Source organism: Enterococcus sp. AZ141, from assembly GCF_051714385.1.
Lineage (GTDB): Bacteria > Bacillota > Bacilli > Lactobacillales > Enterococcaceae > Enterococcus_D > Enterococcus_D entomosocium.
In genome coordinates, this window is record NZ_JBIORT010000001.1 from 1615687 (window position 1) to 1673068 (window position 57382).

58 protein-coding genes and 1 other annotated feature (2 of these 59 running past the window's edge) are annotated in these 57382 nt (G+C 42.9%); of the genes, 46 read left to right on the forward strand and 12 right to left on the reverse strand.

Features of this window, described 5'->3' with window-relative positions:
* Positions 1-275 carry the 5' portion of a PTS glucitol/sorbitol transporter subunit IIC gene (srlA, locus tag IGI89_RS07580; RefSeq protein ID WP_438735498.1) on the reverse strand. It extends 247 nt beyond the left edge of the window, so 275 of the gene's 522 nt are visible here — the first part of the coding sequence; the start codon lies at positions 273-275; its stop codon lies beyond the left edge, outside the window.
* On the reverse strand, positions 276-668 hold the full coding sequence (locus IGI89_RS07585) for a transcriptional regulator GutM (RefSeq protein WP_194188211.1): 393 nt from the start codon (positions 666-668) through the stop codon (positions 276-278).
* Positions 669-931: 263 nt separating this feature from the next.
* Here IGI89_RS07585 and IGI89_RS07590 point away from each other — a divergent pair, with 263 nt between their 5' ends.
* The 13 genes from IGI89_RS07590 to IGI89_RS07650 all read left to right on the forward strand — a co-directional run bounded on the left by IGI89_RS07590 (position 932) and on the right by IGI89_RS07650 (position 14171).
* A complete protein-coding gene (locus IGI89_RS07590; RefSeq protein WP_074536802.1) occupies positions 932-2176 on the forward strand; it encodes an NAD(P)H-dependent oxidoreductase in 1245 nt (414 codons plus the stop codon).
* A gap of 79 nt (positions 2177-2255) precedes the next feature.
* Entirely contained in the window at positions 2256-3203 is a 948-nt protein-coding gene (locus IGI89_RS07595; protein WP_074536801.1) for a sugar-binding transcriptional regulator, read from the forward strand.
* A 56-nt stretch (positions 3204-3259) separates the two neighbouring features.
* The gene (locus IGI89_RS07600) at positions 3260-4261 is read left to right on the forward strand and encodes a thiamine pyrophosphate-dependent dehydrogenase E1 component subunit alpha (protein ID WP_438735499.1); all 1002 of its coding nucleotides are present in this window, start codon (positions 3260-3262) and stop codon (positions 4259-4261) included.
* Between the two features lie 9 nt (positions 4262-4270).
* The gene (locus IGI89_RS07605; protein ID WP_015510372.1) at positions 4271-5254 is read left to right on the forward strand and encodes an alpha-ketoacid dehydrogenase subunit beta; all 984 of its coding nucleotides are present in this window, start codon (positions 4271-4273) and stop codon (positions 5252-5254) included.
* Between the two features lie 10 nt (positions 5255-5264).
* Entirely contained in the window at positions 5265-6482 is a 1218-nt protein-coding gene (locus IGI89_RS07610; RefSeq protein ID WP_438735500.1) for a dihydrolipoamide acetyltransferase family protein, read from the forward strand.
* Between the two features lie 15 nt (positions 6483-6497).
* Positions 6498-7886 (forward strand): dihydrolipoyl dehydrogenase, encoded by a 1389-nt coding sequence (gene lpdA, locus IGI89_RS07615; RefSeq protein WP_194188207.1) that lies wholly within the window; start codon positions 6498-6500, stop codon positions 7884-7886.
* Positions 7887-7922: 36 nt separating this feature from the next.
* Entirely contained in the window at positions 7923-8279 is a 357-nt protein-coding gene (locus IGI89_RS07620) for a PTS glucitol/sorbitol transporter subunit IIA (protein ID WP_005228129.1), read from the forward strand.
* A 218-nt stretch (positions 8280-8497) separates the two neighbouring features.
* Positions 8498-9097, forward strand: a complete 600-nt coding sequence (locus tag IGI89_RS07625; protein ID WP_081119308.1) for an MptD family putative ECF transporter S component — start codon at positions 8498-8500, stop codon at positions 9095-9097.
* Positions 9094-9795, forward strand: coding sequence for a CbiQ family ECF transporter T component (locus IGI89_RS07630; protein WP_167827402.1), 702 nt, complete (start codon positions 9094-9096; stop codon positions 9793-9795). The genes IGI89_RS07625 and IGI89_RS07630 overlap by 4 nt, the downstream gene beginning before the upstream one ends.
* On the forward strand, positions 9792-11228 hold the full coding sequence (locus IGI89_RS07635) for an ABC transporter ATP-binding protein (RefSeq protein ID WP_438735501.1): 1437 nt from the start codon (positions 9792-9794) through the stop codon (positions 11226-11228). The genes IGI89_RS07630 and IGI89_RS07635 overlap by 4 nt, the downstream gene beginning before the upstream one ends.
* 141 nt (positions 11229-11369) lie before the next feature.
* Positions 11370-12077, forward strand: coding sequence for a response regulator transcription factor (locus tag IGI89_RS07640; protein WP_034878320.1), 708 nt, complete (start codon positions 11370-11372; stop codon positions 12075-12077).
* A complete protein-coding gene (locus IGI89_RS07645) occupies positions 12067-13425 on the forward strand; it encodes a sensor histidine kinase (protein ID WP_438735502.1) in 1359 nt (452 codons plus the stop codon). The genes IGI89_RS07640 and IGI89_RS07645 overlap by 11 nt, the downstream gene beginning before the upstream one ends.
* A gap of 107 nt (positions 13426-13532) precedes the next feature.
* A complete protein-coding gene (locus IGI89_RS07650) occupies positions 13533-14171 on the forward strand; it encodes a PepSY domain-containing protein (protein ID WP_438735503.1) in 639 nt (212 codons plus the stop codon).
* A gap of 68 nt (positions 14172-14239) precedes the next feature.
* Here the strand turns inward: IGI89_RS07650 and IGI89_RS07655 are convergent, their stop codons facing one another.
* The gene (locus IGI89_RS07655; RefSeq protein WP_008379536.1) at positions 14240-14410 is read right to left on the reverse strand and encodes a hypothetical protein; all 171 of its coding nucleotides are present in this window, start codon (positions 14408-14410) and stop codon (positions 14240-14242) included.
* Between the two features lie 90 nt (positions 14411-14500).
* A complete protein-coding gene (locus tag IGI89_RS07660) occupies positions 14501-14935 on the reverse strand; it encodes an acyl-CoA thioesterase (RefSeq protein WP_008379539.1) in 435 nt (144 codons plus the stop codon).
* A gap of 189 nt (positions 14936-15124) precedes the next feature.
* Positions 15125-15329: a binding site (T-box leader), on the forward strand.
* A 574-nt stretch (positions 15330-15903) separates the two neighbouring features.
* Between IGI89_RS07660 and hisS the strand changes: the two genes are divergently transcribed.
* The 4 genes from hisS (at position 15904) to IGI89_RS07680 (ending at position 22088) form a co-directional block, all read left to right on the forward strand.
* Positions 15904-17202 (forward strand): histidine--tRNA ligase, encoded by a 1299-nt coding sequence (gene hisS / locus IGI89_RS07665; RefSeq protein ID WP_034872142.1) that lies wholly within the window; start codon positions 15904-15906, stop codon positions 17200-17202.
* 11 nt (positions 17203-17213) lie between these two features.
* Positions 17214-18989 (forward strand): aspartate--tRNA ligase, encoded by a 1776-nt coding sequence (gene aspS / locus IGI89_RS07670; protein ID WP_074536792.1) that lies wholly within the window; start codon positions 17214-17216, stop codon positions 18987-18989.
* Between the two features lie 156 nt (positions 18990-19145).
* Positions 19146-20021 (forward strand): YitT family protein, encoded by an 876-nt coding sequence (locus IGI89_RS07675; protein WP_005233887.1) that lies wholly within the window; start codon positions 19146-19148, stop codon positions 20019-20021.
* Positions 20022-20219: 198 nt separating this feature from the next.
* Positions 20220-22088: an acyltransferase family protein gene (locus tag IGI89_RS07680; RefSeq protein WP_005233891.1), complete on the forward strand. Its 1869-nt coding sequence runs from the start codon at positions 20220-20222 to the stop codon at positions 22086-22088.
* Positions 22089-22166: 78 nt separating this feature from the next.
* Here the strand turns inward: IGI89_RS07680 and dhaL are convergent, their stop codons facing one another.
* From dhaL to IGI89_RS07700, 4 genes are all read right to left on the reverse strand, one after another.
* Positions 22167-22772 (reverse strand): dihydroxyacetone kinase subunit DhaL, encoded by a 606-nt coding sequence (dhaL, locus tag IGI89_RS07685; RefSeq protein ID WP_005233893.1) that lies wholly within the window; start codon positions 22770-22772, stop codon positions 22167-22169.
* 14 nt (positions 22773-22786) lie between these two features.
* Positions 22787-23770, reverse strand: coding sequence for a dihydroxyacetone kinase subunit DhaK (gene dhaK / locus IGI89_RS07690; protein WP_087664599.1), 984 nt, complete (start codon positions 23768-23770; stop codon positions 22787-22789).
* Positions 23767-24171, reverse strand: a complete 405-nt coding sequence (dhaM, locus tag IGI89_RS07695) for a dihydroxyacetone kinase phosphoryl donor subunit DhaM (protein ID WP_005228160.1) — start codon at positions 24169-24171, stop codon at positions 23767-23769. The genes dhaK and dhaM overlap by 4 nt, the downstream gene beginning before the upstream one ends.
* Positions 24172-24375: 204 nt before the next feature.
* On the reverse strand, positions 24376-26700 hold the full coding sequence (locus IGI89_RS07700) for an HAD-IC family P-type ATPase (protein ID WP_042890651.1): 2325 nt from the start codon (positions 26698-26700) through the stop codon (positions 24376-24378).
* Positions 26701-26959: 259 nt separating this feature from the next.
* Here IGI89_RS07700 and queG point away from each other — a divergent pair, with 259 nt between their 5' ends.
* Positions 26960-28135, forward strand: a complete 1176-nt coding sequence (gene queG, locus IGI89_RS07705; protein ID WP_034872140.1) for a tRNA epoxyqueuosine(34) reductase QueG — start codon at positions 26960-26962, stop codon at positions 28133-28135.
* Positions 28136-28173: 38 nt separating this feature from the next.
* On the opposite strand, the gene IGI89_RS07710 is transcribed toward queG, so the two are convergent.
* Positions 28174-28530 (reverse strand): hypothetical protein, encoded by a 357-nt coding sequence (locus IGI89_RS07710; RefSeq protein WP_008379558.1) that lies wholly within the window; start codon positions 28528-28530, stop codon positions 28174-28176.
* 164 nt (positions 28531-28694) lie between these two features.
* Between IGI89_RS07710 and IGI89_RS07715 the strand changes: the two genes are divergently transcribed.
* The 6 genes from IGI89_RS07715 to IGI89_RS07740 all read left to right on the forward strand — a co-directional run bounded on the left by IGI89_RS07715 (position 28695) and on the right by IGI89_RS07740 (position 34088).
* Positions 28695-29570, forward strand: a complete 876-nt coding sequence (locus tag IGI89_RS07715; RefSeq protein ID WP_008379560.1) for an SPFH domain-containing protein — start codon at positions 28695-28697, stop codon at positions 29568-29570.
* A gap of 3 nt (positions 29571-29573) precedes the next feature.
* Positions 29574-30071 (forward strand): LURP-one-related/scramblase family protein, encoded by a 498-nt coding sequence (locus tag IGI89_RS07720; protein ID WP_005233908.1) that lies wholly within the window; start codon positions 29574-29576, stop codon positions 30069-30071.
* A gap of 19 nt (positions 30072-30090) precedes the next feature.
* Positions 30091-30963, forward strand: coding sequence for a fructokinase ScrK (gene scrK / locus IGI89_RS07725; RefSeq protein ID WP_438735504.1), 873 nt, complete (start codon positions 30091-30093; stop codon positions 30961-30963).
* Positions 30964-31063: 100 nt separating this feature from the next.
* Entirely contained in the window at positions 31064-31813 is a 750-nt protein-coding gene (locus tag IGI89_RS07730) for an alpha/beta fold hydrolase (protein WP_008379569.1), read from the forward strand.
* 107 nt (positions 31814-31920) lie between these two features.
* Positions 31921-32883 (forward strand): oxygen-dependent tRNA uridine(34) hydroxylase TrhO, encoded by a 963-nt coding sequence (gene trhO / locus IGI89_RS07735; RefSeq protein WP_438735505.1) that lies wholly within the window; start codon positions 31921-31923, stop codon positions 32881-32883.
* Between the two features lie 266 nt (positions 32884-33149).
* A complete protein-coding gene (locus IGI89_RS07740; RefSeq protein ID WP_086316570.1) occupies positions 33150-34088 on the forward strand; it encodes a 2-dehydropantoate 2-reductase in 939 nt (312 codons plus the stop codon).
* A gap of 160 nt (positions 34089-34248) precedes the next feature.
* On the opposite strand, the gene IGI89_RS07745 is transcribed toward IGI89_RS07740, so the two are convergent.
* Positions 34249-34998: a MurR/RpiR family transcriptional regulator gene (locus IGI89_RS07745; protein ID WP_008380325.1), complete on the reverse strand. Its 750-nt coding sequence runs from the start codon at positions 34996-34998 to the stop codon at positions 34249-34251.
* Between the two features lie 154 nt (positions 34999-35152).
* Here IGI89_RS07745 and pfkB point away from each other — a divergent pair, with 154 nt between their 5' ends.
* From pfkB to IGI89_RS07805, 12 genes are all read left to right on the forward strand, one after another.
* On the forward strand, positions 35153-36091 hold the full coding sequence (pfkB, locus tag IGI89_RS07750; protein WP_008380326.1) for a 1-phosphofructokinase: 939 nt from the start codon (positions 35153-35155) through the stop codon (positions 36089-36091).
* Positions 36088-37494, forward strand: a complete 1407-nt coding sequence (locus IGI89_RS07755; protein WP_016621854.1) for a PTS fructose transporter subunit IIC — start codon at positions 36088-36090, stop codon at positions 37492-37494. Before pfkB ends, IGI89_RS07755 begins: the two co-directional genes overlap by 4 nt.
* Positions 37491-37940, forward strand: a complete 450-nt coding sequence (locus tag IGI89_RS07760; RefSeq protein ID WP_061053293.1) for a PTS sugar transporter subunit IIA — start codon at positions 37491-37493, stop codon at positions 37938-37940. Before IGI89_RS07755 ends, IGI89_RS07760 begins: the two co-directional genes overlap by 4 nt.
* Before the next feature lie 4 nt (positions 37941-37944).
* A complete protein-coding gene (gene lacD, locus IGI89_RS07765; RefSeq protein WP_008380331.1) occupies positions 37945-38922 on the forward strand; it encodes a tagatose-bisphosphate aldolase in 978 nt (325 codons plus the stop codon).
* 558 nt (positions 38923-39480) lie between these two features.
* Positions 39481-40281, forward strand: a complete 801-nt coding sequence (locus IGI89_RS07770) for an SDR family oxidoreductase (RefSeq protein WP_008380333.1) — start codon at positions 39481-39483, stop codon at positions 40279-40281.
* A gap of 15 nt (positions 40282-40296) precedes the next feature.
* Positions 40297-42159, forward strand: a complete 1863-nt coding sequence (locus IGI89_RS07775) for a BglG family transcription antiterminator (RefSeq protein ID WP_008380335.1) — start codon at positions 40297-40299, stop codon at positions 42157-42159.
* Positions 42156-42641, forward strand: coding sequence for a transcriptional regulator GutM (locus tag IGI89_RS07780; RefSeq protein WP_008380338.1), 486 nt, complete (start codon positions 42156-42158; stop codon positions 42639-42641). Before IGI89_RS07775 ends, IGI89_RS07780 begins: the two co-directional genes overlap by 4 nt.
* Positions 42641-43195 carry a PTS glucitol/sorbitol transporter subunit IIC gene (srlA, locus tag IGI89_RS07785; protein WP_008380340.1) on the forward strand — a complete coding sequence of 185 codons (555 nt, stop codon included), beginning with the start codon at positions 42641-42643 and terminating at the stop codon, positions 43193-43195. The genes IGI89_RS07780 and srlA (IGI89_RS07785) overlap by 1 nt, the downstream gene beginning before the upstream one ends.
* Before the next feature lie 12 nt (positions 43196-43207).
* Positions 43208-44206, forward strand: a complete 999-nt coding sequence (srlE, locus tag IGI89_RS07790; protein WP_061053290.1) for a PTS glucitol/sorbitol transporter subunit IIB — start codon at positions 43208-43210, stop codon at positions 44204-44206.
* 22 nt (positions 44207-44228) lie between these two features.
* Complete coding sequence (locus tag IGI89_RS07795; RefSeq protein WP_016621850.1) at positions 44229-44585, forward strand: PTS glucitol/sorbitol transporter subunit IIA; 357 nt, start codon at positions 44229-44231, stop codon at positions 44583-44585.
* 42 nt (positions 44586-44627) lie between these two features.
* Positions 44628-45308, forward strand: a complete 681-nt coding sequence (locus IGI89_RS07800) for a fructose-6-phosphate aldolase (protein ID WP_061053289.1) — start codon at positions 44628-44630, stop codon at positions 45306-45308.
* Positions 45305-45955: an HAD family hydrolase gene (locus IGI89_RS07805; protein ID WP_438735506.1), complete on the forward strand. Its 651-nt coding sequence runs from the start codon at positions 45305-45307 to the stop codon at positions 45953-45955. Before IGI89_RS07800 ends, IGI89_RS07805 begins: the two co-directional genes overlap by 4 nt.
* Before the next feature lie 113 nt (positions 45956-46068).
* Here the strand turns inward: IGI89_RS07805 and IGI89_RS07810 are convergent, their stop codons facing one another.
* Positions 46069-46857 (reverse strand): PHP domain-containing protein, encoded by a 789-nt coding sequence (locus IGI89_RS07810; protein WP_438735507.1) that lies wholly within the window; start codon positions 46855-46857, stop codon positions 46069-46071.
* Positions 46858-46989: 132 nt separating this feature from the next.
* Between IGI89_RS07810 and IGI89_RS07815 the strand changes: the two genes are divergently transcribed.
* The 6 genes from IGI89_RS07815 to IGI89_RS07840 all read left to right on the forward strand — a co-directional run bounded on the left by IGI89_RS07815 (position 46990) and on the right by IGI89_RS07840 (position 52681).
* Positions 46990-47856: an AraC family transcriptional regulator gene (locus IGI89_RS07815; RefSeq protein ID WP_216682445.1), complete on the forward strand. Its 867-nt coding sequence runs from the start codon at positions 46990-46992 to the stop codon at positions 47854-47856.
* A gap of 234 nt (positions 47857-48090) precedes the next feature.
* Positions 48091-49164 carry a Gfo/Idh/MocA family protein gene (locus IGI89_RS07820; protein ID WP_005228203.1) on the forward strand — a complete coding sequence of 358 codons (1074 nt, stop codon included), beginning with the start codon at positions 48091-48093 and terminating at the stop codon, positions 49162-49164.
* A gap of 30 nt (positions 49165-49194) precedes the next feature.
* Positions 49195-49947 carry a sugar phosphate isomerase/epimerase family protein gene (locus tag IGI89_RS07825; RefSeq protein ID WP_438735508.1) on the forward strand — a complete coding sequence of 251 codons (753 nt, stop codon included), beginning with the start codon at positions 49195-49197 and terminating at the stop codon, positions 49945-49947.
* Positions 49944-50663 (forward strand): ThuA domain-containing protein, encoded by a 720-nt coding sequence (locus tag IGI89_RS07830; RefSeq protein ID WP_313151056.1) that lies wholly within the window; start codon positions 49944-49946, stop codon positions 50661-50663. Before IGI89_RS07825 ends, IGI89_RS07830 begins: the two co-directional genes overlap by 4 nt.
* Positions 50660-51628, forward strand: coding sequence for a sugar phosphate isomerase/epimerase family protein (locus tag IGI89_RS07835; protein WP_005228209.1), 969 nt, complete (start codon positions 50660-50662; stop codon positions 51626-51628). The genes IGI89_RS07830 and IGI89_RS07835 overlap by 4 nt, the downstream gene beginning before the upstream one ends.
* Positions 51629-51652: 24 nt before the next feature.
* Complete coding sequence (locus IGI89_RS07840; protein ID WP_060791480.1) at positions 51653-52681, forward strand: Gfo/Idh/MocA family protein; 1029 nt, start codon at positions 51653-51655, stop codon at positions 52679-52681.
* Positions 52682-52759: 78 nt separating this feature from the next.
* Here IGI89_RS07840 and IGI89_RS07845 read toward each other — a convergent pair whose 3' ends face one another.
* Positions 52760-53668, reverse strand: a complete 909-nt coding sequence (locus IGI89_RS07845) for an ArsR/SmtB family transcription factor (protein ID WP_008380365.1) — start codon at positions 53666-53668, stop codon at positions 52760-52762.
* A gap of 246 nt (positions 53669-53914) precedes the next feature.
* On the opposite strand from IGI89_RS07845, the gene IGI89_RS07850 reads away from it, so the two are divergent.
* The 4 genes from IGI89_RS07850 to IGI89_RS07865 form a co-directional block, all read left to right on the forward strand.
* Positions 53915-55156: an extracellular solute-binding protein gene (locus IGI89_RS07850; RefSeq protein WP_422705550.1), complete on the forward strand. Its 1242-nt coding sequence runs from the start codon at positions 53915-53917 to the stop codon at positions 55154-55156.
* Positions 55157-55311: 155 nt separating this feature from the next.
* Complete coding sequence (locus tag IGI89_RS07855) at positions 55312-56187, forward strand: carbohydrate ABC transporter permease (RefSeq protein WP_016612866.1); 876 nt, start codon at positions 55312-55314, stop codon at positions 56185-56187.
* Between the two features lie 11 nt (positions 56188-56198).
* Positions 56199-57032: a carbohydrate ABC transporter permease gene (locus IGI89_RS07860; protein WP_061053283.1), complete on the forward strand. Its 834-nt coding sequence runs from the start codon at positions 56199-56201 to the stop codon at positions 57030-57032.
* Between the two features lie 18 nt (positions 57033-57050).
* Positions 57051-57382: the 5' portion of a glycoside hydrolase family 2 protein gene (locus IGI89_RS07865; protein ID WP_438735509.1), read on the forward strand. 1462 nt of this gene lie beyond the right edge of the window; 332 of the gene's 1794 nt are visible here — the first part of the coding sequence; it begins with the start codon at positions 57051-57053; its stop codon lies off the right edge, out of view.

Sequence of the window (57382 nt, forward strand, 5' to 3'; positions counted from 1 at the left end):
TCTTTCAAAAAACGCCCAAAGGAGTAACACATTGGGTTCGTAAGGAAAAAAACAGCGAGAAGCGGAAAAATACTATAGCGTAAAATGATATTTCGGGTACAGATTTGAGCGAACTTGGAAACGCGTTCCTCCCCAATCAATGCAATCAGTGCATTGACGAATGTGAGTAAAACAATCAAAGTTGGTAAGATACCAGTGATCAAACCCACTAAGTTTTCCCCACCAGCATCAAAAATACCAATAAAATTTTCAGCAATCATTACTAGGAAATCCATTTACACTACCTCCAGTCGATTTTTTTCAGATTGAATCAATTGAATTGCTTGTTCAAAAGCAGCTTTCCTTCTTTTATTAGCAAGTAATGGCATTGTTTCCGTTGTTTTCTTTCCGATAAATTCTTGATGTTCTTTAAACCGGGCAAAGATCGTGATGCCAGCCATTTCTTTATAAGTCACGATACAATCCTGTTCATCTGTAACGACTAGCAGGACGATGCCGCGACCTAGGTTAAATTTTGCCTTTGAGATTCCTACACCCAAAAAACCAGTATTTCGTTTTTTTAATTCGTTTATTTCCTTCCCATAGTTTTTGTGCTGCAAGTAGGACAAGAAAATCTGAATGAACCAACAACCGGCTAACAATAAAACAAGTTCCTTGTATTCCTCCATCAAGTAATCCCTCATTTCTCAATTTGTTTGGAAGCGCTTTATAAGAAAAGCTTAAATTGTGAATTTGTGAAAGTCAATATGAAATTCACATATTCTTCATGTTGGAACATATGTTAAGTTTGTGAAGAAAAGGGAACGTTAGGTAAAGATGCATCGTTCGCAGCTGAATTTTATTGGAAGCGTTGACAAGGGAATCTTGGCCTACTAGTATAAGGGTGTATCATATGTTACGTGAAATATATTTTGTTAAAGGAGAGCTGAGAATGACTATTTATCAACAATTATTGGAGAGAGAAGATCACGGAATGCCAATCAAAATTGGCGTAATCGGTGCAGGTCAAATGGGCTTTGGAATGATTGCACAGATCGCGACGATCCCGGGAATGGCTGTAACAGGGATCAGTGATATTCGGTTAAATTTTGCACAAAGTGCGGCGGAAGCTTACCGTGCTTCCTCCACAAGCCAACATGAAATTCTAACAGTTACTGATTTCAAAGAGGTGATCTACTCAGAAGACGTTGAAGTGATCGTCGATGCGACTGGGGTACCTGAAGTAGGTGCAAAAATTGCGATGGAGACGCTTTTAGCTAAAAAACACCTTGTTCTACTAAATGTTGAAATTGATATTACGATCGGTCCTTTGATGCATCGGCTTTATCGGACTGCCGGTTTAGTGTATACCGGATCAGATGGAGACGAGCCGGCAGCGACAACCGAACTTTTTGAATTTGCCAAGTCTATGGGGATGGAAGTTTTAGTAGCAGGGAAAGGGAAAAATAACAAACTTAACATTGCCGCTAATCCAGATACTTGCCAGGAAGAAGCAAAGACGAAAAAAATGGCTTCTCATATGCTTGCTGCTTTTAAAGACGGTACGAAGACGATGGCTGAAATGAATTTACTGTCAAATGCGATTGGCTTTGTCCCGGATAAAGTAGGGATGCACGGCGTTGCTGGTGATCAAGAGTCCGTTTTGAAGGATTTGAACCTGCAAGAAAAGGGTGGCATACTGAATAAATTTGGGGTTGTAGAATATGTCGATGGCTTGGCTCCAGGTGTTTTTGTAATCGTCAAAGGTCAAAATGAAGGAGTCAAACATGAACTGAATTATTTGATGCAAAAAGAAGGAGATCATCATCTCTTGTATAGACCCTTCCACTTAGCAAGCTTAGAAACACCAATCACCATTGCAAAAGCTGTCTTGCAAAAAGATCATGCGATCGTTCCATTAGGGGCACCAATTTCTGAAACAGTAGCTGTTGCGAAAAAGACAATTAAACCAGGAGAGCGTTTAGATGGGATCGGCGGATATTGTGTGCGTGGAGTTTTAGAAACCCATGCCGACATGACAACAGAAGGACATATCCCGATTGGTTTGATTTCAGGAGAAGTAGTAGCAAAACGCACCATCGAAGCAGGCACATTTTTGACAGAAGACGATGTGGAGTTAGACCAATCAACAACCGTCTGGAAGCTTAGAAAATTACAAGATAGCACATTTGCGTAATTCTTTTTTGAAAATCGCCGTTTTAAAACGTGTTAAAATCAATAGTAATAAAGTATTTATACTATTGGAGGAAAAATAAATGGGCTACTCGGATGATAAACGATTACTTGTAGAATTGGCATCAATGTATTACAACGAAGGAGCAAAACAAGAAGAAATCGCCAAAAAGTTTAGTATCAGCCGCTCACTGGTCTCTAAGTATTTAGCGAAAGCACGTAGTTTAGGATTAGTAGAAATCATCATCCATGATGAATTGCTGCACCCATTTCAACAACTTGAACAAAACATTCAGCGACAATATGGACTAAAAGAGGTCATTTGTGTTCCATCAACCGGAGAAGAATCTTTAAACAAACGATTAGGCATTGCGGCAGCAAAATACCTGACGCGCATCACTAAAGCAGATGCGACGATTGCGATTTCTGCTGGAACTACGATCCATGAAGCAGCCGTCAATTTTTCTGCAAAAAACCATTTACCAAATGTGCGCTTTATCCCCTTAGTAGGTGGACTAGGCAGAGAACACGCAACTTTACAAGCCAATGTTCTTTGTGAACTTTTCGCAAGTAAGTGTGGTGCAGTTGCAGTGGAATTACATGCGCCAATCACGGTGGATTCAGCAGAGGCTCGAGAGGTCTTCTTGAATCAATCCTTTATAAAAAATGTGTTTAAAAAAGCAAGAAATGCTGATATTTCTTTGGTGGGAATCGGTGGGACGCCCGTCTATTCGACCATGACAAAAGCTTATCTTGCGAAAGAAGAGGGCATGAAGCTTGAGTTTACCAATGGGACGATCGTCGGCGATATTTGTTATAACTTTATCGACGAAGTGGGCGCATTAGTGGATTGTGAATGGAACAAACGAGTATTGTCGCTGGAGGTGTCGGATCTAAAAAGGATTCCTTTAAAGATTGCTGCAGCGGGTGGAAAGGATAAAGTGAAGGGCATTAAAGCAGCCTTAACTGGTGACTGGGTTGATGTGCTGATTACGGATGAAGACACCGCAAAGGCTCTGTTGAATGGATAGAGTGAATCCTCGTGCTGCTTAGATGAACTTTTAGGCAAAACAAAAGGAGAAAACAAATGGAAAAAACGAAGTATTTTTCGATTGAGAATAGTGCAAATCTCTCAAATGAAACGTTTAAAGAGATTTTTTACAAAATGTGGGAAATTCGCTTTTTTGATGAAAAAGTAGATGAACTGTTTGCTCGAGGCTTGATCCATGGAACGACCCATTTGGCTGTAGGGCAAGAAGCGACTGCTGCAGGAAGCAGTGCCGTCTTAAAAAAGACCGATTGGATCACCTCGACCCATCGTGGGCACGGGCATACACTTGCCAAAGGAACCAATGTCAATGAAATGATGGCGGAATTGTTTGGGAGAACCACAGGGACGAATAAAGGCAAAGGCGGCTCAATGCATATCGCTGATTTGGATACTGGAAATTTGGGCGCAAACGGTATTGTTGGCGGTGGGTTTCCGATTGCTGTCGGCGCAGCTCTGACCTCGAAAATGAAAAAGACGAAACAAGTCGCTTTGTCATACGGGGGCGATGGGTCTACCAACGAAGGAAGTTTTCACGAAGCAGTCAATTTGGCTTCGATCTGGGATCTACCGGTAGTCTTTTTTATTGAAAATAATAAATATGGTATGAGCGGTTCCGTTGAAAAAATGACGAACATCCAACAGTTATCAGAGCGAGCAAAGGCCTACGGAATTGAAGGGATCACAATTGATGGAAACAATCTGATAGAAGTGATAGAGTCCACCTATCAAGCAGTTGAAAAAGCTCGGCGCGGCGAAGGACCGACATTGATCGAAGCTATGACCTATCGTTGGAAGGGACATTCGAAATCAGACGCGAAAAAATACCGGACGAAGCAAGAAGAAGAGCAGTGGCGCAAAGAAAAAGATCCCATCCAACAAGCCAAAACAACCTTGATCGCAGCGGGGATTTTTACTGAAGAAGAGGCAGAGGAAATTCGAAAAAAAGCCAAGCAAGCCATCAATGATGCAGTGACATTTGGTGAAAACAGTCCCGTCGTTGCCGTGGAAACGATGTTTGAAGATGTATATGCAGAGTAGGAGGACATCATGAGAGAAATTACTTATGCGGAAGCCGTGAGAGAAGCTCTTTCGGAAGCAATGCGAGAAGACGAAGCTGTGTTCATGTTAGGGGAAGATATCGGTGTTTATGGAGGCGCTTTCGGCGTTAGCCGAGGGATGGTGGAAGAATTTGGTGAGGAGCGGATTCGATCCACCCCAATTTCTGAATCAGCAATTGCAGGTGCGGCAGTTGGCTCAGCTATGACGGGCATGAGACCGATTTTTGAAATTCAATTTTCTGATTTCATTACGATCGCCCTCGATCAAATTGTAAACCAAGCAGCAAAAATTCGTTATATGTATGGTGGAAAAGCACGAATTCCTCTTGTAATGAGAACCCCCGGTGGTTCAGGAACTGGGGCAGCAGCGCAGCATTCCCAAAGTTTAGAAAACTGGACGGCTCATATCCCTGGCTTAAAGGTGATCCAGCCAGCAACAGCTTATGACGCAAAAGGCTTACTGCATGCGGCGATTGAGGATGATAATCCAGTAATGTTCTATGAACACAAACTATGTTATCGCACCTCGTCGGATGTGCCGCAGGAAAAATATACGATCCCTATTGGGGTTGCGGATATTAAAAAAGTAGGAACAGATATTACCGTCGTTGCTACAGGAATTATGGTGCATAAAGCATTAGCTGCAGCAGATATTTTACACGAGAAAAATATCAGTATTGAAATTGTCGACCCTCGAACATTGGTGCCTTTAGATAAACAAACCATCATCGATTCAGTGATGAAGACTGGGCGTGCGGTGGTCGTGACCGAAGCAGTAAAACGCAGTGGTTTCAGTGCTGAATTAGCAAGTGTGATCTCAGAAAGCGAATCTTTTGACTTTTTAGATGCGCCAATCGTTCGCTTAGCAGGTGCAGAGATTCCGATGCCGTATCATCCTGACTTAGAGAAAAAAGCAGTACCACAAGTTGAGGATATTGTTGAAGCATGTTGCAAACTGATGGCGGATAAATAGGAGGGAAAGTATGGCACATGAGGTTTTGATGCCTAAATTAAGCTCAACGATGACTGAGGGAACCATTACGACTTGGCTAAAAAATGAAGGCGACACCATTGCGATCGGTGATCCAATCTTTGAAGTAATGACAGATAAAATCGCCATTGAAGTAGAAGCCTATGAAGAGGGGATTCTCTTAAAGAAATACTTAGCTGATGGGGAGAGTGCGCCCGTTAATTCAATTATTGCTTATATAGGAGCAGCAAATGAAACGGTCCCACCTCAGATGCCTTCAAGTGAAGCAACGCAACCAGACCAAGCTAAGCAGAACCAAACAAATACAGAAACTGAAAAGACAGCACCTCGTACCAATGATCAAATGATGCGTACCATACGGGCAACTCCTTCGGCTAGACGTTTGGCAAGAGAGCGTGGGATCGATTTGACTACGGTTCAAGGAAGTGGACCGAAAGGCAGGATCCAAGCTTTGGATATTAAGGCCATCAATAAACAACCAACTGTCGAACCACAGGTTGAGGAAGTGGTATCTGAGAGTGCGCTCATTCCATGGAGTCCGTTACGAAAAGCAATTGCAGAAAAAATGGTAGCGAGCAAAACGACCATCCCCCATGTTACCATGACAGCGGAAGTCAACTTGACGAAAGTTATTGACCTACGAAATCAGCTGTTACCGATGATCGAACAAAGAACAGGTGAACGTCTTTCTTATCTGGAAATTTTTGCCAAAGCAACCATGATTGCCTTGAAGGATTTTCCGCTATTCAACGCCCACGCCACGGATGAGGGGATCAAACGATTTTCAGCGATTCATCTTGGAGTTGCCGTTGCTCTTTCAGAGGGATTAGTCGTTCCGGTCATTTCGACAGCTGATCAGCTCGGTCTAGCTGATTTGACCACGGCAATCAAAGAGAAAACGAGAAAAGCTCGTGAAGGAACATTGACGAATCCCGAAATGTCTGGTGGTACGTTTACGATCAGCTCATTAGGAAAAACAAAGGTCAAGCAGTTTACGCCGATTATCAACAAACCAGAAGTAGCGATCTTGGGCATTGGTGGGATTTATGAAAAAGCTATCTTCAATCAGACTGCTGTCGAAGTGAAAAATCAATCCTTTGTTGAACTGAATCTTTCATTTGATCATCGTGTCGTAGATGGGGCACCAGCAGCGGCATTTTTAACAAAAATCGTGACATTACTAGAAGATCCACTAGGCTTCTTATTGTAGAAAGTGGGGGAATTTATGGAATATAACACAGATACCTTGGTCATCGGATCAGGTCCTGGCGGGTATGTGGCAGCGATTCGGGCGGCGCAATTAGGTCAACAAGTCACGATCGTAGAAAGCAATGCTATCGGTGGGGTCTGTTTAAATGTGGGATGCATTCCTTCTAAGGCGCTGATCCATGCCGGACACGTCTATCAAGAATCAAAACATAGCCATTATCTTGGAATAACCAATCAGCAGACAACGTTAGATTTTCAGACACTCCAGAAATGGAAGGAAGAAACCGTTGTCCAAAAGCTCACTTCGGGCATTCGTGGACTGCTACTCAAAAATAAAGTTCAAATCGTTAAAGGTTATGCCCGGTTTCTTTCACCAAATCAAATAGAAATCAAAGGTAAGGGAGAAAAAAACATTCAGTTCAAGCAGGCGATCATCGCCACAGGAAGTCGTCCAATCGAGATTCCCGGCTTTGCATTCGGCGGCAGAATTTTGGACTCTACCGGGGCATTGTCTTTAAAAGAAGTGCCCAAAAAGTTGGTGATTATTGGTGGCGGTGTGATTGGCACTGAACTTGGAAGTGCCTATGCAGATTTAGGCGCAGATGTCACGATACTGGAAGGATCGGAGCAACTGCTTCCTTCTTACGAAAAAGACTTAGTGGCGGTGGTCGAAGCGTCCTTTGCTAAAAAAGGGATCAAAATAGTAACAGGTGTAATGGCAAAATCAGTAAAAAGCCATGATACAGGTGTGGAAGTAACGGTTCGTGCCGATCAAAATGAAACAATACTAACAGCTGATTACGTACTGGTCACAGTGGGACGCAAACCAAATACAGAAGATCTTGGTTTAGCTCAGGCGAAGATCGAGACAGGAACGAACGGATGGATACGTGTCAATCAAAAATACCAAACGTCACAAGCCCACATTTATGCCATCGGTGATGTTATTGAAGGACCAGCACTTGCTCATAAAGCGAGTTATGATGCGAAGATAGCTGCAGAAGTCATCAGCGGGAAAAACGTAGCAAAAGATTACCGAGCCATTCCTGCAATTTGTTTTACAGATCCAGAAATCGCTACTGTAGGCAAAACTTTAGCAGAAGCGAAGACTCAAGGACTGGCAGCTGATACTGCGAGCTTTCCATTTCAAGCAAATGGTCGTGCTTTGTCACTGAACACCTACGAAGGCTTTGTTCGCTTAGTCTTTGATAAAGACTCAGAAGTAGTCATTGGTGGACAAATCGTGGGACCTGGAGCTAGTGATTTGATCGCTGAAATCACGTTGGCAATTGAAGCAGGACTTACGTTAGAGGATATTGCGCTGACGATCCATGGACATCCAACACTTTCGGAAGCTATAATGGATACAACAGAATTGGCATTAGGTCTACCCATTCATCTATAACGAATAAGTGAAAAAAAGCATGAAGGAGGCATTCGATTGTATAAAAGTACGGTGAAAGAAATTGGTGAGTTGGTTGAAGCTTTTGAAGAGGAGATGTTGTTGATATTGTTTGGTCCAGCAGCAACGGAAGAGTTGAAATCAATCTGTGTGCTTCATGAAACAATTGAACAACAAGAAAATGTTCTTCAACCTGGAGTGAAGCTTCAATTAGGTGAGGCGACTTATACAATAAAGAAGGTTGGCAGTGCAGCCAACCAAAACTTTAATGAGCTAGGACATATCTCTATCTATTTTCGTGATGGAGAAAATGAAATTTTACCAGGAGCAATTCTAGTAGAACCGGGAGCTTACCCTAAGTTGACGGTGGGGGACATCATTAGAATAGGCAATTGATAAAAAATATTTACCAGAATCGTCTGCAAGTAAAGTCGCTTTTATCAGGGCATTACCTGCAGGCGATTTTTTGATGAACAATATTTGTTTACCAGTAAGCATATCTCCCCATAAAAACGTCTGCTTTGTGCTATACTGAGGCTTTGTAAAAATAAGTTTGTACAAGCAAGCAGCAACGGTTTTTTCATTGATTGCTTGCAAGAAGGAGCGTATACGCAGTGAAAAAACTAAAGGTTCAAGATTTAATTGCAGTGGGGATCTATACAGCGATCTATTTTCTTTTAATGAGCGTCTGTCTATTGATTTTGCGTTTTGTGATCCCAGGTTTTCATAATTTATTTATTCCAGCAGTCACCGCTTTGTTTTCTGGCATTATCTATCTGATTTTATTGAATAAAGTACCGAAATTTGGCGCAATCACCATTATGGGTACCGTGGTAGGGCTCTTTTTTTTGATTTCAGGACATTTTCCATTGGCCTTTTTGCCCAATATGATATGTGCCTTAGCAGCTGATTTGATTCAATACAAAACAAAGCTCAAAGAGAACGTTCGCGTACTGGCGAGTTATATCGTCTTTAGTTTTGGCTTGATGGGCCCGATCTTGCCCCTGTGGTTTATGAAAAATGCCTACATCGATTCATTAGTGGCTCGCGGAAAAGATGAAACCTACATTGCCGGCGTGTTTGCTCATACCTCCAATGTGATGTTGGGGCTTTGTGCATTGGCCGTTTTGATTGGTGCGGTGGCTGGTTTAGGCATTGGTAGCCGCTTGATGGAAAAACATTTTCAACCAACAATCCAATCGCATAAAGGGTGAGGAATGTGTCGAAAACAAGGTTTGATCCCCGCAGCAAATTAGCGGTGATTCTCTTTGCTAGTTTTACTATGATGGTGACCATCAGCTGGATCGATGAGTTTGCCTTTGTCACTTTCTTACTGCTACTATTTATAGTCAGCGGCTTTTGGAAAAAAGGCTTGCTGCTCTATGGCGTGTTTGTTTTGCTGACACTGGCAGATAGTTTTTTGTTTCGCCAAGGCAACCACGCATTGATCGTGTTGCTGGATTTCTTTTCCGTCGGTTATCGCCGCTTATTGCCAACGATCATGGCGGCGGCTTTTGCCATTAGCGGGACGAAAAACAGTGAGTGGATGGCTGCGCTGCAAAAAATGCACGTGCCCAACGTATTGTTAGTTCCTTTGGCAGTCTTATTTCGTTTTTTTCCCACATTGGTACAAGATTTCAAAAGTATTCGCCAAGCGATGCGCTTTCGCGGCATCTCGCTGTCGGCAGGATCGATCTTGCTTCATCCGCTGCAAAGTGCGGAGTATTTTTTGATCCCATTACTGATGTCGGCTGAAAAGACCGCAACCGAACTGTCGGCTACGGCGCTGGTTCGCGGGCTAGCATCAGAAACTCCCCATACCACCGTCCACGAACTGAAGCTGCGCTGGTGGGATGGCTTGGTCTTTTTAGCATTAGGCGGCTTTATCGTGAAAAGGATGTGGCTTGGATGATCACATTAGAACAAGTGTCAGTGAAACGAGAAAATCGAACCGTATTATCTGAGCTTTCTTTGACAGTCGCAGCTGGGGAAGTCATCGTTTTGTGCGGCGCTAGCGGCAGCGGCAAATCGACCCTGCTCAATGTTTTGAATGGCTTGATCCCTGAGCTGTATCCCGCCGAAGTGCAAGGGAAGATCCGTGTCGGAGAAACAGACTTGCCAGTTGCCGATTTCTCCCATTATGCCCAGACGATTGGCGTCGTCTTTCAAAACCCCAAGACGCAATTTTTCACCACGGATGTCTATTCGGAGTTGGCTTTTTCGATGGAAAATGCGGGCGTCGCACCAGAAAACATTCGGCAGCGAATCACCGAAGTAGCCCAGCAGTTTTCCCTGACCCCGTTGCTTGATGCTAGTGTCTTTGACCTATCTGGTGGGGAGAAGCAGCTGATTGCCCTCGCTGCAGCCACGATGTTGCCCCATGAGGTGTTCCTATTGGATGAGCCTTCCAGTAATTTGGATCAAGAAGCGATCCAAAAGTTGACTCAAGGATTGGCTTCTTTAAAACAACAAGGGAAAACCATTGTGATCGCCGAACATCGCTTGGCGTATTTGGCGCCACTGGCAGATCGCTTCTGCTTATTAGAAGCAGGACGATTGCGGGCGGCTTATCCAGCAGCTCAGCTTTTGTCACTATCAGAGGAGGCAATTCACGAGTTGGGATTGCGAAAAGTAGGCGAGGCGGCATTGGAAACTCAGCACTGCCGAGAATCTTTGCCAGAAAATTCTGGATTAAGGGCAACGCATTTGCAGATCAAGCAATCGAAACGCTCAGCAAACAGCAGAAATTGGGCGCTCAACTTGCCTGAACTACAATTGCCGACGAAGCAAGCTGTGGGGATCGTTGGACCAAATGGTGCGGGCAAAAGTACGTTGGTGCAAGTCCTGTCAGGATTGAAAAAATGCCCAGAAGCAGTATTTGCCATCAATGGACAAAAGCGGACCCAAAAGCAGCTGCTGCAGGAAAGCTTTCTTGTAATGCAGGATGTTAACTTGCAGCTGTTTTTTGAAACGGTGGAAAAAGAGCTGCTGATTAAAGCCCAAAACCCAGCTCGTTTTGAAGAAATTGTCTCATTGTTGCACTTAACACCACTCCTTGCCCGACATCCGCAAAGCTTGTCGGGTGGGGAAAAACAACGAGTTGCCATCGGCAGTGCCCTGCTTTCTGGTAAACGCTTGTTGTTTTTCGATGAACCAACGAGTGGGTTAGATTTGCAGCAAATGGAAGGAGTCGCAAAACTGTTGCGAACAGTCGCTAAGGAAGTTGATCTGTTAGCGGTGATCAGTCATGATCGCGAGTTTTTGGCTGAAACATGTCCTTACGTGCTTCAACTCCAACAAGGGGAACTCGTTGGCACGTATCAGCTAGCAAAAAATATGGAATAAATGAAAGACGGAGTGGACCTTGGTTCATGCCGTCTTTTTTTGGTCGAACATGAAAAAATCTTCATGTTTTTTTCTTTCAATCAGTTAGGAAGTTTTGAAAAAATCCGTTATGATAGAAGCAAAACCAGAGGAGGAGCGCATATGACTTTGAAGATCTTGCTAGTAGAAGACGAAGAAAGTTTAGCCAGTTTTATCCAGTCCGAATTGACTTTTGAGGGATATGGCACGGTCTGGGCCAAAGATGGGCAAGAGGCATTGACCTTGTTCAATCAGCAAGCAAATGCTTTTGATCTGATTTTATTGGATTGGATGCTGCCAATCTATGATGGCATCACAGTGGCGCGGCGGATACGCAAAGAAAGCGACATCCCGATTTTGATGATGACCGCCAGAAATCAAACCGCCGATGTGGTGACGGGGCTTGATGTTGGGTTAGATGATTATTTAACGAAACCTTTTGAAATCGAAGAACTGTTTGCCAGAATTCGCGTGATCGAGCGGCGGCTGCAAAGAGAAGCCAAACAACAAAAGAACCAGCAAAACCAATTAGTGGCGGGGGAGCTGATGATGGACATCGCCAAGCACTTGGTTCAGGTTGCCGGTGAAACCATTGAGTTGACGCCCAAAGAGTTTGGGATTTTATATGAATTGATGAAAGAGCCGGAAGTCGTCAAAACCAGAGATGACCTATTGAATGAGATTTGGGGTTATGAATACGACGGTCAAACGAATGTTGTAGATGTCTATATCCGTACACTGCGGAACAAGCTGGATGTTTGCGGCAAAGGCAAAATGATCGCAACCGTTCGAGGATTAGGCTATGTCTTGAGGACCGACCATGAAGAATAAGTCAGTCAACCAACGTAGAAAAACAGCCCAGTTTCAATTGACGAGCCGCTTTTCCTTGATACTCTTTGGTCTGCTGATTCTCTTCAATCTGCTGTTTATTTTATTATCCGTAGGTTATTTGTTTGAACATATCGAAAATCGTGCCAGCAACATTCTTGAAGCCATCGAAAAAGGCGAGGCATCAGGGGATACCTGGGACACTCTCGTCAATGCCTATGTTTCGGCAGATGAAGAAGACGCCCTGCAAGTGATCTTAGCCGATGGCAGTGTCGTTTCATCAGAAGATGCGGAAGAGATTTTTGCCGATATCAATCAAGGACGAGTGATGCCATTTCTCGAAGACATCGTTTTTACAGAGGATGGCATCTATTACACGAAAACCCAAGAAGTCGATGGGGATCAGGTGACGATCGCTATCAATGGGGAGGATAGTGTGGAATTAGCCTATGGTCTCTTTATGATCAGCAGTTTCTTGAATCTGATCGCTGTTGTGATTGGCAGCCTGCTGATTTATTGGAGTGTCGGGAAATGGAGTCAGAAACTTACCGGCATGGCGCAAGAAATTGCTGCCATTGAACAAAGCCGACAAGGAGAATTGTCAGTGTCTGAAGAACCCATCGAGATTCGTTCGGTGGCATTGGCTTTCAATAAATTATTGAAAGAACAGCGAGAGACGATTGAGCGGGAAAAACGGTTCGTTGCCGATGCTTCCCATGAGCTGCGAACACCTTTGGCTGCGATTCGCGGACATGTCCAATTGATCCAGCGGCGTGGAACCAAACATCCCGAAGTCATTCCTTCCTCAATGGCGTTTATCGACAAAGAGTCGAAGCGTTTGGAAACATTGAGCAATCAATTGCTGGACCTAGAAAAAAATCAATCCCAAGATGAAATGACCCTCGTTGATGTTTCTCAGATCGTCCGAGAAGAGTGTGAAAAACAAGCGACGATCGTTCCGCAATCGATTGAATATTTTGTGGAGAACCAGTGTATGAAGCGAGGACATAAACGTGACTTCCAGCAAATCATCCAAAACCTGTTAGAAAATGCCGCGAAGTATTCGCCTGTTGATCAGCCGATTCATGTGACCTCGACACAAGAGCAAAGGCAGTTGTCTTTAACCGTCGTCGATTTTGGCATTGGGATTCCCGATGATAAGAAAGCCTTGATTTTTGAACGGTTCTATCGGGTAGAAGATTCTCGTTCTAGCCAGATTGCCGGTTCAGGCATTGGGCTTTCACTGGTAAAACAGCTGGCAGACAAATATCATGCCAAAATCACCGTGACAGACAATCAACCGCAAGGCAGTATCTTTAAGCTGGCCTTTCCAAATGAAAGAGAAAGATGAAGATTTTTTTAGATTTTCTTCAAGCAATTTTGATTCTTTTTCTTTGGGAACTTGTTATTCTAAATATATAGAAAAAAGGAATACACAAACAATTGGAGGAATGAAACATGAAAAAAACAACTATTTTATTCGGAATTGCCGCATTAGGGTTATTGGCAGGATGTACACAAAACAACACGGGAAATTCAGAACCTGCGCAAAACAGCAGCTCAAGCACAGCAGTTGCCTCATCAAGTGAAACAACCTCATCACAAGCAGCGGACAGCTCTTCAAGCAGTGCAGCGATCGCCAATGGGGGCTTGCCTACCGTGACCGTAGAAGAAGCGATCCAAGTATTCCAAGACAAATACCCAGATGCAGCGATCACTTCGATTGATTTGGATACTTCTTTTGGCAATTACTTCTACCAAGTAGAAGGCGTGGATGACACGAATGAGTTTGAATTAAATATCGATGCAGAAACCAAAGAAACTTCTGAAGAAAGAACGGAAAAATTGGATGCCGATGAACAAAACGGTGTCAAAAAAGATGCCGATCAATTGGACCTAACCAACTTGCTTTCATTGGAAGAAATTTCTGATATCGCCGTGAAAGAAGCTGGCGGTGGTCAAGCAACAGATTGGTCCTTAGACAAAGAAATGAATGTAACCTATTGGGAAGTCAAAGTAGAAGATGGCAACAAACAAACAGATGTGAAAATCAATGCCCAAACAGGTGAAGTACTTGAAACAGAATTGGATGACTAATCCTTTTACGCAGTAAAAAAGATAAGCCGCTATCGTCTATGCGCAAAAGACGATAACGGCTTATTTCTTTACGTATGCTGTTTGACTTCAGTTAACGGTTTGACGCGACCACCAATTTTATCTGCAAATGCTTCGGACTGCTTCCGATCTTCAAAGACCCATAACTTGTCTGGAATTTTTTCACGAGTGCGACGACCATCTTTGCCAATGTAACCATGCAAAACTTTAATCACGTACATCGCCATCATCCTTCCCTGAAATTACTTTTGATTATACGAAAGCCGTTTCAAAAAGCAAGGATTTTGACTTAAATCAGTGATCAGAATTGATTATTCCCCTGACAGGGCAGCATAATCAGCAAATCGTTGATGGATTTCAGGAAAACTACGCTTCAACTGCACGATGCGATTGGTCTCTTTTGCTAAAAAACAATGCTTTGAAGTCCCCGTCGTAGCCAACTGACCATCACTAGTTTTGTAGATCTCATAGCGAAAATCCAAACGCGTGCCAGTATATTTGTCGACCAAAACATCGATTCGCACCTCATCTTCGTAACGAATCATCGTTTTGTATTGCGCACTGACTTCCAGCACGGGAACGATCAAGCCCGCTTCTTCGATGGTATGATACGGTAAATCCAAAAACGCGAGTAATTCCACGCGGGCCTCTTCAAACCAGCGGATATAATTGGCGTGATGGATGATCGCCATTTGATCGGTCTCATAGTAGTGTGGTTGACGGATATAGCCTGAATATAAAGACATAAAAACAGCTCCTTTCATAGAAACAAAACCTTCGTTATTCAGCATAACGCAAAAAGGAAGAAAAGCAAACAGAAGGAGAGCTTCTTTCTGTTGACCACTTGAGAAAATGCTACTAGAGAGCAGCGGAGTGAAAAAGACAGTGAAACACCTTGACTTTTTCATAGCTTTCTTGTAGTTTATAGATAATATCAAAAATCAGTGAAGGATCGAGTACTTTATTCTATTCCTTAAAAGAGAAAACTGCCCCGGCTGAAAGCAGTTTAGGACGTGTAAAGGAAAGACAATCTGGAGATGAACAGAAGAAAAGCTGTTCCGTGACCGAGCGTTAATCGAGAGGAGAAGAACATTTCTCGAATTTAGGTGGTACCGCGTGTAATCAAAACTCGCCCTTGTATAAAAAAACAAGGGCGAGTTTTTTGCTGTGAATCACTATGATTGGCTTGCGGAGCAAGACAGAATAGATGATGAACAGTACTAGGCGACCACAGGGAGCGTAGTAACCATACTAGGAATCACTGGGGTTGGCTTGCGGAGCAAGACAGAATAGATGATGAACAGTACTAGGCGACCCTAGGGAGCGTAATAACCGTACTAGGAATCACTGGGATTGTCTTTTGGAGCAAGACAGAATAGATGATGAACAATACTAGGCGACCTAGGGAGCGTAGTAACCATACTAGGAATCACTGGGGTTGGCTTGCGGAGCAAGACAGAATAGATGATGAACAGTACTAGGCGACCCTAGGGAGCGTAATAACCGTACTAGGAATCACTGGGATTGTCTTTTGGAGCAAGACAGAATAGATGATGACCAGCAGCAACCAACCACTAAAAGCGCAATAACCCAAAAGCCAAACACGAGAACAACCCACCCATATCAACGAGCAACAAGCAATAGGTGAATAAGCAAACAAGTAATGAAAGCAAAGAACATGGGCAACCATGAAACAAATAGGAGGATGCATACGATGAGTTACCAACGTCCAAAAGGAACCAACGATATTTTGCCAGGAGAATCCGAAAAATGGCAATTTGTGGAAGAAACAGCACGTTTAGTGTTTCGCGATTACCAATTCAACGAGATTCGGACACCGATTTTTGAGCACTTTGAAGTGATTGCCCGCAGTGTCGGTGACACAACGGATATCGTTTCAAAAGAAATGTATGATTTTTACGATAAAGGAGAGCGGCATGTGACGTTGCGTCCAGAAGGCACCGCACCGATCGCTCGTTCTTATGTCGAAAACAAACTATTCGGACCAGAACATACGAAGCCTTATAAAGTGTTTTACATGGGACCAATGTTCCGTTATGAACGTCCGCAAAAAGGCCGTTTGCGTCAATTCCACCAAATCGGTGTCGAAGTTTTCGGTTCAGCAAATCCAGCGACCGATGTTGAGACAATGGCGATGGCAATGGATTTTTATCGTCAATTAGGACTGAGTCAATTGCGCTTGGTCATCAATTCATTAGGTGACAAAGAGACACGCCAAAACTATCGTCAAGCGTTGATCGATTATCTAGCGCCCCATGAAGCGGAGCTTAGTGAGGATTCAAAACGCCGCTTGCATGAGAATCCTTTGCGGGTCCTTGACAGCAAAGACAAGCGAGACCAAAAATTTGTGGCAGATGCGCCATCAATTTTAGACTACTTAACGCCAGATGCCAAGGCACATTTTGAAACCGTAACGAGTATGCTGGATGCGTTGGAGATCCCTTATGAGGTCGATTCGAATATGGTGCGTGGTCTGGATTATTATACCCACACGATTTTTGAGATCATGAGTGATGCACCAAAAATGGGGGCGCAAGCCACCATCTGTGCCGGCGGTCGTTACAATCATTTAGTGGAAGAGCTAGGTGGACCAGAAACACCTGGTTTTGGTTTTGCTTTGGGGATCGAACGTTTATTGATCACTATGGAAGCCGAAGAAGTTGTGATTCCTGCTTTGAATGAGTTAGATGCGTATGTGGTTGGTCTGGGACAAGAAACCAATTTAGAAGCGCTGAAAGTCGTGCAAGCGATTCGTAATTTCGGCTTTTCTGCCGATCGTGATTTCATGGATCGTAAAGCCAAAGCCCAGTTTAAATCTGCTGATAAGCAAGGGGCACGGTTGGTTCTGACTCTAGGCGAAACAGAATTAGCAGAACAAGTGATCAATATCAAATCCATGGCAAGCCGTGAAGAAAAACAATTTCCGTTAGCGGATCTTTATGCCCGCTTCGATGAGATCTACGATGAAATGACAACCAAAATGTTTGAGTGAGGAGAAAAAGAATGACAAAACGTACAGTATATTGCGGGTTAGTAAATGAGACCCATTTAAACCAGACAGTGACACTAAAAGGCTGGGTGCAAAAGCGCCGTGACTTAGGTGGCGTGATTTTTATTGACTTGCGCGACCGGGAAGGGATCGTGCAAATCGTCTTCAATCCTGAGGTTTCGAAAGAAGCCTGGGAAATCGCGGACAAATGCCGCAGCGAATATGTATTAGAAGTAACAGGTCAAGTAATCAATCGTGCACCAGAAGCCATCAATCCGAAAATGGTGACAGGTGCCTATGAAGTGATGATCAGCGAAATCACGATTTTAAACACTGCAAAAACACCAGCCTTTTTGATTGAAGATGATCAAACCGTTGGCGACGAGATTCGCATGAAATACCGTTATTTAGACTTGCGTCGTCCAAAAATGACGAACAACATCGTGATGCGGGCGAAAACGACGCAAGCGATCCGCAATTTCTTAGACACGAACGACTTCTTAGATATCGAAACACCTTATCTAGGAAAATCAACACCAGAGGGCGCGCGGGATTATTTGGTTCCTTCACGGATCTATCCAGGTCATTTCTATGCGTTACCACAATCACCACAAATTTTTAAACAGTTATTGATGGGCGCCGGCTTCGATCGCTACTATCAAATCGTACGTTGCTTCCGTGACGAAGATTTGCGGGGCGACCGTCAACCAGAATTTACCCAAGTCGATATCGAAACCTCTTTCTTGACGGCAGAAGAAATCCAAACCTATACGGAAGAGCTATTGGCAAAAGTGATGCGAGAAGTCAAAGGCATCGAAGTTACCTTGCCATTCCCACGGATGACCTATGATGAGGCAATGGGACGCTACGGCAGTGACAAACCAGATACACGGTTTGACATGGAGCTTATCGACTTATCAGAAGTTGTGAAAGACGTTGATTTTAAAGTCTTCCAAATGGCTCTTGAAAAAGGCGGCGTTGTGAAAGTCTTGAACGCCAAAGGGGCTGCAGACAAATACTCAAGAAAAGACATGGACAATCTAGGCCATTACGCTGGCCAATTTGGTGCCAAAGGATTGGCATGGGTCAAAGTTGAAGAAGATGGATTGAAAGGACCGATCGCTAAATTCTTGACGGAAGCAACCGACGCGATTATTGCAGCAGCCAATGCGGAAGTTGGCGATATTCTGATGTTTGGTGCCGATTCCTTTGAGATCGTTTCAGCGACGTTAGGTGCGATCCGTAATAAATTAGGAAAAGAATTAGGCTTGATCGACGAGAGCAAATTCAACTTCCTATGGGTTACTGACTGGCCGCAATTTGAATACGATGAAGAAGCAGGTCGCTATGTTTCTGCTCACCATCCGTTCACATTGCCAAAAGAAAGCGATCTGCCGTTGTTAACGACAGACCCTTCAAAAGTCTATGCGCAAGCCTACGATATCGTGCTAAACGGTTACGAGCTAGGTGGCGGATCATTGCGTATCCATACACGGGAAGTGCAAGAGCAAATGTTTGAAGCGCTGGGCTTCTCACGTCGCGAGATGCAAAATCAATTTGGCTTCTTATTGGATGCTTTGGATTATGGTTTCCCACCACATGGTGGCATCGCCCTTGGGTTAGACCGGTTAGTGATGCTCTTGGCTGGTGAAGAAAACATTCGCGAAGTCATTGCCTTCCCTAAAAATGGGAAAGCGGCTGATCCAATGTCACAAGCGCCAAGTACCGTTTCGCCAATGCAATTGTTTGACTTGAGCATTGATGTAACAACGGTTGAAGAAAACGAATAAGCGTTAAACCCATGATGAAATGAGTGATGAAATAGAAATTGGTGAATGAATGAAAAAAGTTCATGAGAATTCACCCATTTCTTTCATTGCTCGTTTCTTTTTTTATGTGCTGAAGTATAATAAAGGCAAATCAAAAAAGTGAGGCTATGAAATGCAATGACTCCTCTGTTTAAATGGCTCCCTCATCCGGAATATGCCAACAAACTTTCATTCTCAATCGTGTACGCACTGCTGGCATCGATTGCGGTCAATTTTTTCTATCAGCCGGGCAATATTTATTCCAGCGGCATTACCGGTGTCGCTCAGATCATTACTACGATCTCAAGAGAATGGATCGGGTTTTATATCCCCTTATCTCTTGCGCTATTATTGTTGAATGTGCCATTATTTTTTCTTGGCTGGTTTAAGATCGGCCACAAATTTACGATCTTTACTGGAATCACTGTTTTATTGACATCCTTATTCGTGCAAATTTTGCCAGAAGAAACCGTCACGACGGACCCGATGATCTGTGCGATTTTCGGTGGTGCCATCAATGGAGTGGGGATCGGCTATGCCTTGAAGAATGGTCTTTCTTCCGGAGGGCTGGATTTTGTCAGCATTGCCATCCGCAAACGGACAGGGAAGACGATCGGCTCGATATCGATTTTCTTTAACATTGTTATTTTGTTCGCCGCCGGAATCTTGTTTGGCTGGCAATATGCGTTGTATAGTGCAATCGCGATTTTTGTCAGTGGAAAAGTGACGGATGCGGTCTTTACGAAGCAAAAGAAAATGCAGGTGACGATCATCACTCGCAACCCAGAAGAAGTCATTCAAACGATCCAAAAACATATGCGGCGAGGCATTACCATCATCAATGAAGCCGAAGGAGCCTACAAGCATGACAAACAAACGGTTTTGCTGACGGTAGTCACACGCTTTGAACTGCCGATGCTGCGCAGTGCTATGAAAGAAGCCGATCCAAAAGCCTTTGTTAGTATTGCGGAAAATGTCCAGATTTTGGGTCGGTTTTATGAAGAAGAACTGTAAAAAAGGAGTTGAAAAAAGTATTTCTTTATAGAAGTACTTTTTTTTCGCCAAAAATTAATTTTTTTGAAATATAGCAGATGTTGCTAGCTTTATATGGGGGATTTCTGGTAAATTATGAGAGTATGGAATCAATAGCGTTCATGCTGAAATTGTTTTTTTATGAAACAATTGGATCAATTAGAGAAAAGTGGTTGAAAAATGAATAAACGTTTAAGCACAAGCCGCTATATTACCGGGTTTGACGGCATTCGAACCTTGGCAGTCATCGGCGTTATTTTATATCATTTACTACCTACTCATATGCGAGGCGGGTATTTAGGAGTTCCAGTATTCTTTGTCGTATCAGGTTATTTAATCACTGACTTGCTGAGGCAAGAATGGGATCAAAACGGCAAAATCAAAGTCAAAGATTTTTATATTCGGCGGATGAAACGGCTCTATCCAGGAATGGTGGTGATGCTGCTTATCTCAGCAGCGTATATCACTTTGTTCCAGCGAAACCTGCTGAATAATTTGCGCGGGGTTTTTGTTAGCTCGCTGCTGTATTACAACAACTGGTGGCAGATCAATCATGGGTTATCCTATTTTGATCGGTTCGGCAATGAATCCCCCTTTACCCATCTGTGGTCACTGGCTGTGGAGGGACAGAACTATCTGATTTGGCCTTTAGTGTTTATTTTGTTGATGAAAATCGGCAAGCAGAGGCATCGCGCCTTTAAATTTACTGCCGCAGTCACGATTTTATCGGCAATTCTGTTAGCGGTCCTTTACACACCAGGCGCTGATCCGACACGGGTCTATTATGGAACAGATACGCGGCTCTTTTCGATCTGGATGGGGAGTGCCTTAGCATTCATTTGGCCAAGTACCCACTTGAAGAAAGAGATACCGCAAAAAGCCAAACGGGTCTTAAATATCTCTGGTTTTGCTTCCTTGGCTGGTCTGATCGCAGCGTTCTTTTTCTTAGATGATCATTTGACCTTTGTCTATTATGGCGGCATGTTCTTGATCAGTATCCTATGTACGATTCTTGTGGCAGTCACCGCTCATCCCGGAGCCAGTTTGAATCGTGTATTGAGTAATCCGATTTTCAGTTATATCGGCAAGCGCAGTTATGGGATCTATTTGTATCAATTTCCAGTGATGATTTTTTACGAAGCAAAAGTGGGAAATATCGGTGAGAACGTGCTGATGCACACGTTAGTGGAACTATTCTTGATCTTGTTTATCAGTGAATTGTCCTATCGGTTTATCGAAAACCCAATGCGTAAATTCCAGTACAAAGATACATTCAGAACGGTCCGCGGTTGGTTCAGTAAACCAATTTTTAGTTGGAAAAAACCGTGGTTAGTGCCCAGCTTACTCATTACCCTCGTTGCTTTGTTTGGCGTCGTGACTGCACCGACGAATTATGTCGATGCCCAGCAGCAGCAGTTGAAAGACAACATTGCTGCCAATAAAAAAGCGGCAGAGCAATCGCAAAAGAATGCGAATGCTGAAGGAAATGAAGCGGATGATGAGGCAAACACGAGTGAAGATGAAAAAAATATCATGGAAAAGTATGATTTAACAGCAGCCCAAGTGAAAAAAGCGGAATCTCTTGAAATCACGGCTTTTGGTGATTCTGTGATGCTGGATGCAACGGCTGACTTGAAAGAAGTCTTTACCCAAGCGGTAGTTGATGGGGATGTTGGGCGCCAGCTGTATGCGAGCCCTGAATTGATCAAAGACTTGAAAGAAAAAAATCTTTTGCGGGATACCGTCCTTGTGGGGCTAGGGACGAATGGTTCCTTTACAGAAGCCCAATTTGACAGTTTTATGAACGAGATCGGTGATCGCAAAGTCTACTGGATCAATGTACGGGTACCGACACAGCGTTGGCAAAATGAAGTCAATCGGATGTTGGAGCGCATGGCGGAAAAATACGACAATATGACCTTGATCGATTGGTATGATTTGAGTAATGATCAAGAGTCCTGGTTCTATGAAGATCGGGTCCATCCAAATCCAGATGGCATGGATCAATACGTGAAGCTAGTTGCCCAAACGATTTTACAAGAGGAATAAACAAGAAAAAGACAAACCTTATGCAATCATAAGGTTTGTCTTTTGTCTTAAACGGTATTTTGTAAGAGCATCGTTTTTTTAATCCTTTTCTATCACCGTTAACAAAGACTCAAATAAAATCGCACTAGAAGCCGATCCGGGATCGATATGACCGATGGCACGTTCACCAACATAAGAGGCACGGCCTTTTTTAGCCACTAGTTCTTTGGTATGCTCTTTCGCTGCTTCGATCGTGTCTTTGGTCAATTCACCTTTTTTCAAGGCTTCTGCGACAGGTTGCCACACATCGACCATCGTTTTGTCTTCAAACTCAGCTTTTCCCCGCATTTTGATACCGGTCAAGCCTTCTTCAACGATCGTACCTAATTGTTCAAAGGAGTCGATTGTTTCTAGTTCCTTCGTTGCTTTGGTCATATTCATAAACGCCGAACCATAAAGGGGACCCGAAGCGCCGCCGACTTTTGAGATCATTGCCATCGAGAAGACTTTAAAGGTATCGCTGATCGTCGTTGGCTGTTGTTTGGCATAAGCTTCTTGATAAGCGGCTACGCCGCGTGCCATATTGTTGCCATGGTCACCGTCGCCGATCGGTGTATCTAAATCGCTTAAATAGGCCTTGTTTGCTTCGATTTCTTTCGTGAAGGTATCTAACCATGCTTGCACCGTTTCTGTTGTCAATTGCATCTCTATTCGCTCCTTTACCAGGCTATTGTTGTGACGGTTTCATTTAACGCATCGGTGTGATCCGTTTCGCTGAAGTCGATCAAGGTCAGTGAAAGTCCCTGCATATCGATGGAAGTCATGAAATTGCCGACTTTATGGAAGGAGACAGGGATGTCTTTTTCTGCGAGTAATTTCGCGACATCATTGGCAAAAACGAATAACTCCATTTGCGGCGTACCACCCATACCGTTGATCAAGACACCGACTTTTTCTGGGGTCTTTTCATAATCCGCCAAGATTTTTTCCACCAACTCTTTTGCTAGTTCACGTGAGGGTTTCAGTTTTTCTCGACGGTAACCAGGTTCGCCGTGGATACCCACGCCATACTCGATCTCATCATCGGCTAAGTCAAAACCTGGTTTCCCAACTTCAGGAACTGTTGCCGCTTTTAATGCGACCCCAATGGTTTTGATCGATGCAACCAAGGCATCGCCCAGTGTTTTTAATTCACTTAAGCTGGCACCACTACGTGCAGCTGCGCCTAAAATCTTGTGGACTAAAACCGTACCGGCAACTCCTCGTTTCCCAGCAGTATAGGTGCTATTTTCAACAGCGATATCATCATCAACGACCACGATCTCCGTTGTGATCTCTTCCATTTCTGCCATATCTTTGGCCATCTCAAAGTTCAAGATATCGCCAGTATAGTTTTTGACGATCAACAAGACGCCTTGTCCTTGATCAGAATCTTGGATAGCCGTCAAAATCTGGTCGGGGGTCGGGGAGGTGAAGACATCGCCTAAAACGGCGGCGCTAAGCATCCCATCACCGACAAAGCCAGCATGGGCCGGCTCATGTCCGCTCCCACCGCCAGAAACAAGACCGACTTGTTCTTTTTGATTATTCTTAGCGATCACCCGTGAGTCGGCGACTTGATGGACCAGTTCAGGATAACTGCCTACGATACCAGCCAACATTTCTTCTACGATCATTGAGGGATCATTAATGATTTTTTTCATGCTTCATGCCATCCTTTCTCGGCTGCTTTTTTTGCTTCTGCAACGATTTGCGCCAAATCATCACTAAAACCAGCGGTGATTGCTGCAGCAAAGGCACCTTCCACCAGCGGCGCGTCGATCAGGTGATAGCGTTCTTGTTGCTGAGGTTCCAGCATGTCGTAAGCAAGTTCGGCATTCAAAACGGCACTGCCTAGATCGGCAAAGACTAAGATCAGTTCAGCATCTGCGGATTCGTTGACGGCATCCACGATTTTCGTGGCGTCAGAACCCAGCTCTCCTTCTGCTGTCCCGCCTAAAGAATAGATCGTGACTGACTCGCCATCAGCCATTTCTTCGATCATCTGTTTTAATCCTTCGGTGAGTTGCTGACTGTGAGAAACGAGTAAAATACTTTTTTTCATCCAATTTCACCAACACTTTCTGATTAAATTTGGCTGTTTGACAAGGGGGTTGCCTTTTCCAAAGAAACACCGTCCTTGTTGAAACCGCCTACAGGTTCAGTATACCAAATTTCTTTCTTCTTGTATGGTTGCACCTATGGAGAGGACAAAAAAACAGCATCGTCTTTCTGGACAAAGCAAGAAAGAGCGATGCTGCAAAATCAATTAGGATTGTTTAACGAGCACTTTGGCTGAAAAGCGCTTCGTTAGGAAAGAAAGCCCCACGTACAGGCAGATGTTCAATGCCATCATGCCAAGGAAGTAAGGTAATGTTACGGCGGTCAAGAAACCGACTTCCAGCAATCCGTGGAAAAGCATTGCTGCGACATAGATCCCCACGGTAGTGGTAATCGCTAAGAACAATCGCAATGGATTTAATGGCAAGCAAGCGCGAATCACAGCGATACAGCTGATCCCGATCAACAAATAGTACAACAAGGTCGTCGTATCAAATTGCGACCAACCGTAATCGGTTTGTAAAAAGCGGATCGCAAAGTAATTGACTAACACCAACAAGGCATTTGGCAACGCATTGAGCAAGACTGTCGGCAAGTAACGACCTTTGATCGGTGCTTTGTTTTCTTCAAAGGAAAGGAAGAAAGATGGATAACCTTCAATTGCTAAGTCGATCAATGTGATTTGGATCGGCAAGAACGGAAAGGCGCTGGATGTCAGGATACAAACCAATGAGAGCAAGAAGCTGTAAATCGTCTTGATAAAGAAGATTCCCGACGCTTTGGTCACGTTATTGACGACGCGGCGTCCTTCAAATAAAACATCTGGCAACGTAGTAAAGTCAGAATCCAATAAGACAAAGTTAGCGATTTGACGAGCCGCACTGTCGCCAGCAGCCATTGCAATGCTGACGTCGGCTTCCCGTAGTGCCAACACATCGTTGACGCCATCACCCGTCATGGCAACGGTCCGTTGATTGGCTTTTAATTCTTGAACGAGTAGTTTCTTTTGTTCAGGAGTCACACGACCAAAGACCGTATAGCGTGTCGCAGCTTCTCGGACTTCTGCTTCGGTCGTTAAGGTAGAAAGATCGATGGCTTGATCGGCATTCGCTAGGCCTGCACGATGGGCGATCGCTGCGACAGCTATTGGATTATCGCCAGAGATCACTTTTAGATCGATGCCTTGATCCGCTAAGTAAGCCAAGGTTTCTTCTGCGTTTTGGCGGATGATATCGGATAAAATCAAGACAGCCACCGCTTGTGCGTTGGTTGGGTCAAAGGATGTTGGCGTTTTTGGATCAGTTTCTACGGCTAAAATCAACACCCGTAGACCAGCTTCTTGCGCTTCTATGACTTGCGGCAAGGCAGCAGAGCCGGCGACTTTTTCAGGTGCACCAAGATAGACATTTCCTAGATGTTCAAAAGCCACAGCACCCCATTTGCGCTGTGAAGAAAAGGCAGCGACGTCGATCGGCTGATGATCCGTTAGCTCAGGACAGCCTTGACGCAATGCTTGCATCGTCAAATTGTTATCCGTACTGGCTGCCAAATAATTCCCTAAGAGCATGTTAGGGTCGCTGTCGGCTTGGAGAGGAACGATCGATTCGAGAACCATATGGCCTTCCGTCAACGTCCCCGTCTTATCCAGACAAAGGGTATCGACATGCGCTAAGGTTTCAACGGCATACATGTCTTGGACCAAAATCCGTTTTTTTGCCAATTTAATGACACCTGTCGTCAAGGCGATACTGATCAGCAGGACAAGTCCTTTTGGTAACATTCCTAATAAGGCAGCGGCAGAAACGACGACGGATTCCTTGATCCCAGCATCTCGCATCATAAAGGCTTGGAAGAACAAAATCACCCCTAAAGGAACGATCACATAGCTGGTGAATTTGGATACACTACGGATCGAAGCAAGCAGCTCAGAGCGGATCGGTTTGTGGACCTTCGCCTCATTGCTTAGTTTCGCTGCGTAGTTTTCTGCACCGACATGAAGGACTGTTCCTGTCATTTCACCGCTGACGATGAAACTCCCTGAGAGTAAGGAAGCACCTGCTTCTTTGACAACCAGATCGGCTTCACCAGTCAGCATCGCTTCATTGACTTCGACTAGTCCAGAAAGCACCGTCATATCAGCGGGGATTTGGTCCCCAGCACCAAGAATAACTACGTCCTCTAAGACCAATTCTTTGGCTGAAATCTCATGGATTTGGGCATCTCGAATCACTCGTACCGTTTGCGGTGAAACAAGTGAGAGTTTTTTTACTAAATTACGCGCGTGCAATTCTTGGCTGATCCCAATGGTGATATTCACAAAAATAATCGCTAAGTAGAACATGTTGGAATAGGCGCCTACGGCAAATAAAAAAACGCCAATCAATAGATTGAGAAAATTGAATAATGTCAGTAAATTGTCTTTGATGATCGCAGCAGTTGATTTACTGGTTTTTGTTTCATAATCATTGTGCAACCCCTCTTGGGTTTTCTTGGCGACTTCTGCTGCAGTCAAGCCGGTGGGTAATTGAGTCATAAGCATCTCCATTTCATTTGTTCATTTCTTTCTAATTCCTTTATCTAGTCTAGCATTCGAAAAAGGCAATGCAATCGTTGCGAGGAAAATAACGATAAAATTAATTAAAATCTTAAACAATCAACACGTGTTCTTTTAAAGAAAGAAAAAAACGGGGGGAACAAACCGCACCATCGACTTTTTTCAGGTGCTTACGTATAATAGGGGAAGAGAAAAAGCCGAGAAGCAGATGCTTAGCGGACAAAAGAGGGTAGCGTGCATGTCTTTAAAAGAAAAAATTATTGCAGAAAGCAAGCGGCTTGGCATTGACAAGATCGGGTTTGCTTCAGCGGAGCCGTTTTTGGCATTGGAGCCTTCCTTGCGGGAACAAAAAGCCAAAGGTCATACGTCTGGTTTTGAGCATCCCGTGATCGAAGAGCGTATCTATCCTGAACGGACATTTGAAAATCCGCAAACGATCATTGCGATCGCTTTAGCTTATCCGACAAAAATCAAAGAGAAAGTCCCGCGGGATGAAAAACGCGGCATGTTTGCCCGTGCCTCGTGGGGCATCGATTACCATGATATTTTGCGAGAACGATTGGATCGCTTGATCGCCTTTATCAAAGAACAAGCGCAAACGATGGAAGAACAAGTCGAATGGCGTTTCGCACCGCAAGTCGATACAGGGGAATTGGTGGATGTGGCGGCAGCGCAGCGGGCGGGTCTTGGCTTTATCGGTCGTAATGGCTTGCTGATTACGGAAGAATTTGGTTCGTTTGTTTATCTAGGGGAGATCGTCACTAATATCTCTCTTGAACCAGATGAAGAAGTCCCGTTTGGTTGTGGTGATTGCATGCGTTGTGTGACGGCTTGCCCCACCAAAGCGTTATTGGGCGATGGTCGAATGAATGCCCAGCGCTGTTTGTCCTATCAAACCCAGACGAAGGGTATGATGCCAGAAGAGTACCGCAAAAAGATGCATAACGTGATTTACGGCTGCGATATTTGTCAGCTGGTCTGCCCTTATAATCGGGGGAAAGACTTCCATTTTCATCAAGAGATGGAGCCTGAAGTCGATACCGTTTATCCAAAACTGCAACCGATGCTGTCTTTATCAAACAAAGCCTTCAAGGCACAATTTGGCCATCTATCTGGCTCTTGGCGGGGGAAAAAACCGTTGCAGCGTAATGCCATCATCGCCTTAGCCAATGTAGGGGATCGCAGTGCCTTGCCAGCGATTTGGCGCTGTGCGACAGAAGACGTGCGCCCAGTGATTCGAGGAACGGCTTATTGGGCCATTGGCCAGTTGGGCGTCAAAGAACCAGAAATGTGGTTAGAGCGACTGCAACGGTGTGCAGAGTTAGAACCCGAAGAAGAGGCGCTACAAGAATTGCAGCCTGCCATCGAACGATTGCAAGCAGTCATTACCAAAAAGCAGGAAAAAGAGCTATAAAAAAGCAAAACGAGCCCGGGGCCGTTTTGCTTTTTTGTTTAATCTAGTACGTCATCACTTTCGACGATTTCTTCTGAATCCAGTTCAAAATCAGGTGCTGGATGCACACGTTCAGGCAGTTCCATTTCTAACTCGCCGTCTTCTGTATACTGATTGTCGGTATCGGCAACGTCAATTAAAATTTCTTCAGGAAGCTCTTGTTCTAGACGATAGCCTTCTGCATGACGCGCATCGAGTAATTCCAAAAGATGTTGCCACTCGTCTTTCGAGATCACTACAACGTCAATGCCGTCTTTGTTTTGTACCTCCACAACAGAGGAAAGATCGGTGCCGACCGTTTTAATGATCGATTCCAACGACCATTTACTCGTTTCTAAGTCAATTTTTTGTGCCATAAGAATTACTCCTTTTTGTGAAAAATTTTGTCCTACCTTAATTGTAACGGGAAAGTTGCAGAAAACAAAATAGCTTGATTGGGAATCGTCGCTGATATGCGCAAGAACATTTGCACAGCGGCTTTAACCAAGGTAAGATAAGAGCAAGAAGGGAAGGAATAAAAATGACAGAAAAACAGACATTTCATGTGAATGGGTATTTAGCACTGGTTGTGCTAATCGGGTTATTAGTTGGCGGCGGTTATTTGTTTTATCATGGGTTCGTAAATGAGAGCGTTCTCGAAATCGTTCTCAGTATTCTTTTATGGATCGTTTCGTTTCTTTTCCTTAGTTCGTTAACGATCGTACAACCCAACCAAGCCAAAGCGATCCTCTTTTTTGGGCAATATTTAGGAACCATTAAAGACAACGGCTTGTTTGTGACAACCCCATTAACCCAAAAAATCAATGTTTCATTGAAAGTCCGCAACTTTAACAGTTCGCTGTTGAAGGTCAATGATTCAGACGGAAACCCGATCGAGATCTCGGCAGTGGTGGTATTTAAAGTTGTAGATACCGCTAAAGCATTGTTTGATGTCGATTATTACCAAGACTTCATTGAGATCCAAAGTGAAACAGCGATTCGTCATATTGCGACGCAATACCCTTATGACACGTTCAATGACGATGATCTGACGTTGCGAGGCAATACAAGTGAAGTCTCGGAGGAGCTGGCAAAAGAATTGCAGGAACGATTAGCTGTTGCTGGGGTCGAAGTCATAGAGACCCGCTTAAATCACCTCGCGTATGCGACTGAGATCGCTAGTGCGATGCTGCAGCGCCAACAAGCTAAAGCAATTTTATCAGCACGGCAAATCATTGTTGAAGGAGCCGTCTCCATGACACAAATGGCGTTAGAACAAATCGAAGACGGACAGGACATCAATTTCACAGATGACCGCAAAGTCCAACTGATCAATAATTTATTGGTGTCGATCATTACCGATAAAGGCACGCAGCCGGTGATCAATACGGGCGATGTCAAAGAGAAAGGAGTGTAGCATTTGAAGAAACTTTACATCAAACAGAAGGTTTTCAGCATCGGCGAAAAATTTACCGTGACCGATGACTTACAAAACCCTCGCTATTATGTCGAAGGCAGTTTTTTTAAGATCCCGAAAAGTTTTACGATCTTCAATGAGCAGCAGCGACCGATCGCGGAGATCACCAAAAAAGTGTTCAGTTTATTACCAAAATTTTTTGTGGAAGTCCACGGCCAAGAAGCGATCGTTTTAGAAAAACATTTCACATTTTTTAAAGCCCGCTATTCCATCAGTGCAGAAGGCATCGATGTGGACGGCAATTGGTGGGATATGGATTTTGTGGTCAACCGCAACGGCAAGCGGATCGCAGAGATCCACAAAAAATGGATCTCTTGGGGCGATACCTATGAAGTCGTGATCTATGAAGAAGATCTAGATGACCTGATCATTGCATTAGTGGTAGCCATCGATCGCGTCAAAGCAGATGATGCCGCAGCATCAAGTTCAGCAAGTAGTTAGAAAAAAAGGAGCGATGTGCATGTTATACGGTTCGATTGAAGCAGGCGGCACAAAATTTGTGTGTGCCATTGGCGATGAAGAAATGACGATCAAGGAAAGAGTGAGCTTTCCGACAACGACACCTGAGGAAACAATGCCTTTAGTCATTGATTTCTTCAAACAATACCAAGCAGATTTAGCAGGGATTGGGATTGGCTCATTTGGGCCTATCGATATCCATCACGATTCTGCCACTTATGGGTACATTAACTCGACCCCGAAATTGGCATGGCAAAATTTTGATTTCATCGGTACCATGAAAAAAGAATTTCCGATCCCGATTTCTTGGACAACAGATGTCAATGCGGCTGCCTATGGTGAGTATGTCTTCGGCAGTGGCAAAGGATTGAGTAGTGTCGTTTACTACACGATCGGTACAGGTGTTGGCGGCGGGGCCTTACAAGAAGGGCGCTTTATCGAAGGCTTTAGTCATCCAGAAATGGGGCATATGCTGGTCGTCCCTCATCCAAAAGATGACTTTGCTGGCAGCTGTCCATTTCATGGCAACTGTTTAGAAGGGATGGCCGCTGGACCCGCCATCGAAAAACGCTTAGGGAAAAAAGGACAAGAGGTTGCAGAAGATGATCCTTATTGGGAAATCGAAGCCTCCTATATTGCTCAATGTGCCTACAATACAACTTTGATGTTTTCTCCAGATGTGATCATTTTTGGCGGTGGTGTGATGAAACAACGCCATATGCTGCAAAACGTCCATGACGCATTTGCAAAATTGGTCAATGGGTATGTCGAAACACCTGAGTTAAGCAAATATATCGTGACCCCAGCATTGGAAGACAACGCTGGAACGCTCGGTTGTTTGGCATTGGCTCGAGAAGCGGTCTTACATTCATAAACGAAAAAACGGATCATACTCTTCGGGTATGATCTTTTTTTACAGCGTATCAGTGGCGCTTTTGGCGACTTTTTGTATACTTAAGCTGAGGTGGAAAAGAATGAAATTAGCTGTTCGAAAAAGAAAAATCGGGAATATTCCGGTCTTAGAAGTCGTACCAGAAGAAATGATTTATGAACCGCTGCCATTGATTATTTACTATCATGGTTGGCAGACGAGCAAAGAATTAGTGTTGACACAAGGCAGAAAGTTGGCTAGAGAAGGTTTTCGGGTGGTCTTGCCAGATGCAGCCAATCATGGGGAGCGCAAGACCCAGCTATCGGAGATTCCTTCTTTAACTTTTTGGCAAAGTATCCAAACCAATCTATTTGAGTTTTCTTACTTAGTCGATTTTTTTGAAAATCTTGGTTTGGTCAACGGTCAGATCGCAGTTGGCGGTGTCTCCATGGGAGGGATGACCACGTGTGGTTTGTTATGCCAGCATCCAGAAATCACAGCGGCAGCTTGTATCATGGGTTCTCCTTCCATGTTGAAATACCGTGACCGCATCCAAATGCACGCCGGCGCTGCTGGGTTCTTTGTACCCGAGGATTATGGTCAGCTTTTAAGCTGGATGGATGCTTACGATCTGTCTTCTCAACCAGAGAAATTAGGACAGCGTCCCCTTTTATTTTGGCATGGTACCCAAGACGAGAAAATTCCTTATGCTGATGTGGAAGCCTTTGTGGCAGAAAATCCAGAAGCAAATCTGCAGTTTATCTCGCGAGAAGAACGCCATCTGGTGCGTGGAGAAACGATGGATCAAGTCACAGCTTTTTTCGTGGCAGAGCTCAATAAAACCAATCCATGACACTGTTTGCTCAAAGAAAAAGATTGTGTGAAAAGGTACAAGCATAAAACTCGTTTTTTGTCACGCGATAACCTATACTGTAGGGTGCAAAAAAAGGAGGAATTGGTTTGACATACCGCGTTTTATTATTTTATAAATATACAACAATTGAAGATCCGGAAAGCTTCGCCAAGGAGCATTTAGCATTTGGAAAAGAAATTGGCATCAAGGGCCGTATTTTAGTAGCCAATGAAGGGATCAATGGCACGCTTTCTGGAACGGTTGAAGCAACAAATCGCTATATGGAAAAAATGGAAGCTGATCCCCGTTTTAAAGGGATTTTTTATAAAATCGATGAAGTAGAAGAACATGCGTTTAAAAAGCTATTCGTTCGTCCGCGCAAAGAATTGGTTTCATTGAACCTGGAAGATGACATCGATCCATTAGAAATGACTGGAAAATATTTAGATCCTAAAGCGTTCAAAGAAGCTTTGTTAGATGAAGATACCGTGGTGATCGATGCCCGTAACGATTATGAATATGACTTAGGCCATTTCCGGGGAGCCGTTCGTCCCGATATCCGCAGCTTCCGTGAGTTGCCGCAATGGATCATCGATAATAAAGAAAAATTTATGGATAAAAAAGTCGTTACTTATTGTACTGGTGGTATCCGTTGTGAAAAATTCTCAGGCTGGTTGCTGCGAGAAGGCTTTGATGATGTGGCCCAACTTCATGGTGGTATCTTTGCTTATGGGAATGACCCAGAAGTTCAAGGCGAGCTTTGGGATGGCAAAATGTACGTCTTTGATGAACGCATTAGTGTGGAAATCAATCATGTGGATAAAAAAGTTATCGGTCGCGACTGGTTTGATGGCATACCTTGCGAGCGCTATGTAAACTGTGCCAACCCAGAATGCAATCGCCAATTTTTGACTTCTGAAGAAAATCAAGCTGCCCATTTAGGTGCCTGTAGCTATGATTGTGCCATCCACGAACACAACCGTTACGTGGAACAACATGGGATCACAGAAGCGGAAAAAGCTGAACGGCTAAAAAACTTTACAACAAACAATGAAACAGTCACTGCCTAAAACGACAACTGTTTCACAGGAAATAATTGAATAGAAGGGTCGCACGTGAGTCCGAAAACTGGTTTAGCTCAGTCAAGTTTTCAATCTTCCGTGCGACTTTTTTGAATGGACAAAATTGGAAACAACCGTTTTTTAATTATCTGAAAAATCTAACTATTCCAATTGTTCTTTTTTCTTTCCTATCGAGAAAAAACGCAAGGCTCTCGCATATTTCACGATTTTAGAGTAAACTATACCTAATTGTGGAAGAGGAAAGAGGAATTCAGATGAAAATTGTTATTGCTGGTGCAGGTGCTATGGGCAGCCGTTTTGCTATTATGCTAAAAAGAGGCGGAAATGACGTCACGTTGATCGACGGCTGGCCGGCGCATATCGAAGCGATCCGTGAACACGGATTACGAGCGAACTTAAACGGTGAAGAGATCGCAGTCCCTTTTTCGATCTATTCGCAAAATGAGATCCCAACGACTGTACAAGCAGACTTGATCCTGGTCTTTACTAAAGCGATGCAACTGGATCAAATGATGCAAACGATCAAACCGATGATCGGAGAGCAAACGAAAGTCTTATGCTTATTAAACGGGATCGGTCATGAGGACACGATTGAAAAATATGTCAGCACGGATAAAATCTTTTTAGGAAATACCATTTGGACGGCGGACTTGATTGGTCCTGGTAATGTTCGCTTGTTTGGGGATGGTTCTGTAGAACTGCAAAATATCGAACCGGGCAAAGAAGAAGATGCCCGTCAATTAGCGGCAGTCTTGGCTGATGCTGGGTTAAATGCGTCTTATTCTGAGAACATTCGCTACTCCATCTATCGCAAAGCCTGTGTCAACGGCACACTAAATGGTTTGTGTTCGATTTTAAATGTGAATATTGCCCAATTCGGACAAACCTCAACGGCGCGTGCGATGGTCCAAACGATTGTGGAAGAATTTGCGGCAGTTGCTACCCATGAATCTGTTCAACTGGATGTATCCGAAGTAGTCCACCATATTGAGGAAACCTATGATCCAGAAGGCATCGGAATGCACTATCCATCCATGTATCAAGATTTGATCAATAATCATCGCAAAACCGAGATCGATTATATCAATGGCGCAATCTCACGAAAAGGCCGCAAGTACCAAGTGCCAACGCCTTATTGTGACTTTTTGACTCAAATGATCCATGCCAAGGAAGATATTTTAGCAGCAGAGTAAACACTTCTGCGAAGGTAATAACTCTTAAAATCGCTAGCAGTCAGTAGCGATTTTAAGAGACTGCATCCAAATCATTCAGCAAAAAAGTCTTTTCGCTCGCTCATAGCAGAAACACTATGAGGGCGAAAAGACTTTTTTTATTGATTTCGAGTGAGTCTGCTTATTTTTTCTTGATGCGAATCGCATAAGAATCCAACAATATTCGAGCAATGACCGATAAGGGCAGTCGTGAGCGGACTTCATAATCAGGGAAAAAGGAAATTTCTGATTTGAAGCCAATCAAAGAAAGCTCGACTAATTCCAGCAAGCGGCTTTCTTTTGAGGCGGTGATCAAAAGCGATCCGATTTCTTTGTCGTAACAATTTTGAGCCGCGATGACTAATTCTTCGGTTTCCCCATTTAATGAAACAAAAATCACGGTATCTTCTTTGCGTAAACGCTTACTGATCGTAGTGATAATATTGGGATCAGTGTACAACTCACAATATTTATCCACCAGTTGAAATTTTGTCTTCATTTCTTCCCCAATCAATTCTGAAAAGCCCCGTGCAAAAATAACGATTCGTTTCGCGTTGTATATTTTTTGGATCGCATCTTCAATAGTGCCCGTATCCAGCATATTTAAGGTACGAATGACTTCTTGTTCATTTTTAATAATGGAGCGACGGATCTCTTCATCCACCATCTCCACGTTTGAAAAATTCAAGGTCATATTCGATTGCTCTTTTAAATGATGTTTAAAAGAGGTGTAGCCCTCATAGCCCTTTTTCTTCATGGTTCGGACGATCGTTGTCGTTGAAACATTTGCCAGTTCACTTAGTTTGATAATCGAAAGGCTCGGAATTTCTGAAAGGTTTTGCGTAATGTAATTCCATAAAAATAGTTCTGCTTCACTTAATTTGTTGTCCATCTTGCCACCTCTTATCGCTATTTTAGTGTGATTGTATCTGAAAATCAAATGGAATCAAACAAGATTGAAAATGTTTTCAACAGAATGGATCGTTTTAGAAAACATGTACATTCAGAAACAGTGCATACTTAAGGTACAGCAAGGAGGAACAATTATGGGAACGATTTACACATGCACGATGAATTTAGCGATTGACTTATTTATTGAAACAGAACAGCTTTTGCCTCAAGTTGTCAATCGTACACTAGATGATGATATCCAAGCCAATGGCAAAGGGGTGAACGTTTCTCTTATTTTGAAAATGCTAGGTATTCCCAGCACTGCTTTAGGATTTAGTGGTGGCTTTACAGGAAAATATATTGAAGATTTTTTAAGCGAAAAGCACATCAAGAACGATTTTGTAGCGGTTAATGGAATGACAAGGATCAATGTCTTTACACAAGTCAACGAAGAAAACAAAGAATATAAATTGGTCAATCAAGGACCAGCGATCAGTCCAGAAAATGTGGAACGATTGTTAGCAAAAATCAAGACTCTTGTTCCAGGTGATTTTCTCTGTGTTTCTGGGAGTTTGCCAAAAGGTGTTCAGCCGACGGTTTTGATTGAGATCAGTAAAATCTGTCAGGAACGAGAAGTCAAGCTGATTATTGATAGTAGTTATAAGGAAGTTCGGGAATGTTTGCAGTATCGTCCTTACTTAATCAAACCAAATGAAGAAGAGTTAGCGACACTATTTGATGTCGCCACGATCGCACCCGAAGATTATCAGAAATACGGTCAAATGTTAATTGCAGAAGGAGCGCAAAATGTGTTGCTGTCTTTAGGAAGTGAGGGGGGGATTTTTTTAAATGAAGCAACTTGTCTGATCGCTAATGCTCCAAAAGGCAAAGTGGTAAATACAGCCTGTGCGGGAGACAGCTTATTAGGGACCTTTATTGCTGGGATGGTTCGCAAGGAGAAGGTTTCTCATACATTGAAAAGAAGTATTGCAGCGGGAAGTTCAACTGCTTTTAAAAAGGGATTGACTGACTTTTTAGATATCCCTGAATTGGAAGCGCAAATACATGTTCATAGAAAGGAAGTCCATAAATGACAAAATTTCAGATAGTAGCTGCGACGGGATGTCCGACGGGGATCGCGCATACGTATATGGCACAAGAAGCATTAGAGCAAGCCGCTAAGAAGCGAGGCATTTCGATCAAAGTAGAGACTCATGGACAGATTGGGATAGAAAATGCATTGACTGCTAAAGAGATCGAAGCTGCCGACGCAGTCATTATCGCGGCTGATAAAGATGTTCAAGCCGAACGTTTTGCAGGCAAAAAAATCATTGATGTCCCGGTAGCTTCGGGCATTCGCAATGCGGATCAATTGATCGCTGATGCCTTAGAGGGTGCAGGGAAAATCAAACAGTCGAAGCAATCTGTTCCGACCGATAAAGAAGAAGTAGCCGTCAGTGGGATTGGACATACGATCTACAAAAACTTAATGAATGGTGTCTCTCATATGTTGCCGTTTGTGGTCAGTGGGGGAGTCTTGATTGCTATTTCATTTCTTTGGGGGATTTATTCGGCTGATCCAACTAACGCTCAGTACAACGAATTTGCTGCCCGACTCAATGGAATCGGTGGTTTTGCTATGAGTATGATGGTCCCGATCCTATCAGCATTTATTGCGGAGAGCATCGCGAAACGACCAGGACTAGTGGTTGGGTTTGTTGGGGGCTTGATCGCGGCAGACGGCGGCACTGGTTTCTTAGGTGGGATCGTTTCAGGTTTCTTAGCCGGTTATGTCGTGCTAGGTCTGATGAAGGCATTGATTCTTTTACCTAAATCATTAGATGGTTTGAAAGCAATTTTTCTTTATCCTGTTTTAGGAGTCTTGATTACAGGACTGATTATGGACTTTGTGTCAGGACCGATGGCAACAATCAACGAAGCAATGATGTCCTTCTTAGCTGGTTTCGAAAACTCTAGTCCCTTTGTATTAGGAATTATTGTTGGCTGTATGTGTGCATTCGATATGGGAGGACCAATCAATAAAGCAGCTTATGTAACAGGTACTGCTTTATTGGCACAAGGAAATACTAGTTTCATGGCAGGAGTTTCGGCAGCATGCATTGCCCCACCATTGATTACAGGTTTTGCCGTTTTATTCTTTGGGAAGTATTTTGATGCAAATGAAAAAAATGCTGGATTAGTCAATTTTATCTTAGGCTCAACACATATTACAGAAGGAGCGATTCCTTTTGCGGCAAAAGACCCGCTGAGAGTGTTACCGATCATGATGTTTGGTTCTTCGATTGCTGCTGTACTGACATATCTCTTCAAAGTGCAAGTGCCTGCACCTCATGGTGGCTTCCTGGTATTACCCGTTGTTACTCATGGTCTTTTATGGGTAAGTGCGATTTTGGCAGGATCGATCGCAGGTGGTTTGTTGCTAGGATTGGTTCAAAAAAGAAAAGTTGCCAAACAGAGAATGGACGTGAAAGCATGATTACGGAAGAATATATTTTTATCGATTCCCTCTTAAAGAATAAAGCAGAAGCTTTATCATTTCTAGCAAAAGAAAGTCGGAGACAAGGCGATGCTACGAATGCTTCAGAAGTGGAAGCAGCATTTATCCTTCGAGAAGAACAAGGCTCTACAGGCATGATGGATGGTTTTGCCATTCCTCATGCGAAGAGCAGTGTTATTAGACGACCATTTATTAGTGTAATCAAACTTAGAGAAGCAATCGATTGGGACAGTTTAGACGGACAAAAAATCCATACGATCATCGCTATGTTTATACCAGAGAATGAAGCTGGGAGTACCCACCTTACGATTTTATCTCAAGTGGCAAGGATGCTGATGAAAGAAGAGTTTAAAAAAGCGATCCAAACAACTACTTCTAAAACAGCTTTACTACAAGTAATGAATCAGTATCTAGAAGGGAATTGAAAAAATGACTACGACAATGAAGCAACCGATAGCAGTAACAAAACTTTGTAATTCAAAAGGAATCATCAGTGCCTTAGCGATCGATCAAAGAGGCGCATTAAAGAGGATGCTAAGTCAATATAAAAAAGAAGTGTCGGATGCAGCGATCGAGCAGTTTAAAACCATCGTCTCTGAAGAACTAACACCCTATGCATCGGCTATTTTATTAGATCCAGAATACGGACTTCCGGCAGCAAAAGAACGCGCTCAGCAAACTGGTCTATTGATGGCTTATGAAAAAACGGGGTATGACGCAACGACGCCTGGGAGACTCCCAGACTCGTTAAATTATTGGTCAGTCAAGAAGCTCAAAGAGGCAGGAGCAGATGCCTGTAAGTTTTTACTCTACTATGATGTAGACGAAAGCGATGCGATCAACGATCAGAAGAAAGCTTATATAGAACGAATCGGTTCTGAATGTCTGGCGGAAGGGCTGCCCTTTTTCTTAGAGCTAGTCTCCTATGATGCGACCATTTCGGATAACACATCGAAAGAATATGCAACGATCAAACCACATAAAGTCAATCAAATGATGAAGGTTTTTGCGGAGTCGCGCTATAACGTGGCTGTTTTGAAAGTAGAAGTTCCTGTCAATATGAAGTTTGTTGAAGGGTTCGGAAATGAAGTTGTCTATACACAAAAAGAGGCTGCAGCATTCTTTAAAGAACAAAGCCAAATGACTGCTTGTCCATTTATTTTTCTTAGCGGGGGCGTCAGTGCGGAGCTTTTTCAAGAAACCCTCCGTTTTGCCAAAGCAGCTGGTTCAACCTTCAATGGTGTATTATGCGGGCGAGCAACTTGGGCAGATGGTGTTAAGGTATTTGCCACTAAAGGAGAAGCTGCTGCAAGACAATGGATGCAAACAGACGGTAGAAAAAACATCGAAACATTGAATGAAGTGCTAATGGAAACAGCTTCTTCTTGTCAGGCAACAACTGAATGATTTCTTTCAATGGGAATATCTGAACTTGGGGAAATAAGGTGTCAACATATGCTGGCTTCCAGACGGTTAAACGGATATCTGAGATTGACTTTCGCCGAAGTCTTCATTTGAAAAAGTCAACGAGTTGGGTCATTCTTAAGGAGCGTACTAACCAATCTCCGCCTTTTTAATACACTCTAATTTCAATCGTTTCAATTAGCTTAGGGAATTTTCCTAAGCTTTTTTTGTGGAAGAAAAAGGTAGGAGTTTTTCTTTCTTTGACTGCTTGTTATTGGAGTAGCTTTGTTGTGGAAAAATCGAGAGCGATTAGTACACAAACCATCCTTTAAAAAAGAGTGGATGGCTCCATCTAAGGAGAAGATAGGATAGAATAGAAGTCGCTTCAACATGAATTCTTTCAGTTGCAAAATAAAATTACATTGTTTTTTTAGGCAAACGGTCTGAAGATTATTCAGTGAATTCGTACACTTTTTTTCCAGATCTTTGAAAAAATCCTGTCTTAATTATTATTGGTCAACGCTTATACTGAAAGCGTAATCAAATTGTAGGAGGGGACGTATGAAAGACTGGTTAAATATAGCTGGAAAAACCGTGATCGTAACAGGAGGTTCTTCAGGAATCGGAAAGAGGATTGTTGAAAGTTTATTAGAGCAAGGGGTGAATGTGGCAAATTTTGACCTTACAGAAGCTACCCAACAACATGACAATTTGTTGTTTGTTGAAACGGATATTTCAGTAAGGGAAGAGGTGGAGTCAGGTGTAGAAAAAGTCGTTGAGCGGTTTGGAACTGTCGATGGTTTAGTGAACAATGCAGGGATCAATATTCCACGTCTTTTAGTAGATAAGAAAGATCCTCATGGGAAATATGAATTATCAGATCCTATTTTTGACAAGATGAGTGCAATCAATCAAAAGGGCGTTTTCCTAATGACGCAAACAGTAGCCCGAGAATTGGTCAATAAAAAATCTGGAGTCATCATCAATATGTCATCAGAATCAGGGCTTGAAGGATCTGAAGGGCAAAGTGCATATGCTGCTACCAAAGCGGCACTCAATAGCTATACAAGATCATGGGCAAAAGAATTAGGAAAATCAAATGTTCGAGTGGTGGGTATTGCACCCGGCATCATGGAAGAAACAGGTTTGAGAACGCCTGCCTATGAGGAGGCATTGGCTTACACAAGAGGGACGACAGTTGAAAAACTGCGAGAAGGATACACAAAAACGAGTACAATTCCTCTAGGTCGGAGTGGCAAATTGACAGAAGTAGCTGACTTGGTCTGCTATTACCTGTCTGATCGATCCAGTTATATTACAGGAGTGACAACAAATGTAGCGGGAGGAAAAACTAGGGGATAGAAATAGGGGGGTAAAATGGCATTCGTAAATCGATGGTATCAAATCTTAGACTTGTTAATAACCCATAAGGATATTTCAATCATTGATTTACAGAAAAAGTTGAGCAGTAGTTCAAAAACAGTAAAGAGTAGTATTGATCTGCTTAATGAAGAACTAATTGGTATTGCGAAAATCGTGCAAAGGAAAAAGAGCTATTCGATTGAGGTAGAAGACGCTGAAGAATTTGAACTCATTTTGGCTGGAAAGTTAAAAAAAGAAACCGATTTTAACTCAGCAAGTAAACGGGTGGCATTTATCCTAAAACAATTGATCGAGGAAAAGTCATTTATTTTAATTGACGATCTGTCTGAAGCGCTAGGGATCAGTAGGAGTACTGTCTATAATGATTTTCGGATGCTAAAAAAGCTACTCAAACCTTTTGATACAGAAGTAATCGGAACGCCAAACAGAGGAATTCAGATTAAAGGAAGTGAATTTAATCTGCGTTTGCTTTACATCTATTATGTACAAGATTATTTTTATGAAAATTATTTAGAAAACGATACACAAGCAATGATCCAAAAAATCATTTCTCTCTCAGGGATTCCGCAGTATTATGGTCGTTTACTGTATAAAGTGATTTCTATTTCCATGAAAAGGATCATTGAAGGGAATTATTTAGAGACGATACCGAATTGTTATACAAATTTCATCAAAGAAGAAGAACAAATCGAGCAGTTGATCTATCATCTAGAGACCAAATACCGAGTGACTTTAAGTCAAACAGAACAGGACTTTCTCTGGTTCCCGTTAAATTTATCTGCAAATTCCTTAATTGAGCGTACGGTTGTCCCGACAGCAGTCGAACAGTACTTTAAAGCGATGCTAAAGCGAATCCATCGCACGCTCGTTTTGGATATCAATGAGAAAGTTTTGTTTTTAGAAATGAAAGAACACTTAAAGTATATGATCAACCGAATCGTGGTCCAAGCAAAATTAAGCGATTTGTTTTACGGCGAAATCGAGCGACAATATCCCTTTGCCTATGAATTAGCCAAAGTCGGTCTACAAGAGATTGAAGAAGTGGTTGGTCGAACCATACCCACAGTCGAAATCAGTTATCTAGCACTTTATTTTGAACTTGCTTTGAAAAGCCAACAAAACGAACCAGCCAAAAAGCAAATTGCTGTAGTTTGTCACAGTGGCAGAGGTACGGCGATGATCATTCGTCGTCAATTGGAACGAGTCTTAGGCAATGATATTCGCATCACCCATTTATCAGAGGAAGCCTATCAGCAGGAAAATCTGACCGATTACTTCGCCATTTTTACGACGATTCCATTAAAACATTTAGAGCAAGTGAAAAGTCCAATCATTAAATTGACCAACTTATTTGACGATCATTGGTTGCGCAATGAGTGGGAAAAAGCCGAACGCTTGCAGTCAGTAGGGAAGCAGTCGATCCTCTTACATTTTAACCACTTAGATCCTGACTTGACCTATCAAGAGAATGTCCAGTCAATGATCGCCGAATTAACAAAGGAGCATATAGTAGATGAGTGCTTTTTGGAACGAATCAGACAAAGAGAGGAAAAACATGCCACGATTTTTGATTCTGAGATTGGCTTTCCCCATGCGATCAATGATCAAACAGATAAAATCGTTCTGTCGATAGGTGTATTCAAAAGGAAATTGGTTACTCCTGAGGGCAATATCAAACTGATTTTTTTGTTAGGTATTCCAAGTGAATTGACAGGGAAAAACGAACAAGACTTGTTGCGCATTTATGATGAATTATTTGCGATTGCTGGCAACGCGGATTTCAGAGAAGAAATCAGTGCCCGAGAAAATCTATTGGCATTGAAAGAATGGCTTTATCAGAAGGAGTTGATTATATGAGTTTTGTTTATCTATTTGGTATTTTTGCCTTAGGCGCCTATTTGTTACAAATTCTTTTTGGGTTAAAACAGATCAAACACTTTAATCAAAACTATCAGCAACTGCGCAAAAAAGGCAAGGTAGCGATTGGACGCAGAGCTGGGAAAATAAAAGCAGGAACGATCGTTTTATTTGCGGTCGATCCAGCAGGAATCATTCTTGATGCCAGAAAGATGCAAGGGGTAACCGTGTTGGCGAAGTTTAAAGAGCTGCCGGTCTATCTAGGAGAAGATATTCATTATATCGATAAGTACCATCCCAATGTGCAAAAAGAAAACAAGTTGACGATTCAAGCGATGGAAAATGCCAGAGAAATCTATTTGCGCACAGAAGCCGGGAACTATACCGAAAGTCAAGGAGTGTCGCCTGTAACACTGTTGAAAATACAAATACAAACATGGAAAGAGAAAATATACATGAAAGAAAAAAGGAGTGCAAAATAATGGAGTATATTACAAAATTTGCTGAAGGTTTTATGAGCCTTTTTCAAACCGGAGCAGAAACCTTTATCTCATGGATGACAGGTATCGTTCCAGTGGTGCTAATGCTGATGGTCGCCATGAATACGCTGATTGCTTTCTTAGGAGAAGAACGCGTGACCAAAGTGGCACGTTTATCTTCAAAAAATCCTTTTACTCGCTATTTGCTTTTACCTTTCCTATCTGCCTTTATGTTAGGAAATCCAATGTCGTTTACTATGGCTCGCTTTTTACCTGAATACTATAAACCTAGCTATTATGCTTCACAAGCGCAATTTTGTCACACCAGTAATGGGGTATTTCCTCATATCAATCCGGGAGAACTCTTTGTATGGTTGGGTATTGCCCAAGGAATCACAACATTAGGCTTAAACTCGATGGAGCTGGCGATTCGTTATCTGTTGGTCGGTATGATCATGAACTTTATTGGTGGTTGGGTCACCGACTTTACGACTGCTTACGTGTGTAAGCAGCAAGGCATCACTTTGAGTAAAACGGTCAAACTAGTGGCAGAATAAGGAGGAATCAAGATGACGTATAAAAGTATACGAGTAGTCAAAGGCAGCGGTGGTTATGGCGGTCCCTTAGTGATCACGCCGACAGAAGAAAGACATAAATTTATTTACATTACTGGTGGTGGTGAGCGACCTGCAATCGTTGATAAAATTGTTGAATTAACGGGAATGGAAGCAGTCAATGGCTTTAAAACATCGATTCCCGATGATGAAATTGCATTGGCAATCATTGACTGTGGTGGCACACTACGTTGCGGTATTTATCCCAAAAAAGGGATTCCGACGATCAATGTCGTCGCAACGGGGAAAAGCGGGCCATTAGCACAATATATCAATGAACAGATCTATGTTTCGGCGGTTGGGGTCGAACAAATTTCATTAAGCGAAGAGCAAGAAGCAATCACTGTCACCAATGAAGCAACAGCTCCTAAGCGGGAATTTACCTACGATACTTCGAAAAAAATCACGGAGCAAAAAGCCGAGCAGCAAAATTTTATTGCCAAGATCGGGATGGGCGCCGGGAAAGTCGTTGCGACCTTTAACCAATCTGCACGAGATGGGGTTCAGACGATGATCAATACCGTCATTCCCTTCATGGCATTTGTTTCCCTGTTGATTGGGATCATTCAAGGGTCAGGCGTTGGAAATTTCTTTGCGAATGTAATGGCGCCATTGGCTGGCAATATTTGGGGATTGATGATCATTGGCTTTATTTGTTCCTTGCCATTTCTCTCCCCGTTACTTGGACCAGGGGCAGTGATCAGTCAAGTGATTGGAACTCTGATTGGGGTCGAGATCGGTAAAGGAACGATTCCACCTCAACTTGCTCTACCTGCATTATTTGCGATCAATACTCAAAATGCCTGTGATTTCATTCCAGTTGGGTTAGGATTAGAAGAGGCAGAAGCGGAAACGGTTGAGGTTGGGGTACCTTCTGTTCTTTATTCTCGTTTCTTAAATGGTGTACCACGGGTCTTCGTAGCATGGCTTGCAAGTTTTGGACTTTATAGTTAAATCAGTATAGGAGGAAGCAGAAATGGCAGTTTTTACTACGACAGTTCTTTCAATCGGTGTGGAGGCAGAATTATTTCGCGAAGAAAATATGATCATTCTTTTTGGCAAAGATGCACCGGCAGCATTAGCTGACTATTGTTACAATATTGAAGTACAGCCAATGAATGGCACGATTACATCTGAACAAAAATTATGGATCGATGATCAAAGCTATCAAATTACCTCGGTAGGTGATGTGGTATCAAGGAATTTGCAAGAGTTAGGACACATCACGATTAAATTTGATGGCAGTTCGACCTCTGAATTACCAGGCACACTTTATGTAGAAGAAAAAACGATCCCTGTGATTGAAAAAGGAACAAAAATCAGTATTAAGTAAGGAAACTGTCTAGTAAAACGTAAGATTGAAGGAGTGTAAACAATGGAATTCTTTTTGGATACAGTAAATCTTGAAGAAATCACCTACTATCAAAAGGTACTCCCGCTGGCAGGAGTAACCTCGAACCCCACGATTTTGAAAGCTGCGGGGAACATCGACTTTTTTACTCATTTGCAAGCAGTGAAAGAACGAATCGGAGAAGCGTCCTTACACGTTCAAGTGGTTGGGGAAACTGTCGATGAGATGATTCTAGATGCAGAAACGATTATCAATAAGCTGGGAAACGACGTCTATATCAAAATCCCTGTCAATGAAAATGGGTTAGAAGCCATCAAACGATTAAAAGAGCGTGAATTCAATTTAACAGCTACAGCCATTTATACCGAATTACAGGGGTTCTTAGCGATTGGTGCTGGAGTCGATTATTTGGCGCCATACTATAACCGTATGGAAAATATCAATGTTGATGCACCAACAGTCATTGAATCATTGGCACAAGCGATTCATACCACTCAAGCACAAAGTAAGATCCTTGCTGCAAGCTTTAAGAACACTGCGCAAATGAATCGCGCGATTCGTGCAGGGGCACATGCGCTCACTGCTGATCCAGACATCTATCGACAAGGATTAGCCATGCCTTCCATTCAAAAAGCAATAACGGACTTTCACAATGACTGGGTCGAGACATTTGAGTCGCCATCGATTCAGGGGTTATGCCAATGATGCCAACGGTAATTTTTGATATGGATGGGGTTATCGTAGATTCTGAGTATACGTTTTTAGAATCAAAAACAGCGATGCTTCATAGTGAAGGACACCTTGTAGATGAGCCGTATCACTATCAGTTCATGGGGACCACTGCAGAATTTATGTGGGAAAAAATGAAGGAAGAATTACAGTTACAAAAATCTGTTTCAGCGTACATTGAAGAAATGAATCTCAGAAGAAAAGCGTTGATCACACGTGATGGCGTCAAAGCGATTCCTCATGTGCAAACATTGATTCGGCAGTTAGCAGAAGCGAACTTTCAGCTTGGTGTTGCTTCCTCTTCTCCCAAAAAAGAGATTGAGGAGAACCTGGATCAATTGCAGTTGCGAAACTATTTTACTGAGATCGTCAGTAGTGAAGAGGTAGCACGCTCGAAACCTTTTCCCGACGTATTCTTGAAAGTAGCGTCTTTGTTGGGCACGAACCTTCAGCAATGTATCGTCATTGAAGATACGATCAATGGCTGTAAAGCTGCAAAAGCTGCGGGGATGTACTGTATTGGTTTTGCAAATCCAGCATTCCCTGCGCAAGATCTGCCAGCGGATCAAACGATCATTGATTTTCGTGACCTGAATGTGCAAGGATTGAAAACCATTAAATAATACGCACGTCTAAAATGACCAGCCAAGGAAAGGATGATTGCTAATGAAGCTGGAATCATCCTTTCCTTGGCTGGTCATTTTTAATTTTTTTGCATGATAGTCAAAGAATAAGCTTATTCTGTCGGCAGATCCGCCATAAACCGTTCACTACCTTGAAAGACCGCTAATTGATTGACACCAAAGGAACGCAGTAGTTCGCTCATCGCTGCAAAATCTAACCGATAGTCACTGGCTTTATGGGCATCAGAGCCGAGGGTGAACAATTTACCCCCGACACTTTGATACAGCGGGATAGCATATTGATAAAGGTGGGCATTTTGATAGGGGCCAAAACTCTTCGCGTTGATTTCCATCGCTAAGTCACGGGCAACGATTTTTTTGAAGATCGTCGTTAACTCTGTTTCAAAATGGGCGGCCAATTCCTCAGCTGTAAATTGGAAACGACGCAAGCCATAATCAAAGTGGGTCACGATATGCCCGTCTGGAAACGAGTCCAACACGTGGGCCATTTGGTCAAAGTATTGTTTGGCGACTGCAAATTTGTCCTTCGTCAACACGGCATCGTCCATATAATCAAAGGTACCGTTTTGATGGATACTGATCAATTTCAAGTCATAAGGATGGCTTTCAAGATAGCGCAAGATTTCTTGTTCTTGACCAGGCACGACACCAATCTCGATGCCTTTTAAGAGTTTCGTCGCTGTGGTCTCTTGCAGCTTCTGGTGGGTTTTTACTAGTAATTCATAGTCAGGAATATCATCACGGAATCCCGAATAGGGGTTCTTCAAATCGAAATGATCTGTCGCAACGAAGTAGGCAGGCTGGTAAGCTAGATAATTCTCAAACTGTTCATCTGAATCAAAAGACAAAAATGTATGCAGATGTTGATCATAATAATTCATAAACAAGACTCCTTTTCTTGAATACGATACCACAAAAAAGCAGAAGAAACTATGATTGGCTGAGAAAAGGTTTTCTCTTAGGCAATTTTTCGCTTATAATAAATAAGAATAGAGCGAAGGAGTCGGTCAGCCATGAGTATGTATCTTGAAATTCCTGAATTTGAAAGTGAATTTCGTTTTCGAACGTTTCTAAATGATGGTTTGACCATCGTTTATCCCCATGTCCATAAAGAAATCGAGATCATTTACGCTAAGCGTGGCACGGTCAATATTGGTGTTGACGATACGATCATTGAGTTGGAGGAAGGGGATCTGTATCTTTTTTCCAGCGGGCAACCCCACTATTTTCTAGCATCGCCTGAGAGTGAACGCTATGTCTATCAATTTGATATGCAGCTTTTTGAAGAGCCGTTGCTGCGAGAAAATGAAGTATCCTTGATGACACTCTTTGAAGAAGGGGAGCCCCACAGCAAAAATTGGCCAACGAGTTTTACGGAAAAAATAACAGGTCTCTTGATCGAGTTGTATCAGTTGGAAGAGGAGAATGTTGTTGGGAAGCGTTATTTGACTCTCGGGCTGCTTTACCAGTTGATTGGGGAGTGCTATCAAGGTTTGCCAAAGCGCAAACAAGCCGTCAATCCGCTAAAACGAACGGCCGCACAATACAAAGAAACCTTGCAGCGTCTGAATGATGTCTTTGAGTACATCGAATCTCATTACCAAGAAGTCTTGACGATGGAGGACACCGCAAGACATGTAGGGTTTAGTCCCCATTATTTCACGCGTTTCTTTAAAACCAATACTGGCAAGACCTTCATGCAGTTTTTGACGGAATACCGCATCAATCAAGCCAAATTTATCTTGGCCAATGAAAAGATCCCCATGGCAGAAGTCGCTGAAAAAGCAGGTTTTGCCAGTGTCAAAACATTTCACCATGTCTTTAAGGAAGCCGTTGGTCAATCACCGTTGCAGTACCAGAAACAACTGAATCAAAATTGATAGAAACAGCCGATGAGCCTTTGCTTGTCGACTGTTTTTTTGTCAATTTGGCACTATTTTTTTCTCGATAGTGTTTTTTTAAGCGCTTTGCATAAATTGTGGAGTGGTTCTTTTTGTTAAAGTTTCATAAGATAATTTTCGGGAATTTTTTCAATGGAAACTGGGAAGAACTGCTTTCGATGTTTCGCTATAATGAGGGGGTAGAAAATAATAAGCGTTTTCAGGAGGAAAGATATGACAGTTAAAGTTGGAATCATTGGGTGCGGTGGGATCGCAAACGGCAAGCACATGCCTGCCTTGTCTCAAGTAGAAGAAGTAGAAATGGTTGCCTTTTGTGATCTGCTGGTTGAACGTGCAGTTGAAGCGAAATCAGCATTTGGGACCGAAGATGCCCAAGTATTCAGCGATTATCAAGAAATGTTGGCACAAGCCGATCTAGATGTGATCCATGTGTGTACACCAAACGCCTCACATGCTGAGTTGACGATTGCCGCACTAGAAGCGGATTGTCATGTCATGTGTGAAAAACCAATGGCAAAAACAGCGGCAGAAGCCAAAGCAATGATCGAAGCAGCTAACCGAACAGGGAAAAAACTCACGATCGGCTACCAAAACCGTTTTAGAAAAGATTCTCGTTATCTTCATGAAGTGTGCGCCGAAGGACAGTTAGGAAACATTTATTTTGGGAAAGCTCATGCGATCCGTCGTCGGGCTGTGCCAACTTGGGGTGTTTTCCTTGATGAAGAAGCGCAAGGGGGCGGTCCGTTGATCGATATTGGTACCCACGCATTGGATCTGACCTTATGGATGATGAACAATTACAAACCAAAATTTGTTGTCGGAAAAGCGTATCATGAGTTGTCGCAAACAAAAAATGCTGCAAATGCTTGGGGCCCTTGGGATCCAGAGAAATTCTCAGTAGAAGATTCGGCCTTTGGTTTTGTGGTCATGGAAGATGGCGCAACGATTTTCTTAGAAGCTAGCTGGGCGCTCAACAGCTTGGATGTGAAAGAAGCCAAAACGACACTGATGGGCAGCAAAGCGGGTGCGGATATGAACAACGGTTTGACCATCAACGGAGAAGACCACAGCTTGCTGTATGAAAAAAATATCGAACTTGAAACAGGCGGCGTTGATTTTTATGAAGGAAACGGCGAGACGCCAGAAATTTTAGAAGCACAATCGTGGATCCATGCGATCATCAACGATACCGAACCAGTGGTCAAACCTGAAGAAGCAATGGTCGTGACGGAGATTTTAGAAGCGATCTACAAATCATCGCAAACCGGTGAGCCAGTCTATCTATAAGAACTGCTGGAAGAAAAGGAGCGAGCATAAATGACAAAACCGAAAATCGCTTTACAGCTTTGGAGTATTCAAGAGGACTGCAAGACAGATCTTTTTAAAGCGTTGAAAACAGTTAAACAAAACGGCTATGACGGTGTTGAATTTGCCGGTTATCATGGACACAGTGCTGCTCAGATCAAAGAAATGCTTGAGCAGTTGGATTTGGCGGTCGCGGCTTCCCATATCCCGTTTGAAGTATTGCGAGATCGTTTTGAAGAAACCGTCGCTTTTGAAAAAACGATTGGCAATCAACGGATCGTGATTCCGTATGCCAGTTTTGATTCTTTGGAAAAATGGCAAGCTTTTGCTGCGGAGCTGACCCAGATCACCAAAAAGTTGCAAGCAGAAGGGCTGACTTGCTACTACCACAACCATGCCCATGAATTTACTGAAGTTGCTGGAGAATCTATGATCGATGAACTGATCAAAGACAATCCGCAACTGCGTTTGGAAGCCGACCTTTACTGGTTAGCCTTTGCAAACGTGGCTGTTTTACCTTGGCTAAAGGAACGCGAAACGAAGGTCGGCTTGGTTCATATCAAAGATATGCAAGAGCAGCCGCAGGAAAGCACCGAGATCGGCAATGGGATTTTACCACTCAAGTCGTATGTAGAAGCAGCTAAAGCATTAGAACTACCATGGTTGATCGTCGAGCAGGAAGCGTTTCAAAAATTCGCTCCTTTAGAAGCCAGCGGGATTGATTATCTGCAATTAAAAAACATCGTAGAGGAGGTCTACCAATGATCCACGTTACGGTATGGAACGAGTTTCGTCATGAAAAAACGAATGAGACCGTCCAAAAAATGTATCCAGAAGGAATCCATGGTCAAATTGCCAAGTTTTTAGAAGAGGATGATTTCCAAGTGCGAACGGCGACCCTTGATGAACCAGAACACGGGTTGACGGAGCAAGTATTGGCTGACACGGATGTGTTGGTTTGGTGGGGTCATATGGCGCACGAAGAAGTCGATGATGCTATCGTTGCTCGTGTGCAGCAGCGTATATGGGAAGGAATGGGACTGATCGTCTTGCATTCTGGTCATTTTTCGAAAATCTTTAAAACCTTGATGGGAACGTCGTGCGATTTGAAATGGCGAGTAGACGATCAGCATGCGCGGATCTGGAATGTCAATCCAAGCCACCCAATTGTTGAAGGAGTCGGCGAATGGATCGAACTAGAGCAAGAGGAAATGTATGGCGAGCACTTTGATATTCCAGCGCCGGACGAATTGATCTTTGTCAGTTGGTTCCCTGGTGGTGAAGTTTTCCGCAGCGGCTGTACATTCCGCCGTGGGAATGGCAAGATTTTCTATTTCCAGCCTGGTCATGAGACATTCCCAAGCTATTACAATCCCAAAGTGCAAAAAGTGATCCAAAATGCGGCTCGCTGGTGTGCACCAACAGAAAATCGTTACCCAACATATGGGCATTTTCAAGCAATTGAGGAGGAAAGAAAATGAAATTAGGTGTTTTTACCCCGTTATTCAATCAACTTAGCTTCGAAGAAATGATCGATGAAGTAGCGAAAAAAGGGCTGCAAACCGTCGAGATCGGTACCGGTGGTTCTCCAGGCAATGCCCACTTAGACATTGACCGTTTACTAGCAAGTGAAGCAGAGCGAAAAGAATACTTAGCGAAATTAGCTGATAAAGGATTGGAAATCTCAGCTTTGAGCTGTCACAACAACCCAATCTCTCCATTAAAAGCAGAAGCGCAAGAAGCCGATGAACTTTTGCGCAAAACCATCAAATTAGCCAGCTTAATGAATGTACCTGTTGTGAACGGATTTTCAGGCGTTTCAGGCGGAAATGCAACAGATACACAAGTCAACTGGCCAGTATTGCCATGGCCAACGGAATACGATGACAATTATAATTATCAATGGGAACAAAAACTGATTCCTTATTGGAAAGGCATCAACACGGAAGCGGAAGCGGCTGGTGTTAAAATTGGGATCGAACTTCATGGTGGCTTTTTGGCACATACCCCTTATACGATGTTGAAACTGCGGGATGCTGCGGGTAAAGCCATCGGCTGCAACTTGGATCCAAGTCATTTATGGTGGCAAGGGATCGACCCAGTGGCAGCGGTCAAAATCTTAGGGGAAGCCGATGCGATCCATCACTTCCATGCCAAAGATACGTATTTGGATCAAGATAATATCAACATGCATGGCTTGACGGACATGCAGCCATATAGCAATGTCAAAACCCGAGCTTGGACCTTCCGTTCAGTCGGTTGCGGCCACAGCTTACAAGTCTGGTCAGATATTATTTCTGCGCTTAGAATTTATGGGTATGATTATGTCTTGAGTATTGAACATGAAGATCCAATCATGTCCATTGATGAAGGACTGACTCGTGCCATCAGCAACTTGAAGACGATTATGATCCGTGAAGAAGCTTCATCCATGTGGTGGGCATAAGAAGAAAACCGAGGAGTGTCAGACATGAGTGCAATCAATTTTGCAGTAATCGGATATGGCGGCATGGGTGCGTACCATGTCCACAATATCTTACCAAATGAAAACGAACGAATCCACATCGTAGGAACTTACGATATCAATGAAGAACGTCAAGCGATCTCACAAGAAAAAGGCCATAAGATCTTTAAAAGCTATGATGAAGTCTTAGCCGATGAGACGATCGAAGCAGTATTGATCGCCACACCTAATGACTTGCATAAAGAGTTATCGATCGCTGCATTGAGAGCAGGCAAACATGTTGTTTGCGAGAAGCCTGTTGCGCTGAATACTGCGGAACTAGATGAGATCGTGGCGGTTGCCCAAGAAACCGGCAATACCTTTATGGTTCACCAAAACCGCCGTTGGGATCCTGATTTTTTACTTGTACGCGAACTGTACCGTAATGGACAGATCGGCGATTTGTTCCAATTAGAATCACGGGTCCAAGGGGCAAACGGCATCCCAGGAGACTGGCGTCATGTGAAAAAACAAGGCGGGGGAATGCTCTTAGACTGGGGCGTTCACTTGCTAGATCAAATGCTATGGCTGATCGACAGCCCAGTGAAAGACGTCAAAGCGGATCTTAGCTTTGTGTTGGGGGAAGAAGTCGATGATGGGTTCTTCGCTTTGATTACCTTTGAAAATGGGGTCAAAGCAATCGTGGAAGTTGGAACCTCCAATTACACGCAATTGCCTCGCTGGTACATCAAAGGAACGGAAGGAACAGCCACCATCACCGATTGGGATCTAAATGGTGAAATGGTTCAGGCAACAGGTCGCGAAGACGTGGCCGCACCAAAACCAGTTCAAGCAGGCGTTGGCTTGACGAAAACGATGGCACCGCCATCGGAATTGGCCGCCAAAGAGATTCCTTTCCCGAAAGCCGAAGCGGATTTTGAACCTTTCTACAAGAATTTTTACAACGTTGTACGCAACGGTGCCGAACCTATCGTTAAAAACGAAGAAGTCCGAGCAGTGATGCAGTTGATTGAACGCATTTTTGCCACAGCGTAAGAGAATAGAAAAAAGCACTAGCTGAGGGAGTGATCTCTCTTCGCTACGTGCTTTTTTTGTGTAATGAAACGACAACAGTCATTCCGATACGTAAAAATTGAACAATAAATCTTGAGGATAATTTCCCCATCGATCGCCGAAAATGGTCAAACCACCAGCGTTTTCGGCAGTTGCAGGTGCAGCAATTTTAAAGGTGAAAAAGTCACTGTGGTCTAAGTCGATTTCATTCAGGTTGTGATCTGTTAATTTTTCTCCATCGAGGGAAGTATCATAGCGATTGATGCGTAAATGCTTAAGCAATCCATATTGACTGAACTCATCGATCCACCATTGCGGAGTCAGAGAACCTCTGACATCCGAAAAGTTTCCTGGTACGGTGTAACTACCGATGCAGTGATTGTTTAAGTAAAAGGAAAGATCACTGGGCCAATAGTTATTCGAAATTGGGAACTCTGAAGCAATCTCCATACTGATTTCCAGTAATTCGATTTTTTCACCATTTTTCAAAGGATTTGGGATTTTGTATTCTAAAAAACCGTTATTTAGCCAGATGATACTTGCATCAACACGTTCTTGATCCAGAAAAGATTTTGGATCATCTAAGGCGCCAATCAAGCGGTCTTTGGTCGCCATTCCACAAGAAGGCTCAGCTTTAAAATCGGTGAAGTGGCCGATTTTCACAGATTGGGAGGTTAGATTCATTTCTGGAAACACTTTTGCTGGGAAATTGATATTGATGAAATCAGTTTTTAGAGACAAATATTTTTTCTTCCAGTCTTGCCCCGATCCTTTTTCGGTTTTGATCAACTGAGCTTCTTCGAGTTTACGGATATGTTTGGTCATTAAAGCATTGCTGATTGCTAATTTTTGTCCAATTTCACTGATGCTTTTCTTCTTATCGCCTAATTCTCTTAAAATCGCTAAGCGAGTTTCATTTGCCAGTGCTTCGTAGATCGGTAAAGATGCGTTTGTTAAATCCAATTCCATAGCGATCACCTCGTTATACTAAAATGTTTAATGAAAAGATAGTTTAATTATAACATAACCTTGTGGATTTACAAAATAGTAAAATGATATAATTTTTGGTTATACCTTGTTAAAATAATGTTGACAGCGCTTTATATTTATAGTAACTTTACGGTGTAAACATTATTTGACGATAGTCTAACGATTATGTTTATTGATAATTGGATGTCATTTTACTTTTTAGTTAAATTAAAAGGAGTGTAAAAAATGAAAGTAAGTAAATCTATTGTTTTAGTAGGGACAAGCTTATTATGTACAGTGTTGTTAGCTGCTTGTGGCGGGAGTGGTAGCTCAAGTAATAATTCAGAAATTTTGCTTTGGTCGTCGACGACAGGACCAGACGGTGAAAAAATCAAAAAAACGATTGATCAATACAATGAAACAGACCCAGACTTTAAAGTGAAGTTAGTAAGCATGCAAGGTGACACCTTTACTTCAAAGTTGACGACTGCGGGGAAATCGGGGAAAGGTGTTCCTGATTTGGCTTTGATTGCCTCAGAAGCTTTGCCTACGTACAAACACCAAGAGATGCTTGAAACTTGGGATGACATGATCGATGGGACAGAATTGGCACGGGAAAACTACGTTGAAGCTGCTTGGGACACTGGTGTAGTGGATGATAGTCAATATGGGATTCCGGCAACCATGGGTTCGTGGGTGATGTATTACAACCAAGATTTGGTGGATAAATATGTTCCAGGAGCGTTGGATGATGGCGTAGTGACGTATGAAGAAATCAGACAAGCTGGGGAAAAAGCAAAAGCAGATGGTATCTATAGTTTTGGCTATACATGGGGCATGCAGAATTATTCGAATCTCTACCAACAAATGGGTGGGGAATGGCAAGATGCACAAGGAAACATCAATATCGATAATGAGTTTTCTTACAATGCCGTTCAAGAGTTTAAGGATCTGTACGATGCCGGCTACATGGTCCCAGATGGTGAAGATGCAAATAAACTTTTTGCAAACCAGCAACTGATTTTTCTTCCAGAAGGAACATGGATGCTAAGTAATATGGAAGAAATCAGTGACTTCACTTGGGGCCAAACATTTACTCCTCAATGGGATGCGGAACATATCATTCAAGGTTCAGGCGTCGATCAGTTTGCAATGTTCAAAACGAACGAGGAACGTTCCGATGAAAAGAAAAGTGGCATGGTCGACTTTCTGACTTGGTTACAAGCAAACCAATTAGAGTGGGTCAAATCAGGTGCAAATCCTACTTCCTTAGCTATGCTAGACAATGAAGAATATGTTGAGATGCCACAATCCTTCTTATTGAAGACAGAAAAAGGACAAGCGGCAATTTCTGTTAACGCAGTTGATGGCTTATCGTATATCTTTGGTGAATATGATAATCGCTCATGGGACATGATCACAGGAAAAGCAGATATTCAAACGACGTTTGGTGAGATCCAAAAAGTTGTAGAAGAAAAGATGAAATAATCTTCTCACATAGAGGCTGTGGCAGAAGGAAGAGCGACCATAAAAAGAATTCAGTCCATTTTTTGATAGGGGAGGAATTCTGATAGGCTTAAAGGGCTGTCACAGTTGTTTCTTGTTGAGAGCTGCACTAGAAATACAAGGAAGGATGGGTATTGATGAAAAAAAGGTTAAATGGCTGGCCAATCGTTTTTATTGGTCCGCATATGCTCCTTTTTCTTTTATTCTTTTTAGTTCCTGCAGTGATTGGGATCTATGTTTCTTTTACTGAATGGGATCTGTTCAGTACACCGATTTTTGTCGGGTTTGATAATTTTCAAACGATTTTGTTTGATCAAGACTCGTTGTATCATACGCAATTTTTTAATGGAATGAAAAATACGCTGTTTTTTGCGGCAATCTCCGTTCCGTTATGTATTGTAATTCCCTTGTTACTAGCGGTTGCATTATCTGCTAAACCAAAAATGATGCGTTTTTTTCAATCGATTCTCTACCTGCCAACACTGTTTGCAATCTCTGCCGTCATGATTATTTGGGGGTTCCTTTTGAGCAAATCTTTTGGGCCAATCAAAGAAGTATTCGGTATCGACATCAATTTTGTAGGCACGCAACCATGGGCATGGATCGCTATTTTGATCGTGACGATTTGGTGGACATTAGGTGGGAATCTAATTATTTATGTTGCTGCATTAAATGGCGTCTCTAAAGAGCAGTTAGAAGCAGCAGAATTAGATGGTGCAAATAGTATAACGAAATTTTTCCGTATTTCTTTGCCGAGTATTCGCAACCAGCTTGTTTTTACCACGGTCATGACGACCATCGCTCAGTTTAATATTTATGGTCAGCCACTAATGTTGACGGGTGGCGGACCCAACAATTCTACTCGCGTGTTGATGATGTACATCCAAGAAAATGCTTTTGGTAGTAGTACCTCGGTTGCAGGAATTTCTTCAGCGATGGCTATTTTACTAGGTTTTGTAATCATGGCAGTTTCGATTGTGCAATTTATGGTCATCAAAAAAATGGAAAGATAGGAGGGAAGAAGATGCGAGAAAACAAACTAGGGAAAAGAATTGCCTTTATTTTGCTAGCGATCGTCTGTGTGATTTGGCTCTTTCCTTTGATATGGGCAATTTTTACCTCGTTTAAATCGGAGGCAGAGATTCAAAAGGTTGGGTTCAGTTTGATTCCACAAGATTGGACGCTGACTAACTTTTTGGGCTTGTTACAAGGCAATGATTCTTCTCCTGTGTTCCGCTGGTTTGTGAATTCAATGATTATTTCAACTTCACATACGCTGTTGGTTATGGTGATCGTCTCGTTTGCAGCCTATGGCTATACACGACTCACCTTTAAGGGGAGAGATTTGATTTTTGCCCTATTGTTAGGAACGATGATGTTTCCCGGGGTGGTCAATTTGATCCCGAATTTTAAAATCGTTGATACGTTAGGTTGGACCAATACATTTCTGGCAGTCATCGTTCCTGGGGCTGCAGGTGTTTATAACATTTTCCTCGTTCGGCAGTTCATTTTAGGGATTCCTAAAGAATTGGATGAATCGGCTGTGATCGATGGGGCCAACGAGTTTCAAATCTTTTATCATATTATCTTACCACTGATCAAACCTGTATTGACGGTGGTTGCGTTATTTAGTTTTACTGGCTCATGGAATGACTTCTTGTGGCCATCGATCGTGATAAACGATATTGATAAATTACCGATTACACCAGGGCTGCAGTTGCTACAAGGGCAATACATGACCTATCCGGGAATTGGAACTGCCGGAGCAATCTTGGCTTTGATCCCTACCTTTTTATTGTATTTGGTGGCGCAAAAAAGCTTTATGGCGTCAATGTCGTTGCAAAGTGGCATAAAATAATTTGTTTTTGGAGGAAATATGAGTAGAGAAGAATACCCGAGACCGCAATTTGAGAGAGAGAATTGGTTAAGCATAAATGGTGAATGGCAATTTGCCTTTGATGACCAAAATCTTGGTTTAAAAGAAAAGTGGTACACAAATGAAGCAAACTATCCGTACAAGATCAATGTTCCCTTTGTCTATCAAAGTGCATTGAGCGGCATTGATCTTCGAGAAGTGCACGACGTTGTATGGTATTATCGGACCTTCAATGTGCAAGTCCCTGAAAAAAGTCGTGTCCTTTTGCATTTTGGGGCGGTGGACTATGAAGCAGATGTGTTTGTCAATGGCAATCATGTGAAAAATCATTG

Excerpts from the sequence above, each read along its gene's own strand:
- IGI89_RS07585 (WP_194188211.1), bottom strand. The coding sequence starts at position 668 with ATGGAGGAATACAAGGAACTTGTTTTATTGTTAGCCGGTTGTTGGTTC.
- IGI89_RS07590 (WP_074536802.1), top strand. The coding sequence starts at position 932 with ATGACTATTTATCAACAATTATTGGAGAGAGAAGATCACGGAATGCCA.
- IGI89_RS07595 (WP_074536801.1), top strand. The coding sequence starts at position 2,256 with ATGGGCTACTCGGATGATAAACGATTACTTGTAGAATTGGCATCAATG.
- IGI89_RS07600 (WP_438735499.1), top strand. The coding sequence starts at position 3,260 with ATGGAAAAAACGAAGTATTTTTCGATTGAGAATAGTGCAAATCTCTCA.
- IGI89_RS07605 (WP_015510372.1), top strand. The coding sequence starts at position 4,271 with ATGAGAGAAATTACTTATGCGGAAGCCGTGAGAGAAGCTCTTTCGGAA.
- IGI89_RS07610 (WP_438735500.1), top strand. The coding sequence starts at position 5,265 with ATGGCACATGAGGTTTTGATGCCTAAATTAAGCTCAACGATGACTGAG.
- lpdA (WP_194188207.1), top strand. The coding sequence starts at position 6,498 with ATGGAATATAACACAGATACCTTGGTCATCGGATCAGGTCCTGGCGGG.
- IGI89_RS07635 (WP_438735501.1), top strand. The coding sequence starts at position 9,792 with ATGATCACATTAGAACAAGTGTCAGTGAAACGAGAAAATCGAACCGTA.
- IGI89_RS07640 (WP_034878320.1), top strand. The coding sequence starts at position 11,370 with ATGACTTTGAAGATCTTGCTAGTAGAAGACGAAGAAAGTTTAGCCAGT.
- IGI89_RS07645 (WP_438735502.1), top strand. The coding sequence starts at position 12,067 with ATGAAGAATAAGTCAGTCAACCAACGTAGAAAAACAGCCCAGTTTCAA.
- IGI89_RS07650 (WP_438735503.1), top strand. The coding sequence starts at position 13,533 with ATGAAAAAAACAACTATTTTATTCGGAATTGCCGCATTAGGGTTATTG.
- IGI89_RS07655 (WP_008379536.1), bottom strand. The coding sequence starts at position 14,410 with ATGTACGTGATTAAAGTTTTGCATGGTTACATTGGCAAAGATGGTCGT.
- IGI89_RS07660 (WP_008379539.1), bottom strand. The coding sequence starts at position 14,935 with ATGTCTTTATATTCAGGCTATATCCGTCAACCACACTACTATGAGACC.
- hisS (WP_034872142.1), top strand. The coding sequence starts at position 15,904 with ATGAGTTACCAACGTCCAAAAGGAACCAACGATATTTTGCCAGGAGAA.
- aspS (WP_074536792.1), top strand. The coding sequence starts at position 17,214 with ATGACAAAACGTACAGTATATTGCGGGTTAGTAAATGAGACCCATTTA.
- IGI89_RS07675 (WP_005233887.1), top strand. The coding sequence starts at position 19,146 with ATGACTCCTCTGTTTAAATGGCTCCCTCATCCGGAATATGCCAACAAA.
- IGI89_RS07680 (WP_005233891.1), top strand. The coding sequence starts at position 20,220 with ATGAATAAACGTTTAAGCACAAGCCGCTATATTACCGGGTTTGACGGC.
- dhaL (WP_005233893.1), bottom strand. The coding sequence starts at position 22,772 with ATGCAATTGACAACAGAAACGGTGCAAGCATGGTTAGATACCTTCACG.
- dhaK (WP_087664599.1), bottom strand. The coding sequence starts at position 23,770 with ATGAAAAAAATCATTAATGATCCCTCAATGATCGTAGAAGAAATGTTG.
- dhaM (WP_005228160.1), bottom strand. The coding sequence starts at position 24,171 with ATGAAAAAAAGTATTTTACTCGTTTCTCACAGTCAGCAACTCACCGAA.
- IGI89_RS07700 (WP_042890651.1), bottom strand. The coding sequence starts at position 26,700 with ATGACTCAATTACCCACCGGCTTGACTGCAGCAGAAGTCGCCAAGAAA.
- queG (WP_034872140.1), top strand. The coding sequence starts at position 26,960 with ATGTCTTTAAAAGAAAAAATTATTGCAGAAAGCAAGCGGCTTGGCATT.
- IGI89_RS07710 (WP_008379558.1), bottom strand. The coding sequence starts at position 28,530 with ATGGCACAAAAAATTGACTTAGAAACGAGTAAATGGTCGTTGGAATCG.
- IGI89_RS07715 (WP_008379560.1), top strand. The coding sequence starts at position 28,695 with ATGACAGAAAAACAGACATTTCATGTGAATGGGTATTTAGCACTGGTT.
- scrK (WP_438735504.1), top strand. The coding sequence starts at position 30,091 with ATGTTATACGGTTCGATTGAAGCAGGCGGCACAAAATTTGTGTGTGCC.
- IGI89_RS07730 (WP_008379569.1), top strand. The coding sequence starts at position 31,064 with ATGAAATTAGCTGTTCGAAAAAGAAAAATCGGGAATATTCCGGTCTTA.
- IGI89_RS07740 (WP_086316570.1), top strand. The coding sequence starts at position 33,150 with ATGAAAATTGTTATTGCTGGTGCAGGTGCTATGGGCAGCCGTTTTGCT.
- IGI89_RS07745 (WP_008380325.1), bottom strand. The coding sequence starts at position 34,998 with ATGGACAACAAATTAAGTGAAGCAGAACTATTTTTATGGAATTACATT.
- pfkB (WP_008380326.1), top strand. The coding sequence starts at position 35,153 with ATGGGAACGATTTACACATGCACGATGAATTTAGCGATTGACTTATTT.
- IGI89_RS07755 (WP_016621854.1), top strand. The coding sequence starts at position 36,088 with ATGACAAAATTTCAGATAGTAGCTGCGACGGGATGTCCGACGGGGATC.
- IGI89_RS07760 (WP_061053293.1), top strand. The coding sequence starts at position 37,491 with ATGATTACGGAAGAATATATTTTTATCGATTCCCTCTTAAAGAATAAA.
- lacD (WP_008380331.1), top strand. The coding sequence starts at position 37,945 with ATGACTACGACAATGAAGCAACCGATAGCAGTAACAAAACTTTGTAAT.
- IGI89_RS07770 (WP_008380333.1), top strand. The coding sequence starts at position 39,481 with ATGAAAGACTGGTTAAATATAGCTGGAAAAACCGTGATCGTAACAGGA.
- IGI89_RS07775 (WP_008380335.1), top strand. The coding sequence starts at position 40,297 with ATGGCATTCGTAAATCGATGGTATCAAATCTTAGACTTGTTAATAACC.
- IGI89_RS07780 (WP_008380338.1), top strand. The coding sequence starts at position 42,156 with ATGAGTTTTGTTTATCTATTTGGTATTTTTGCCTTAGGCGCCTATTTG.
- srlA (WP_008380340.1), top strand. The coding sequence starts at position 42,641 with ATGGAGTATATTACAAAATTTGCTGAAGGTTTTATGAGCCTTTTTCAA.
- srlE (WP_061053290.1), top strand. The coding sequence starts at position 43,208 with ATGACGTATAAAAGTATACGAGTAGTCAAAGGCAGCGGTGGTTATGGC.
- IGI89_RS07795 (WP_016621850.1), top strand. The coding sequence starts at position 44,229 with ATGGCAGTTTTTACTACGACAGTTCTTTCAATCGGTGTGGAGGCAGAA.
- IGI89_RS07800 (WP_061053289.1), top strand. The coding sequence starts at position 44,628 with ATGGAATTCTTTTTGGATACAGTAAATCTTGAAGAAATCACCTACTAT.
- IGI89_RS07805 (WP_438735506.1), top strand. The coding sequence starts at position 45,305 with ATGATGCCAACGGTAATTTTTGATATGGATGGGGTTATCGTAGATTCT.
- IGI89_RS07810 (WP_438735507.1), bottom strand. The coding sequence starts at position 46,857 with ATGAATTATTATGATCAACATCTGCATACATTTTTGTCTTTTGATTCA.
- IGI89_RS07815 (WP_216682445.1), top strand. The coding sequence starts at position 46,990 with ATGAGTATGTATCTTGAAATTCCTGAATTTGAAAGTGAATTTCGTTTT.
- IGI89_RS07820 (WP_005228203.1), top strand. The coding sequence starts at position 48,091 with ATGACAGTTAAAGTTGGAATCATTGGGTGCGGTGGGATCGCAAACGGC.
- IGI89_RS07825 (WP_438735508.1), top strand. The coding sequence starts at position 49,195 with ATGACAAAACCGAAAATCGCTTTACAGCTTTGGAGTATTCAAGAGGAC.
- IGI89_RS07830 (WP_313151056.1), top strand. The coding sequence starts at position 49,944 with ATGATCCACGTTACGGTATGGAACGAGTTTCGTCATGAAAAAACGAAT.
- IGI89_RS07835 (WP_005228209.1), top strand. The coding sequence starts at position 50,660 with ATGAAATTAGGTGTTTTTACCCCGTTATTCAATCAACTTAGCTTCGAA.
- IGI89_RS07840 (WP_060791480.1), top strand. The coding sequence starts at position 51,653 with ATGAGTGCAATCAATTTTGCAGTAATCGGATATGGCGGCATGGGTGCG.
- IGI89_RS07845 (WP_008380365.1), bottom strand. The coding sequence starts at position 53,668 with ATGGAATTGGATTTAACAAACGCATCTTTACCGATCTACGAAGCACTG.
- IGI89_RS07850 (WP_422705550.1), top strand. The coding sequence starts at position 53,915 with ATGAAAGTAAGTAAATCTATTGTTTTAGTAGGGACAAGCTTATTATGT.
- IGI89_RS07855 (WP_016612866.1), top strand. The coding sequence starts at position 55,312 with ATGAAAAAAAGGTTAAATGGCTGGCCAATCGTTTTTATTGGTCCGCAT.
- IGI89_RS07860 (WP_061053283.1), top strand. The coding sequence starts at position 56,199 with ATGCGAGAAAACAAACTAGGGAAAAGAATTGCCTTTATTTTGCTAGCG.